Annotated in this window: 46 protein-coding genes and 5 pseudogenes (2 of these 51 running past the window's edge); 22 read left to right on the top strand and 29 right to left on the bottom strand. The window is 70.7% G+C overall.

The annotated features are described in order from the left end of the window. Together ACIOMQ_RS18565 and ACIOMQ_RS18560 are read left to right on the top strand one after the other, a co-directional pair. Positions 1-1,931, top strand: partial view of a polysaccharide lyase 8 family protein gene (locus tag ACIOMQ_RS18565; protein ID WP_402127894.1) — the 3' portion only. Its footprint begins 493 nt before the window's first position; 1,931 of the gene's 2,424 nt are visible here — the last part of the coding sequence; the start codon falls outside the window, past its left edge; its stop codon occupies positions 1,929-1,931. 4 nt (positions 1,932-1,935) lie between these two features. Then, complete coding sequence (locus tag ACIOMQ_RS18560) at positions 1,936-2,916, top strand: acetylxylan esterase (protein ID WP_362198744.1); 981 nt, start codon at positions 1,936-1,938, stop codon at positions 2,914-2,916. A gap of 3 nt (positions 2,917-2,919) precedes the next feature. On the opposite strand, the gene ACIOMQ_RS18555 is transcribed toward ACIOMQ_RS18560, so the two are convergent. The 3 genes and pseudogenes from ACIOMQ_RS18555 to ACIOMQ_RS18545 all read right to left on the bottom strand — a co-directional run. Then, on the bottom strand, positions 2,920-4,464 hold the full coding sequence (locus ACIOMQ_RS18555) for an NAD(P)/FAD-dependent oxidoreductase (protein WP_362198741.1): 1,545 nt from the start codon (positions 4,462-4,464) through the stop codon (positions 2,920-2,922). Between the two features lie 52 nt (positions 4,465-4,516). After that, entirely contained in the window at positions 4,517-6,763 is a 2,247-nt protein-coding gene (locus tag ACIOMQ_RS18550; RefSeq protein ID WP_401269314.1) for a tetratricopeptide repeat protein, read from the bottom strand. A gap of 27 nt (positions 6,764-6,790) precedes the next feature. After that, positions 6,791-7,030, bottom strand: a pseudogene (locus tag ACIOMQ_RS18545) (DUF2236 domain-containing protein); the annotation flags it as partial. Between the two features lie 437 nt (positions 7,031-7,467). On the opposite strand from ACIOMQ_RS18545, the pseudogene ACIOMQ_RS18540 reads away from it, so the two are divergent. The 6 genes and pseudogenes from ACIOMQ_RS18540 to ACIOMQ_RS18515 form a co-directional block, all read left to right on the top strand. Further along, a pseudogene (locus tag ACIOMQ_RS18540) lies at positions 7,468-7,689 on the top strand (IS5/IS1182 family transposase); the annotation flags it as partial. A 155-nt stretch (positions 7,690-7,844) separates the two neighbouring features. Continuing rightward, positions 7,845-7,985 carry a hypothetical protein gene (locus tag ACIOMQ_RS18535; protein ID WP_362198735.1) on the top strand — a complete coding sequence of 47 codons (141 nt, stop codon included), beginning with the start codon at positions 7,845-7,847 and terminating at the stop codon, positions 7,983-7,985. A gap of 83 nt (positions 7,986-8,068) precedes the next feature. Continuing rightward, positions 8,069-9,256 (top strand): cupin domain-containing protein, encoded by a 1,188-nt coding sequence (locus tag ACIOMQ_RS18530; RefSeq protein ID WP_401756495.1) that lies wholly within the window; start codon positions 8,069-8,071, stop codon positions 9,254-9,256. A gap of 135 nt (positions 9,257-9,391) precedes the next feature. Further along, positions 9,392-10,465 (top strand): hypothetical protein, encoded by a 1,074-nt coding sequence (locus ACIOMQ_RS18525; protein ID WP_401756497.1) that lies wholly within the window; start codon positions 9,392-9,394, stop codon positions 10,463-10,465. Between the two features lie 96 nt (positions 10,466-10,561). After that, positions 10,562-11,788: an MFS transporter gene (locus tag ACIOMQ_RS18520; protein WP_402189527.1), complete on the top strand. Its 1,227-nt coding sequence runs from the start codon at positions 10,562-10,564 to the stop codon at positions 11,786-11,788. 132 nt (positions 11,789-11,920) lie between these two features. Then, positions 11,921-12,356 (top strand): annotated as a pseudogene (locus tag ACIOMQ_RS18515) (AraC family transcriptional regulator); the annotation flags it as partial. 54 nt (positions 12,357-12,410) lie between these two features. Here the strand turns inward: ACIOMQ_RS18515 and ACIOMQ_RS18510 are convergent. The 3 genes from ACIOMQ_RS18510 to ACIOMQ_RS18500 all read right to left on the bottom strand — a co-directional run bounded on the left by ACIOMQ_RS18510 (position 12,411) and on the right by ACIOMQ_RS18500 (position 15,175). Then, entirely contained in the window at positions 12,411-13,589 is a 1,179-nt protein-coding gene (locus ACIOMQ_RS18510) for an acyl-CoA dehydrogenase family protein (protein WP_402189524.1), read from the bottom strand. A gap of 100 nt (positions 13,590-13,689) precedes the next feature. Continuing rightward, complete coding sequence (locus tag ACIOMQ_RS18505; protein WP_401268542.1) at positions 13,690-14,847, bottom strand: methyltransferase; 1,158 nt, start codon at positions 14,845-14,847, stop codon at positions 13,690-13,692. 106 nt (positions 14,848-14,953) lie between these two features. Then, positions 14,954-15,175: a hypothetical protein gene (locus tag ACIOMQ_RS18500; protein ID WP_362198718.1), complete on the bottom strand. Its 222-nt coding sequence runs from the start codon at positions 15,173-15,175 to the stop codon at positions 14,954-14,956. 252 nt (positions 15,176-15,427) lie between these two features. Between ACIOMQ_RS18500 and ACIOMQ_RS18495 the strand changes: the two genes are divergently transcribed. Further along, positions 15,428-16,267, top strand: a complete 840-nt coding sequence (locus ACIOMQ_RS18495) for an endonuclease (protein WP_362198716.1) — start codon at positions 15,428-15,430, stop codon at positions 16,265-16,267. A gap of 34 nt (positions 16,268-16,301) precedes the next feature. On the opposite strand, the gene glsA is transcribed toward ACIOMQ_RS18495, so the two are convergent. Together glsA and ACIOMQ_RS18485 are read right to left on the bottom strand one after the other, a co-directional pair. Then, on the bottom strand, positions 16,302-17,651 hold the full coding sequence (gene glsA, locus ACIOMQ_RS18490; RefSeq protein WP_401987942.1) for a glutaminase A: 1,350 nt from the start codon (positions 17,649-17,651) through the stop codon (positions 16,302-16,304). 12 nt (positions 17,652-17,663) lie between these two features. Continuing rightward, positions 17,664-18,230, bottom strand: a complete 567-nt coding sequence (locus tag ACIOMQ_RS18485) for a hypothetical protein (protein ID WP_362198710.1) — start codon at positions 18,228-18,230, stop codon at positions 17,664-17,666. A gap of 190 nt (positions 18,231-18,420) precedes the next feature. Between ACIOMQ_RS18485 and ACIOMQ_RS18480 the strand changes: the two genes are divergently transcribed. Beyond that, positions 18,421-19,536, top strand: coding sequence for a chemotaxis protein (locus ACIOMQ_RS18480; RefSeq protein WP_401756504.1), 1,116 nt, complete (start codon positions 18,421-18,423; stop codon positions 19,534-19,536). 147 nt (positions 19,537-19,683) lie between these two features. Continuing rightward, complete coding sequence (locus tag ACIOMQ_RS18475) at positions 19,684-20,007, top strand: plasmid stabilization protein (protein WP_362199024.1); 324 nt, start codon at positions 19,684-19,686, stop codon at positions 20,005-20,007. A gap of 142 nt (positions 20,008-20,149) precedes the next feature. Here ACIOMQ_RS18475 and ACIOMQ_RS18470 read toward each other — a convergent pair whose 3' ends face one another. The 7 genes from ACIOMQ_RS18470 to ACIOMQ_RS18440 all read right to left on the bottom strand — a co-directional run bounded on the left by ACIOMQ_RS18470 (position 20,150) and on the right by ACIOMQ_RS18440 (position 29,054). Continuing rightward, positions 20,150-22,537 carry a phosphoketolase gene (locus ACIOMQ_RS18470; RefSeq protein WP_402189520.1) on the bottom strand — a complete coding sequence of 796 codons (2,388 nt, stop codon included), beginning with the start codon at positions 22,535-22,537 and terminating at the stop codon, positions 20,150-20,152. 13 nt (positions 22,538-22,550) lie between these two features. Next, positions 22,551-23,984, bottom strand: coding sequence for an NADP-dependent succinic semialdehyde dehydrogenase (locus ACIOMQ_RS18465; RefSeq protein ID WP_402189517.1), 1,434 nt, complete (start codon positions 23,982-23,984; stop codon positions 22,551-22,553). A gap of 185 nt (positions 23,985-24,169) precedes the next feature. Further along, entirely contained in the window at positions 24,170-24,682 is a 513-nt protein-coding gene (locus tag ACIOMQ_RS18460) for an ATP-binding protein (protein ID WP_362198698.1), read from the bottom strand. Positions 24,683-24,855: 173 nt separating this feature from the next. Then, positions 24,856-26,955: a xanthine dehydrogenase family protein molybdopterin-binding subunit gene (locus ACIOMQ_RS18455; protein ID WP_401268558.1), complete on the bottom strand. Its 2,100-nt coding sequence runs from the start codon at positions 26,953-26,955 to the stop codon at positions 24,856-24,858. Positions 26,956-26,997: 42 nt separating this feature from the next. Further along, complete coding sequence (locus ACIOMQ_RS18450) at positions 26,998-27,984, bottom strand: FAD binding domain-containing protein (protein ID WP_402189512.1); 987 nt, start codon at positions 27,982-27,984, stop codon at positions 26,998-27,000. Further along, on the bottom strand, positions 27,981-28,547 hold the full coding sequence (locus ACIOMQ_RS18445; RefSeq protein WP_362198689.1) for a 2Fe-2S iron-sulfur cluster-binding protein: 567 nt from the start codon (positions 28,545-28,547) through the stop codon (positions 27,981-27,983). Before ACIOMQ_RS18445 ends, ACIOMQ_RS18450 begins: the two co-directional genes overlap by 4 nt. Before the next feature lie 99 nt (positions 28,548-28,646). Then, positions 28,647-29,054 carry a hypothetical protein gene (locus ACIOMQ_RS18440; protein WP_362198686.1) on the bottom strand — a complete coding sequence of 136 codons (408 nt, stop codon included), beginning with the start codon at positions 29,052-29,054 and terminating at the stop codon, positions 28,647-28,649. Between the two features lie 308 nt (positions 29,055-29,362). On the opposite strand from ACIOMQ_RS18440, the gene ACIOMQ_RS18435 reads away from it, so the two are divergent. Both ACIOMQ_RS18435 and ACIOMQ_RS18430 read left to right on the top strand, forming a co-directional pair. Further along, positions 29,363-29,695: a DUF6479 family protein gene (locus ACIOMQ_RS18435; RefSeq protein WP_362198683.1), complete on the top strand. Its 333-nt coding sequence runs from the start codon at positions 29,363-29,365 to the stop codon at positions 29,693-29,695. Between the two features lie 153 nt (positions 29,696-29,848). Further along, positions 29,849-30,676, top strand: a complete 828-nt coding sequence (locus ACIOMQ_RS18430) for a VOC family protein (RefSeq protein ID WP_402189509.1) — start codon at positions 29,849-29,851, stop codon at positions 30,674-30,676. Positions 30,677-30,697: 21 nt separating this feature from the next. On the opposite strand, the pseudogene ACIOMQ_RS18425 reads toward ACIOMQ_RS18430, so the two are convergent. After that, positions 30,698-31,115: pseudogene (locus ACIOMQ_RS18425) on the bottom strand (DUF6328 family protein). Positions 31,116-31,401: 286 nt separating this feature from the next. Here ACIOMQ_RS18425 and ACIOMQ_RS18420 point away from each other — a divergent pair. Further along, complete coding sequence (locus ACIOMQ_RS18420) at positions 31,402-31,791, top strand: VOC family protein (protein WP_362198674.1); 390 nt, start codon at positions 31,402-31,404, stop codon at positions 31,789-31,791. A gap of 70 nt (positions 31,792-31,861) precedes the next feature. Here the strand turns inward: ACIOMQ_RS18420 and ACIOMQ_RS18415 are convergent, their stop codons facing one another. The 4 genes from ACIOMQ_RS18415 to ACIOMQ_RS18400 form a co-directional block, all read right to left on the bottom strand. Then, positions 31,862-32,353, bottom strand: coding sequence for a GNAT family N-acetyltransferase (locus ACIOMQ_RS18415; protein WP_401268566.1), 492 nt, complete (start codon positions 32,351-32,353; stop codon positions 31,862-31,864). A 67-nt stretch (positions 32,354-32,420) separates the two neighbouring features. Beyond that, positions 32,421-32,825, bottom strand: a complete 405-nt coding sequence (locus ACIOMQ_RS18410) for a DUF1992 domain-containing protein (RefSeq protein WP_401268569.1) — start codon at positions 32,823-32,825, stop codon at positions 32,421-32,423. A 136-nt stretch (positions 32,826-32,961) separates the two neighbouring features. Beyond that, on the bottom strand, positions 32,962-33,903 hold the full coding sequence (locus ACIOMQ_RS18405) for a hypothetical protein (RefSeq protein WP_402189506.1): 942 nt from the start codon (positions 33,901-33,903) through the stop codon (positions 32,962-32,964). Positions 33,904-34,065: 162 nt separating this feature from the next. Beyond that, positions 34,066-34,863, bottom strand: a complete 798-nt coding sequence (locus ACIOMQ_RS18400) for a tyrosine-protein phosphatase (protein ID WP_362198662.1) — start codon at positions 34,861-34,863, stop codon at positions 34,066-34,068. Positions 34,864-35,694: 831 nt separating this feature from the next. Between ACIOMQ_RS18400 and mutA the strand changes: the two genes are divergently transcribed. From mutA to meaB, 3 genes are read left to right on the top strand one after another with little or no spacing between them, the layout of a single operon-like run. Beyond that, positions 35,695-37,560 carry a methylmalonyl-CoA mutase small subunit gene (mutA, locus tag ACIOMQ_RS18395; protein WP_402189501.1) on the top strand — a complete coding sequence of 622 codons (1,866 nt, stop codon included), beginning with the start codon at positions 35,695-35,697 and terminating at the stop codon, positions 37,558-37,560. Next, positions 37,560-39,761 carry a methylmalonyl-CoA mutase gene (gene scpA, locus ACIOMQ_RS18390; protein WP_402189499.1) on the top strand — a complete coding sequence of 734 codons (2,202 nt, stop codon included), beginning with the start codon at positions 37,560-37,562 and terminating at the stop codon, positions 39,759-39,761. Before mutA ends, scpA begins: the two co-directional genes overlap by 1 nt. 12 nt (positions 39,762-39,773) lie before the next feature. Beyond that, a complete protein-coding gene (meaB, locus tag ACIOMQ_RS18385) occupies positions 39,774-40,787 on the top strand; it encodes a methylmalonyl Co-A mutase-associated GTPase MeaB (protein ID WP_402189496.1) in 1,014 nt (337 codons plus the stop codon). Between the two features lie 63 nt (positions 40,788-40,850). On the opposite strand, the gene ACIOMQ_RS18380 is transcribed toward meaB, so the two are convergent. Further along, a complete protein-coding gene (locus tag ACIOMQ_RS18380) occupies positions 40,851-41,732 on the bottom strand; it encodes a GNAT family N-acetyltransferase (RefSeq protein WP_401268582.1) in 882 nt (293 codons plus the stop codon). Between the two features lie 374 nt (positions 41,733-42,106). Here ACIOMQ_RS18380 and rho point away from each other — a divergent pair, with 374 nt between their 5' ends. Together rho and ACIOMQ_RS18370 are read left to right on the top strand one after the other, a co-directional pair. Next, positions 42,107-43,249 (top strand): transcription termination factor Rho, encoded by a 1,143-nt coding sequence (gene rho / locus ACIOMQ_RS18375; protein WP_402189493.1) that lies wholly within the window; start codon positions 42,107-42,109, stop codon positions 43,247-43,249. A gap of 85 nt (positions 43,250-43,334) precedes the next feature. Continuing rightward, positions 43,335-44,333 carry an aldo/keto reductase family protein gene (locus ACIOMQ_RS18370; RefSeq protein ID WP_362198644.1) on the top strand — a complete coding sequence of 333 codons (999 nt, stop codon included), beginning with the start codon at positions 43,335-43,337 and terminating at the stop codon, positions 44,331-44,333. A 130-nt stretch (positions 44,334-44,463) separates the two neighbouring features. On the opposite strand, the gene ACIOMQ_RS18365 is transcribed toward ACIOMQ_RS18370, so the two are convergent. The 8 genes from ACIOMQ_RS18365 to ACIOMQ_RS18330 all read right to left on the bottom strand — a co-directional run bounded on the left by ACIOMQ_RS18365 (position 44,464) and on the right by ACIOMQ_RS18330 (position 55,533). After that, complete coding sequence (locus ACIOMQ_RS18365) at positions 44,464-45,825, bottom strand: FAD-dependent oxidoreductase (RefSeq protein ID WP_362198641.1); 1,362 nt, start codon at positions 45,823-45,825, stop codon at positions 44,464-44,466. Between the two features lie 132 nt (positions 45,826-45,957). Continuing rightward, complete coding sequence (locus ACIOMQ_RS18360; protein WP_401987955.1) at positions 45,958-46,299, bottom strand: hypothetical protein; 342 nt, start codon at positions 46,297-46,299, stop codon at positions 45,958-45,960. Positions 46,300-46,334: 35 nt separating this feature from the next. Next, positions 46,335-48,059, bottom strand: a complete 1,725-nt coding sequence (ctaD, locus tag ACIOMQ_RS18355) for a cytochrome c oxidase subunit I (protein WP_362198638.1) — start codon at positions 48,057-48,059, stop codon at positions 46,335-46,337. Positions 48,060-48,507: 448 nt separating this feature from the next. Further along, positions 48,508-49,245 (bottom strand): glucose 1-dehydrogenase, encoded by a 738-nt coding sequence (locus tag ACIOMQ_RS18350; protein ID WP_401268589.1) that lies wholly within the window; start codon positions 49,243-49,245, stop codon positions 48,508-48,510. Between the two features lie 205 nt (positions 49,246-49,450). After that, positions 49,451-51,673 carry an NADP-dependent isocitrate dehydrogenase gene (locus ACIOMQ_RS18345; protein WP_401940313.1) on the bottom strand — a complete coding sequence of 741 codons (2,223 nt, stop codon included), beginning with the start codon at positions 51,671-51,673 and terminating at the stop codon, positions 49,451-49,453. A gap of 114 nt (positions 51,674-51,787) precedes the next feature. Continuing rightward, positions 51,788-52,846: a glutathione S-transferase family protein gene (locus tag ACIOMQ_RS18340; protein ID WP_402189491.1), complete on the bottom strand. Its 1,059-nt coding sequence runs from the start codon at positions 52,844-52,846 to the stop codon at positions 51,788-51,790. Beyond that, complete coding sequence (locus tag ACIOMQ_RS18335; RefSeq protein WP_362198629.1) at positions 52,843-54,357, bottom strand: MFS transporter; 1,515 nt, start codon at positions 54,355-54,357, stop codon at positions 52,843-52,845. The genes ACIOMQ_RS18340 and ACIOMQ_RS18335 overlap by 4 nt, the downstream gene beginning before the upstream one ends. A 447-nt stretch (positions 54,358-54,804) precedes the next feature. Next, positions 54,805-55,533, bottom strand: coding sequence for a hypothetical protein (locus ACIOMQ_RS18330; protein ID WP_401268596.1), 729 nt, complete (start codon positions 55,531-55,533; stop codon positions 54,805-54,807). Between the two features lie 102 nt (positions 55,534-55,635). Between ACIOMQ_RS18330 and ACIOMQ_RS18325 the strand changes: the two are divergent. From ACIOMQ_RS18325 to dhaL, 3 genes and pseudogenes are all read left to right on the top strand, one after another. Next, positions 55,636-55,833, top strand: a pseudogene (locus tag ACIOMQ_RS18325) (hypothetical protein); the annotation flags it as partial. A gap of 379 nt (positions 55,834-56,212) precedes the next feature. Continuing rightward, complete coding sequence (gene dhaK, locus ACIOMQ_RS18320; protein WP_362199015.1) at positions 56,213-57,199, top strand: dihydroxyacetone kinase subunit DhaK; 987 nt, start codon at positions 56,213-56,215, stop codon at positions 57,197-57,199. Positions 57,200-57,220: 21 nt separating this feature from the next. Next, a protein-coding gene (dhaL, locus tag ACIOMQ_RS18315; protein ID WP_362198623.1) for a dihydroxyacetone kinase subunit DhaL crosses the window boundary here: on the top strand, positions 57,221-57,671 show its 5' portion. It continues 164 nt past the right edge of the window; 451 of the gene's 615 nt are visible here — the first part of the coding sequence; its start codon is at positions 57,221-57,223; its stop codon lies off the right edge, out of view.

The raw sequence follows: 57,671 nt of genomic DNA, 5'->3' as shown, positions 1-57,671 counted from the left end.
GGGACTGGGAGATCGGCTCCGCGCTCGCCCTCAACGACGCGGCCGTGCTGCTGTACGACGCGCTCGGGACGGAGCGGCTGGGCCGGATCACCACGGCCGTCCGGCACTACACGCCCGACCCGAACCTCTGGCGGGCCGACCGGCAGATCGCCACCGGTGCCAACCGGGTGTGGATCTCCACCGTCGTCGCCGTCAATGCCGTGCTCACCGGCAACGGCGGTGATCTGGCCCGGGTCCGTGACGCTCTTTCGGACGTGGAGGGTTCGGGTGCCAACAGCGTCCTCGCCTTCAACGACGCCAGTGCGGCGGCGGAGGGCACCGGCGAGGGCTTCTACTCCGACGGCTCGTTCCTCCAGCACTACAAGCACCCGTACAACGGCGGGTACGGGAAGGAGCTGCTCAACAACCTTTCCCGGCTGCTGAACCTCCTCGCCGGTACGGCGTGGACGGTCACCGACCCCGATCTCGGCAACGTCCGCACCTGGGTCGACGACGGCTTCGACCCGCTGCTGGCCCGCGGCGACGTGATGGCCTCGGTGTGCGGGCGCGAGATCGCCCGCCCCAGCAAGCAGGGCCACGTCTCGGCGCAGACGGTCATCGAGGCCGTGGTGCGGCTGATCCCGAGCTTCCCCGGCGAGACGGCCGACCGGTTCACCGCCCTGGTCAAGCAGTGGATCGCGGAGGACACCTACCGGGACTTCCTGGCCGTCACCGACCTCGCCTCGCTCGTCGCCGCCCGGCAGGCCATCGCCTCCCCGGTCCCCGCGCGCGGACCGCTGGTCGCGCACAAGCAGCACCCGCGCATGGACAAGGCGGCGCATCACCGGCCGTCCTTCGCGCTCGGCATCTCCGCGTACTCGTCCCGGATCTACAACTACGAGTCGATCCAGAACGAGAACCTGCACGCCTGGCACCTCTCCGACGGCATGGTCCTCCTCTACACCGACGACCTCGGGCACTACAGCGAGGACTACTGGCCGACCGTCGACCCGACCCGGTTGCCCGGCACCACCGTCATCGCCGGGCGGCCCGCGGACGCGGCGGGTCAGCGCACCACCAGCACGGCGGACTGGGCGGGCGGCACGGCGCTGCCGGGAACGACGCTCGGGGCGTACGGCATGGAGTTGCGCGCGTACGGAAGCTCGCTGCACGGGCTGAAGAGCTGGTTCTGCCTGGACGACGTGATCGCGTGCGTCGGCTCGGGGATCACCTCCGACGCGGGCACGGTGGAGACGGTCGTGGAGAACCGGAAGCTCCGCGACCCGCAGGCGGCCCTGCTCGTGAACGGCACGGCCGCGCCCGCCGGCACCGGCTGGTCGGCCCGGCTCGACGAGGTGCGGTGGCTGCACGTCGCCGGAACCGGCGGCTACATCTTCCCCGAGCCCGCCACGCTGCACGGTCTGCGCGAGGACCGCACCGCGACCTGGCGCGAGATCAACCTCAAGTACGGCACGGACACCCCGGTCACCCGCCCGTATCTGACGCTGTGGCAGGACCACGGCGCCGCGCCGGGCGAAGCCGGCTACTTCTGGCTGCAGGCCCCGGCGGCCTCCGCCGCGCGTACGGAGCAGTGGGCGTCCGCGCCCCCGGTGAAACCGATCGCCCGCTCCACCGCGGTGCACGCGGTACGCCGGTGCGCGGACGGGCTGGTCGCGGCGAACTTCTGGACCGCCGGCACCGCGCAGGACCTGACGTCGGACGGTCCCGCCTCGGTGCTCGTACGACCGGACGGAAAGACGGTGAAGGTGTCGCTGTCCGACCCGACGCAGCTGCGGTCCTCCGTCGTGCTGGACCTGGCCCAGCGCGGTCTGACCGTCGTCTCCGCCGACCCCGGCGTGAGCGCCGCCCCCACCGGCGACGGCATCCGGATCACCGCCGACACCACCGGCCGCCACGGGGCGACCCTCAACCTCACCCTGAAGAGGAGCTAGACCCTTGCTGTTCGACATGGATCTGGACCGGCTGCGCGACTACCGGCCGGAACCGGAGGAGCCGGCCGATTTCGATGCCTTCTGGGAGAAGACACTCACGGAAACGGCCCGGCACCCACTGGACGCCGGATTCGTCCCGTACGACGCCGGGTTCGCGACCGTCGACGTGTTCGACGTGACGTTCCGGGGCTGGGGCGGGCAGCCGGTGAAGGCGTGGCTGCTGCTGCCGAAGGCGCGCTCGGGGCCGCTGCCCGCCGTGGTGCAGTACATCGGCTACAACGGCGGCCGGGGCATCCCGTACTCCTGGCTCACCTGGAGCGCACTGGGGTACGCGCATCTGGTGATGGACAACCGGGGCCAGGGCGGCGGCGGCAAGCACACCGCGGACACCCCGGACATCGGCCCGGACGGCCACGGCTCCTCCTCCCCCGGCTTCCTGACCCGGGGCATCGAGGACCCGCAGCGCCACTACTACCGGCGGCTGATCACGGACGCGGTGCGGGCGGTGGACGCGGCGAAGGCCCATGCGGCGGTGGACGCCTCACGGCTGGCGGTGCTCGGCGGCAGCCAGGGCGGCGGGCTGGCACTCGCCGTGGCCGGGCTGCGGGACGACGTCGTGGCGGCCGTCGCCGATGTGCCGTTCCTCTGCCACTACCGGCGTGCCTCGCAGATCACGGACTCCGGACCGTACGCGGAGATCGCCCGCTGGCTGTCCGGGCACCGCTTCCGGATCGACGAGGCGATGGAGACGCTGTCCTACTTCGACGGGGTCAACTTCGCGGCGCGGGCGACCGCCCCGGCGTGGTTCTCGGTCGGTCTGATGGACCGGATCTGCCCGTCGTCCACGGTGTTCGCCGCCTATCACCGCTACGCGGGTCCGGCCGAGATCGAGGTGTTCACGTACAACGGGCACGAGGGCGGCGCGGAGTACGACCTGCCGCGCAAGCTCGACGCGCTGCGGGGCGTGTTCGGCCGGGAGCGGTGACGGTCACCGGCCCAGCGCCGCCATCGCGGCGTTGTGGCCGGGGACTCCGCTGACCCCGCCGCCGCGGACGGCGCCCGCCCCGCACAGCAGGACATTGGCGTGCGCCGTCTCCACCCCCCACCGCCCGGTGGAGCCGGTGGCGTACGGGAACGCGAGGTCCCCGTGGAAGATGTGGCCGCCGGGCAGCCGAAGGTCCTGTTCGAGGTCGAGCGGGGTCTTCGCCTCGATGCAGGGTTCGCCGTTCTCGTCGCGTGCCAGGCAGTCGGCGACCGGCTCGTCCAGGTGCGCGTCGAGTTCGGCGAGCGTGGCCGTGAGCAGCTCGGCGCGGGCCGCCGCGTTGTCTGCGGCGAAGAGCCGGGCGGGAGTGTGCAGGCCGAAGAGGGTGAGGGTCTGGTAGCCGCGGGCGGCGAGGCCGGGTCCGAGGATCGACGGGTCGGTCAGTGAGTGGCAGTAGATCTCGGACGGCGGGGCGGCGGGCAGCCGGCCCGCCGCCGCGTCCCGGTAGGCGTCGGCGAGCTGCCCGTACCCCTCGGCGATGTGGAAGGTTCCCGAGAAGGCGGCGCGCGGGTCGACAGTGCGGTCACGCAGCCGGGGCAGCCGGGTGAGCAGCATGTTCACCTTCAGCTGGGCGCCCTCGGCCGGGGCGGGCGGCGCGTCCCCGAGGAGGGCGGCGAGCGCCTGCGGCGAGGCGTTGACAAGGACCTGGCGGGCCGCGACGACGCATTCGGCCCCGGGTGAGCGGACGGTGACCTCGGCCCGGGTTCCGTCGGTCTCGATCCGGGTCGCCTCGTGCCGCACCCGGATCTCCGCCCCGGCCGCGCGGGCGGCCCCGGCGAGGGCGTCGGTGAGGGCACCCATGCCACCGACCGGCACGTCCCAGTCACCGGTGCCGCCGCCGACGACGTGGTAGACGAAGCAGCGGTTCTGGAGCAGCGACGGATCGTGCGCGTCGGCGAAGGTGCCGATCAGGGCGTCGGTGAGAACGACTCCGCGTACGAGGTCGTCGTGGAAGTTCTCCTCGACGGCGACGCCGATGGGCTCCTCGAAGAGCGCCCGCCATGCCTCCCGGTCACCGATCCGTTCGCGCAGCGCGTCCCGGGCGGGCAGGGGTTCGGTGAGCGTCGGGAAGACCCGCTCGGCGACGCGCCGCGTCATGCCGTAGAAGCGCTGCCACGCCTCGTACTCCCGGTCCGACCCGGTGAGCGCGGCGAAGGAGTCCCGGGTGCGGTCCCCGCCGACGAGCAGCCCGGTGGCGCGGCCGCCGCGCACGGTCGGGGTGTACGAGGAGACGGTCCGCTTGCGTACGGCGAAGTCCAGGCCGAGATCGCGGACGATCTTCCGCGGCAGCAGGGACACCAGGTACGAGTAGCGCGACAGCCGGGCGTCGACCCCGGCGAAGGGCCGGGTGGAGACGGCCGCGCCGCCGGTGGTGGCCAGGCGTTCCAGGACCAGGACGGACTGTCCGGCGCGGGCGAGGTAGGCGGCGGCGACCAGACCGTTGTGGCCACCGCCCACGATCACTGCGTCAAAGCTGTCGGGTGCGCGCATGGCCCTTCGTAGCACGGGACGTTCCTTCCTGACCAGAGCCCGTGGTGCCCGGTCAGCTCGGCAGGACGTCCTGCCCGCGCCGCAGCGCCGCGACCCGGCGGTACAGCTCGACGGCCTCCGGTCCCCGGCCGAGCTGCTCCAGGCAGTGCGCCTCGTCGTTGCGGGCGGCGAGGCTCTCGGGATGGCCGGCGCCCAGGACGCGCTCGCGGGCGTCGGCGACCTGGCGGTAGACGGTGAGGGCGTCGGCCCAGCGGCCGAGCCAGCCCAGGCCGACGGCGATCTCGCGGCGGCTGACGAGGGTGTCCGGGTGGTCGGGGCCGAGGACCCGGACACGGACCGCGCACACGTCGCGCGCCTCGGCGAGTGCCTCCTCCCAACGGCCCAGGCGGCCCAGGTTGACGCCGAGGCCGTGGCGGGCGCGGAGCGTCTCGGGGTCGGCGGGGCCACCCACCCTGGTCCGGTCGGCGACGAGGGCGCGGTACAGCTCCAGGGCCTCCGCGCTGTGGCCCAGGCGGCCGAGGCTGATGCCGACCTCGTAGCGGGCGGACAGCGTGTCGGGATGGTCGGCGCCGAGTGTCCGGGCGCGGGCGCGGGCGACCTCCCGGTAGGTCTGCAGGGCCTCCGTCCAGCGCCCCAGCCGGCCGAGCGTGTACGCCACTTCGTAGAGCGTGACCAGGGTGTCGGGGTGGTCGGCGCCCAGCAGGCGGGTACGGGCCGACACCACCTCCCTGGCCATCCGGCAGGAGTCCTCCAGACGGCCGAGCCGGCTGAGGTTGAAGGCGAGGTTGTGGCGGCAGCGCAGGGTGTCGGGGTGGTCGGGGCCCATGGACCGCTCGCGGGAGGCGAGGACCGCCGCGTACACCTGATGGGCCTCGAAGTGCCGGCCCAGCTGGCCCAGGACGTACGCCATCTCCTGGCGGGCGGCGAGGGTCTCCGGGTCGTCGGGGCCCAGGGTGCGTTCCCGGCCCCGGGCGACGCGGTCGAACTCCCGCAGCGCGTCGGAGGCCCGCCCGGTGCGGCTGAGGGTGAAGCCGACCTCGTACCGGCTGGACAGGGTGTCGGGGTGGTCGGGGCCGAGGGCGTGTTCGCGCTCGGCGGCGACCGCGCGGTGCACCTCGCCCGCTTCCTCCCAGTGGCCGAGCCGGCCCAGGTTGAGGCCCGCGCTGTGCCGGCTGGCAAGGACCGAGAGCAGTTCCGGCGACGGGGTCGGCCGCTCGGCCCTGGGCGGCGGCAGCTCTCCGGTGAGGTGCCGCATGTCGGTGCCGGTGGTCCATTCGCCGGTGAGGCCCGCGGAGTGGTCGGGCGGGGCGAGCCCGAGGCGGTCGCCGGCCGCCTTGTGTCCGGTGGTCATGCCGCGGGTCCAGGCCGGCAGCTGCTGCTCCGGCCGCACGACGGGAACGGGCGGCGCGAGCCGTACCTGCTCCGAGGGCCGGAGCTGCGGCTGCTCACCGGTGCGGCCGACGGCGATCCGCTGCCGCAGGTCGCCCGCGTCGACGGGCCGCTCCTCAGGGGCCTTGGCCAGCAGTTCCAGGACGACGCGGTCGAAGAATCCGGGAAGCTCGGCCCGGTGCGTACGCAACGGCTCGGGCTGGGTGTCCCGGTGCCCGACGAGGACGGCCCAGGCGTCGTCGAGGTCGAACGGCGGTGCTCCGGTGGCGATCTCGTACAGGACGCAGCCCAGCGAGTAGAGGTCGCTGCGGTGGTCGACCTGGCCGCCGCTGATCTGCTCGGGCGACATGTAGTGCGGGGTGCCCATGGCGATGCCCGTGCCGGTGAGGCGGGAGGTGAAGCCGATGTCGTGGCCGAGTCTGGCGATGCCGAAGTCGCAGATCTTCACCGTGCCGTCGGTCAGCCGCATGATGTTGGCGGGCTTGAGGTCGCGGTGGACGATGCCCTGCTGGTGGGTGTAGCCGAGGGCGTCGGCGACCTGTTCGGCGATGTCGACGATGTCGGGCACCGGCAGCGGATGCTGTTCGTTGTCCTCCAGGAGCTGGCTGAGGTTGCGGCCGTCGAGGAGCTCCATCACCAGGTAGAGGACGCCCTCGTGCTCGCCGAAGTCATGGACGACGGTGACGCCGCGGTGCTGGAGCGCGGCGGCGACACGGGCCTCGCGGCGGAAGCGCTCGCGCAGGACGCGGGTGAAGGACTGGTCGTGCTGGGGGCCCATCGGCTTGAGGCATTTGACGGCCACATGGCGGCCGAGCGACTCGTCGCGGGCGCGCCACACCTCGCCCATGCCTCCACGCCCGATCAGATCGAGCAGTCGGTACCGGCTCTGGATCAGCCTGGTGTCCGCCATCGCCTGCTGTCGCCCCCGTCGGTCCGCCTATTTCTGTGCCCTCCCCGGCCCGTCCAGTATGGCGGCCCGACTGCGCAGTTTGTACGGGGCGGGGCGGCTGCCGGGGCCGAGCCGGGTCCTCGCGTTCAGAATGTGACCGGGCGGGAGCTGCCGGCGGAGCCGGGAGGTAATGCAGCGCAGAGCGGTTCCGGCGGTACGCAGCCGGCGGTCGACGGTGTGCACGGGCCCCACGGGTCTGCCGTAGAGCTCATGGGCGTACGGGGGCAGCCGCCACTGGCTCCGCTTCACCGCCCGATGGCCCTGGACCGACGTCATCACCCACGCGATCGACAGGCTCCATACCCTCCCGAACCCCGGCTGACCAACAACTTCGAATGCCCCGACAACCCGCACCACCGCACCGGCGCAGCGGAACCCGGCACCCACCCGACCCGAAAACCGGGCCACCAGCCCGCGCTGGCCCCGCAAAGACCCCACTACACAGACACAACGTCCCCGTCAGCAAGCTGACAGGAACTCACGAATGTTCGAGGCCAGGACAAGACAAACCTGAGCGTAGCCGCCAGGCGGCCGGCCTCCGACTCACTTCATTCGGGACGAAGAGGCCGCGGGTTCAAATTCCGCCACCACGACAGAGTAAGTCCAGGTCAAGGGCCTGATCCTCACTGAGGATCAGGCCCTTCCTGCGTCTCGCTGATCGTTTGAGAGAGATCTGGGAGAAGATCGCCCGCCGCAGCGCCCCGCACGGCTCCGGCCCGGGCAAGTCCCGCTGGGTCGTCGAGCACACCTTGACCTGGCTTCACCAGTTCACACGTCAGTGCATCCGCTACGAGATACGCACCGATCTCCACCAGGGACTCCTCGAACTCGCCTGCACCATCATCTGCTTGCGGCGGCTGCCCACCGCGTCCCGAAACGATCAGTGACCCGCCCCTCACAGCGCACAGTCGCCAACGTTTGGCAAGTACTCCGGCAACTATGACTCAATACATCGCTCAATGATCTTTCACACGTTTTCCCGCAGTTATGGGCAACAGGTAGTAGGAATGAAAGGGCAAGTTCCCTAGTCGAGGAGTCATCGATGGCCAAGGTTCCCGCAGCACCCAAGAGCGAATCCCACTCGGCCCGCCGGCCGAAGAGGATCGGATTCTCCGTGGAGACGGTGAAGACGGCCCAGGTCAAGAGCGTGCCGAACCTCGAAGTCGACCAGAAGGACGTGTAAGGACAGGGGGCAAGGCACTGTCCTGACCCGCCCGGTGGCTCCTGGAGCCACCGGGCACTCCCCTTAAACCTGTAAGGAATGGCGTGTTCGATCTCGAATCCCTGCTTGACCCAATGCCTCTCGATCAATTTCTTCGCGAGAACTGGACAATTCGGGGCGTCGTCTTACGCGGGCAGGACCGGGACCGTTTCCGTCCGCTCTTCTCATGGGATCAGCTCAACCACCTTCTCAATTTCCATCGTCTCCGGTTCGGCGAAGAAATCCGCCTGGCGGCAATAGGCAGAAAGATCTTCGACAAGCCCGAGACTCCCGAAGAGTGGATCAAGCACTGCCAGGACGGCTACACCCTCATCATCAACCAGTTGCAGGCGCGGCTGCCCGCTATCGCCGAACTGGCAACGGGGATCGAGCGTGCGACCGGCCACCGGAGCCAGGTCAACATGTACTGCTCCTGGCCTGAGCAGCAGGGGTTCGACCAACACCACGACGACCATGAGGTCTTCATCCTGCAGATCGAGGGGACGAAGCGCTGGGTCGTCTCCGAGGAGACGTACAAATACCCGCTCGACAAATACAGCAACGTCTCCGCCGACACAGGCGAACCCAAGGGGCCCCCGTACATCGAGACCGAACTCCGCCCGGGGGACGTGCTCTACATTCCACGGGGCCACTGGCACTACGCGGTGGCCGGTGACGAACCCTCTTTGCACCTGACGCTGGGAGTGACGTGCCGCACCGGCGTCTACTGGCTGAAGTGGCTTGCGGACGAGCTGATGGACGAGGAGGAGTGGCGGCGCAATCTCCCGCCAGTCGTCGGAGGTGATACGGCCCAGCTCGCCGACCACGTCCGCGGACTGATGGGCAGGCTCGCCGCGCGGGCCGACGACGAGCAGTTGGTGAAGGCGTACCTCGCCCATCATCTGACAACCCAGGACAGCCGTCACCGGGAGATCAGCCTCCCGAGCCAGTCCGGGTTCCATCCCCTCTCCACGAACGGCGACACACGTCTACGGCAAGCACAATTCAACCCTGTCAAGGTTGATTACGATGCCGAGGCCGAACAGCACCGTATCCAGTTCGGCACGAAAAAGATCACGCTCGACGGCGCTCCCGCAGAGCTCATCGACAATCTCTTCCGCCGCACGTCGTTCACCCTTGCGGAAGCCGGTGGCTGGGCCCCCGAATTCGACCTGGCCGAAGACATCGCTCCACTGCTACGGCTGCTGGTCGAGGAAGGAATCCTTCTGGAGGAGAGTCCTCCGCCGGCGTGAGCACCGCCAGGAATCCCGGCCCGGCCTGCGGCATGACGGGCAGGCGGTCCATGTCCGACGGGCCTGTACCACGGGGTCAGTTCCTCTCGAAAGTGCAGACCCCGCAGGGCGCTCATCACTGACGGAGATAATTCGATGAAGATCGGCCTGATCGAGCTCAGCGCACACAGCGAGGTCCTCGACAGTCTCATACGGCAAGCCGTCGATGTCGGGGCGAGCCCTACCGTCTACACCAATTCGTTCTGTGCCGAATCCTCGGAGGCCGCCGAATCCGCGGAAGTCGAGTGGAAGGTGTGTCCCCGGGATCTGCCGTACGCGGAATTCCTGGAGAAGTACACGTCCTCGATCGCCTCGCAGGATCACCTGTTCATCATCACCCCGGTCGATTCCTTGTGCGGCCTGCTCTCCGATGCGAGCGTGATGACACCCGCCTGGCACTGCCTGGTGCACAACCTCAACACGTTCACCTCGTCAGACGGCAACCGGCCGAGCGCTGCCATCGCGAAGCTCGTTCTCGACGGCGCGGCGGGTGTCCTTCTCCCGGATCTCCGGCTCAGGAGGACCGGCGATCCTCTGCGAAGCCGCGCCATCAACATCGCCTACCCGCAGCATCCGCCTACGGAGTTCGTGAGGGACGAGGTGCGGTGCTGTATTCCGGGGAGAGTGTATTCCGGCAGGGACCACGCCGAGGTTCTGTCCGCACTGGAAATCGCCTCCCCTCGGCTGACGAAGCGGCTGCGAGTCGATTTTCTGGGAGAGCACTCCACTGAGGACACCAATGCTGCCGTGGAAGCCGCGAGGAAGGCTGTCGCTCCCTCGGTCGAACTGCGAGATCACCCGGGTTACGTCCCTCAGGAGGAGTTCGACCGGACCCTGGCAGAGGCTGACTTCCTCATTCTTCCGGTCTCCGAGCACCTCACGCGTAACGGCATCATCGAGACGCGCGGCCAGACCTGTGTCACGGGCAACATCAACGACATGGTCCGGTTCGGCCTTCCCTCGCTCATGCCCGCCTTCTATCCGCTGAGCGGTCATACCGAAGGCATGACGGCGCGGTACGGCGGCATTCCATCCCTGGCGGACCTGATCGTCACCTGGGTGAACACCGGCGAGATCAACCGCAGGAAGCGGGCGGCGGCACCGGGACTGGAGGCCTACCGGGCCGAGTGCCTGTCGGCCATGCGCGAGCAACTGGGTCGCCGTTACTGACCTGGAACCAGTCCCGGAAAAGCAGGCATCCGAACCCGATTCGAAGGAAAGCGACGCGTGCCACCAGGAGAGCAGCGGCGCCCCCCGGAGGCGCATATGACGACCGATGTATTTCGTGGCCCGGTACGTTTCCTGACGATCGCCAGTTTCGTCACCACCGTCGGCAGCGGGCTCTATCTTGCCGGAAGCATGCTGTTCTTCACCCGCGTCGTCGGGCTGAGTGTGTCGGGCGTGGGCACCGGCCTCGCCATCGCGACGGTCGCCGGCATCCTGTCGGGCCTCCCCCTCGGTGCTGTGGCCGATCGCGTCGGGCCCCGGGGACTGTACGTCGCCACCCAAGGTGTCCAGGCGACGGCGATGTTCCTGTTCCCGATGACACACTCCTTCGCCGTCTTCCTCGTGCTGGTCACCGTCGCCGCCATCGGCCAACGCGGTGCCCAGGCGGTCGGCGGCGCCCTGATCGCACGGATCAGCGAGCCCGGCGAACGTACCCGCGTCCGCAGCCATCTCCGAGCGGTGACCAACCTCGGGATGGGCATCGGCGCAGCTGCGGCCGGCGTCGCGCTCCAGCTCGACTCGACGGCGGGCTACACCCTGCTGATCCTGGCGAACGGACTGAGCTTCCTCGCAGCGGCAGGACTGCTGCTCAAGATCCCGTCCGTGGAGCCGGTGCCACGCCCGCCGGGCGCGCGGCGCATGGAGGCCATGCGAGACGGACCGTACCTCGCCCTGGCGCTGCTGTGCGGGGTCATCGCGTTCCAGTACGACGTGGTGTCCCTGGTCCTGCCGCTCTGGCTGGTGTCGCACACCGCGGCGCCCCGATGGTGGCTTTCCACACTACTTGTGATGAATACGGCAGTGGTCGTGCTGTTCCAGGTCAAGGCAACCCGGTGGGTGAGGGGCCCGTTGCCCGCTTCCACCGCTCTTCGTGGAGCAGGGTTTCTGTCCCTCGCCGGCTGTATTGTGCTCGCGCTCGCCGCAGGGGTTTCCGCCCCCATTGCCGCGGCCCTGCTGCTCGTCGGCGTGCTCCTGCTGTCATCGGGTGAACTCGGCCTGGCCGCAGGGGCATTCGAAATCAGCTTCGTGCTGGCCCCGGAACACGCCCAAGGCCAGTACCAGGGAGCCTTCAACCTGGCCGATGGCGTGGTACGCGCAGCGTCACCGATCGTGCTCACCGCTCTCTGCCTCCAATGGGGCAGGCCCGGCTGGGTGGTGCTAGGTGTCGTCCTCGCGCTCTGCGGCCTAGCCACCCGGCCGCTCACCCGGTGGGCACTGCGCACCCGGACGCTTCCGGCGACGAAAGGATCCGTCCCCGTCGGCTGAGGTCTCCATCGTTGAGACATCTTCGATATCAGCGACATTTGCGATATCGGCGGCATCAGGAGCGGAGTACGCCTCGGCCCGGGACTTCGTCGGCCGCCAGGTCGAAAGAAGTGCGACCGAAGTTGTCGGAGCAGCGACGCCTTCACCCTGGCGGAGTCCGGAGTCCTCGACGGGCGCCGGGCCACCGCGCACTGGCAGTGCGCGGATTCCTTCCGGGCCCGCTTCCCTTCTGTCCGCCTCGAATCAGACGTGCTGTTCGTGGGCGACGATGGCATCCTCACCGCCGAGGGGAGCGCGGCCGTGCTCGCCCTCGGACTGCATGTGGTCCGCCGCAACCATGGCGCGGAGATCGCCAACTCTGAGAGCCGGCGACTGGTCTTCGCGGCGCACCGGGACGGCGGGCAGCGGCAGTTCGTGGAGCACCCCATGCCCGACCTGCCGGACGAGTCCCCGACACCTGTCCTGGCCCGAGGCCCGGAAACGGCTGGACTCACGGCGCACGGTGCCTGACCTCGCGGCGCGTGCGGCGGTCGGTCCGGCGACGCTGCATCGCCGCTTCCAGGCACAATCGGACAGCCTCACTCGTGAAAACACGAGGCCAAGAATCCTCGTCACACTGCGCTCAGCGCCGTACGCGCGGCATTCCCAGGCCGATCCACGAGATGATCTCCCGTTGGATCTCGTTGTTGCCGCCGCCGAAGGTGAAGATGACGGCGGACCGGTATCCGCGTTCGAGTTCGCCGTGGAGCACGGCGCCCGCCGACCCTTCCTTGAGCGGTCCGGCCGAGCCGACGACCTCCATCAGCCAGGCGTAGGCGTCGCGGCGCGCCTCGGAGCCGTAGACCTTGACGGCGGAGGCGTCCTGCGGGGTGAGGGTCGCGTTCTGGACCGCGGACACCATCTGCCAGTTGAGGAGCTTCATGGCATCGAGCCTGGTGTGGGTGCGGGCGAGGAGGGCGCGCACCCAGCCGAGGTCGATGACGCGGCGGCCGTCGGCGAGCCGGGTGTCCGCCGCCCAGCGCTGGACGTTGTGGAGGGCGCGGACGGCCATGGTGCCGTGGGCGGCGAGGGTGACGCGTTCGTGGTTGAGCTGATTGGTGATCAGCCGCCAGCCCTTGTTCTCGTCGCCGACGCGGTGGGAGACCGGGACGCGGACGTTCTCGTAGCAGCTGGCGGTGGTGTCGTGGGAGGCGAGGGTGTTGATGACGGTGCAGGAGTAGCCGGGGTCGCTCGTGGGGACGAGCAGCATGGTGATGCCTTTGTGCGGGGGCGCGTCCGGGTCGGTGCGGACGGCGAGCCAGACCCAGTCCGCGGTATCGCCGTTGGTGGTCCAGATCTTCTGCCCGTTGACGAGGTACGCGTCGCCGTCGCGGACGGCACGGGTCTTGAGCGCGGCGAGGTCCGTCCCCGCGTCGGGTTCGCTGTAGCCGATCGCGAAGTCGATCTCACCGGCGAGAATCTTCGGCAGGAAGCAGGCCTTCTGTTCGTCGGTGCCGAACTGCATGATCGTCGGGCCGACGGTGTTGAGGGCCATCAGCGGCAGCGGCACACCCGCCTGGGCGGCCTCGTCGAAGAAGATGAACTGCTCCATCGGCGACAGGCCACGTCCGCCGTACTGCGTCGGCCAGCCGACACCCAGCCACCCGTCGGTGCCCAGGCGCCGGATCGTCTCCCGGTAGAAGGTCTTCTGCGCGGCCGGGGCCGCGTAGCGCGCGTAGGCGTTGTCGGGGACCAGTCCGGCGAAGTACGTACGCAGCTCGGCGCGCAACTGCTGCTGTTCAGGCGTGTATTCGAGGTGCACGGCCCCTCCAGGAGTCTCGCGGTCGCGTCGCCCGTGTGCGGCGGCGCACACAGTAGAACGTGTTGCAAGAATCCGGAAGGGCCGCGGCGCCCCGGTGGTGTCAGCGCTTGACGGCGCGCAGGACGACGAACTTCGGGTCACCCGCGACCGTGGTGCAGTTGCCGAAGGTCCGGCGCAGCTGTGTGTGGTAGCCGAGGTGCCGGTTTCCGACGACCCACAGCTCACCGCCCGGCCGCAGTGCGGCGCGCGCGCCGTGGAACATCGCACGGGCCGTCGCGTCGGTGGTGGCCTGGTGGGAATGGAACGGCGGGTTGTTGAGGACCAGGTCCACGCTGGCGGGCGCCAGCCGTGTCAGCCCGTCGCCGACCACGAACTCGGCCGTGGCGTCCGGGCCCGTGTTGGCCCGGAAGGTCTCCTCGGCAGAGGCGACCGCCTGGTAGGACTCGTCGATGAAGGTGACCGTCGCTTCGGGGTTGGCGAGCGCGGCGGAGAGTCCGACCACACCGTTTCCGCAGCCGAGGTCGACGACCCGGTCCGGGCCGCTGCGCTCGGGGAGATGGCCGAGGAAGAAGCGGGTGCCGATGTCGAGGCGCTCGGCACAGAAGATCCCGGCGTGGTTGGTGACGGTCCGGCCGGAGACCGGACCGACGTCCTCGGGCAGCTCGTAGCGGTACGGCCAGGGGCTGGGCGTACGGGGCAGCGCCGGGTCCGGGGTGCAGAAGATGAGCCGGGCCTTCTTGACCGCGAGCGAGGTACGGGTCGGGCCGATGATCCGCTCGAAGAGCTTGAGAGTGGAGGTGTGGATCTCCTTGACCATGCCGGTGCCGATGACGACGGTGCCCGCGTGGACGGCCGGCGCGAGCCGGTGCAGCTGGTCCTCCAGGAGCGCGAGGCTCTTGGGGACACGTACCAGCAGGACGTCGATCCGGTCCGGCGGTGTGTCCCTGGCCGACAGGAGGCGCACGGCGTCCGCGGCCGCACCGTTGCGCTCCAGGTTCGCCAGGGTGGCGCGCTGCGCCAGGTAGGAGTCGGTGATCTGTACGGGGCGGTGCCCGGCCAGCACCGTACTCAAGGCACCCCAGCGGTCGCCCACCACGACCACGGCGCCCGACAGGTCGACCGGCTCCGCCTCGTCGGTCCCCTCCAGCCGCCGCAGCAGGTACTCATCGGCAGCGTCCCACGCGCGGAACGGGTCGCGCGGATCCTCGGGGAAGCGGGCGAGGTCGCACCCGGCCCCTGACGTCGTCAAACGGTTCATTGTCCACCCAGGCTAGCCGAGCCGCGGGGAGTGCCCACACACTCCCCGCACCACCCGGGCCGCCGGGCTGCGGACCTACGGACTACGGATTACGGATTACGACGGACTACGGCAGCGTCTTGTCGATCGCCGACCGGCCCTCCCGGGCGAGCCTTCGCTCCGCCCACTGAAGATTCTTCGGGGTCAGGTCCCGCCCGGAGGCGAGCACCAGGTCCTCTGCCGACGGATTGTCGCTCCCGCCGGTGTGCAAGAGGCTGTCGGGAGTCACGCCCCGCAGTGCGGGAGTGACCACCGGGGCTGCGGATACGGATTCGGGCTCGTCACTCATGCCGCCTCCTCGTCCTTTCGGTCATTCTCGCCCCGCGCCGGGCCCGCCGCATCCGTTGCCTTCACGACCCCCTCCCGGCCTCGCAGGAGCGCCCTCACTTGACCTGCACATGATAGGTACGCAGCGTTCACACCAGGGTCACGGTGCGTGTGGAAGGCTCCCGCTGACCACATACCACACGACCACCGCGGCGCCGCCCCCCACCATGTGACGGTTTCGTGGTGCCCGCTTTTTTCGGAGAGGACACCCCACATGTCCCGTCGTCACCTGCCCTGCCGGCGCCCCCTGCTGGCGACCCTCGCCGCGTTCGCGATACTCGCCGGCACCGCGGCCGCCGCACCGGCCGCCACCCCCCGGGCCACCGCCCCCGCGGCTGCGCCGATCGCCACGACGCCGCTCGGCGTCCTCGACGACACGTACTACGAGGACGCACTCGGCAAGTCCGGAACCGCGCTCAAGAGCGCGCTGCACACGATCATCAGCAACCAGACCAAGATCTCCTACAGCCAGGTCTGGAACGCCCTCAAGGACACGGACGAGGACCCCGCCAACCCCTCGAACGTGATCCTCCTCTACTCCGGACGCTCCGAGCCCAAGAGCGACAGCGGCGGCGCGGTCGGCCAGTGGAACCGCGAGCACGTCTGGGCCAAGTCCCACGGAGACTTCGGCACCGCCACCGGTCCCGGCACCGACATCCACCACCTGCGCCCGGAGGACGTCACCGTCAACTCCGTCCGCGGCAACAAGGACTTCGACAACGGTGGCAGCGCGGTCAGCGGAGCCCCGGGCAACTTCACCGACAGCGACTCCTTCGAACCGCGCGACGCGGTCAAGGGCGACGTGGCCCGCATGATCCTCTACATGGCGGTGCGCTACGAGGGCGACGACGCCTTCCCCGACCTCGAACCCAACGACAAGGTGTCCAACGGTTCCGCTCCGAACATCGGCCGCCTCTCGGTACTGAAGGCATGGAGCCAGGAAGACCCGCCGGACACCTTCGAGAAGCGGCGCAACGACGTCATATTCGATCAGTACCAGCACAACCGGAACCCGTTCATCGACCACCCGGAGTGGGTCGAGTCCATCTGGTAGACGGGCCCGGCCACGAGCGGGTCCCTCCCCCGGTTCAGCCGGCCGGGCCGCTCACGCACCAGGCCGCGGCCTCCTCACGGGAGGCGAACGGCCGGACCGCCGGGTGTCCGCCCTGCTCCGCCGTGCCCGGGAGCAGGGCGAGGCGGTCCGCCGGGTCGGCCACGGCGGTGCGCACACCGTCCTCCGCGAGCCGGCCGAGTCCGCTGCGCAGCATCGCACGGGCCACCGTGTCGACTGCGGTGACCCGCCGCAGGTCCAGCACCACGGCCCCGGTCTCCCGCGGTCGCGCCTCGTCCAGCGCGTACAGCACCCGCTCGGCCGCCGTGAAGTCGAGGGCGCCCTGGGCGGCGACGGCGGCGACCCGTTCGCGCCCGGCGCTCCCACGGGACACCGCCGGGGCTGCGGACGGCTCGTCGGCGGTGGCGACCAGGGTGACGGTGGAACCGGCCAGCGCCGGATTGTGCATCAGATGCAGACCGAGCCGTTCCGACAGGGCGCCGAGCGCGGCGCGCCCGCGTACGGAGGTGCCGGTCGGGTCCAGCAGCGGGCTGTACGCCGCCAGACCGAACCTGGCGGGGCCGGCGGCGATCAGCCCGCCCGACACTCCGCTCTTCGCCGGCAGCCCGACCCGTAGCAGCCAGTCGCCCGAGGTGTCGTACATGCCGCAGGTCGCCATCACGGCCAGCACCTGGGCGGCGACCGGCTCGGGGACCACCGCGTCGCCGGTGAGCGGATTGACGCCGCCGTGCGCGAGGGTCGCGGCCATCGCGGCGAGGTCCAGTGTGGTGACCCGTACCGCGCACTGCCTGAAGTAGGTCTCCACTGCGGCCACCGGGTCGACGGGGAGCGGGCCGGCGCTGCGGATCAGATAGGCGAGGGCACGGTTGCGGTCGCCGGTGAGGGCCTCGGAGGCGTACACCCGCTCGTCGACGTCCAGCCGCCGTCCGGCGAAGCGGCTCAGGCAGTCGAGGATGCGGCCGAACCGGGGGGCGTCCGGGGTGTCCGGGATCAGCGCGGTGGTGACGATGGCGCCCGCGTTGACCATGGCGTTGTCGGGCCGCCCCGTGACCGGTTCGAGGCTGATGGCGTTGAACGCCTCGCCGCTGGGCTCGGCGTTCACCCAGCGGCCCACCTCGTCGAGCCCGAGCACGGACAGGGCAAGGGCGTAGACGAACGGCTTCGACACGGACTGCAGGGTGAACAGCGCGTCGGCGTCGCCGGTGCTGTAGCGGTGGCCGTCCATGCTGATCAGCGCCAGTCCGAACGCACCCGGATCGGCCAGCGCCAACGGTGGGATGTAGTCGGCCAGTTGACCGTCCCGCAGCCCGGCGAACCGCCTGTGCAGTTCGCGCAGGGCATCGGTGACGGCTTCGGCGGCGCCCACCGGAACCGGCCGTCAGCCGCGCTCGGCCTGGGCGATCCGGGGGAACGTCTTGACTCCGGCCGCCTTGCGGCTGTTGGCGTGCTGGCTGACGGTCCGGCCGGGCGGGACGTCCGTGAAGCCGAGCACCACGGAGTCGAGCACCTTCCCGGCGGAGTCGGCGAACTCCACCTTCACGGCGTAGAAGGCGGACTTGTCCGTACGGTTGGTGACCCGCACGAGGGCACTGCGGAACTGCTCGGACTTCACGACCGCCAGCCCCGTCACCGAGACGTCCTTGACCGCGTTGCCGCGGCCCTGGACACCTTCGAGCTGCTTGACGGCCCGCTGCCGGTCGCGTTCGGCGGCGGCCGCGGCCGAGGCGGCGAACTCCTGCTGGGTACGCGGGGTGGAGCTCGGGGACCGCGTCATGGCCGGTTCCGGGGACACCGTACGGGTACTCCTGGCCGTGCCCGGCGAAGTGGTGCCGGATCCGCCGCAGGCGGCGGTTGCGGCGACGATCACCGCGGCGAGCGCGGCGAGGGCCGGGTTGCGGGCTGCGCGGCCGCCGAAGGCGTGACGCGAGGGACTGGTCGGTTTCACGGACGCTCCGTCTGCTCGGAAGGACGTATCGGAAGGGCGCAAGGGAGACAGGAGGCGAAACGAGGAGCCGCCGCACCCCTGCCAGGACCACTAACCAACAACTCGCCCATATTAGGATCAAACGGTATGAATTAACTCGTTGAATTCGCCCGCTTCGCTCAGGAGCGGATACCAGCCGCTGGAGTGATCGATGGACACGGACGCCCTGACCGCCGGCCTGTTGAGGGAACTGCGGGCGGTCAAGCCCTATCCGGCCCTGTCCCTGACCATGCCGACGCACCGCCGCGCCCCGGACAACGCCCAGGACGCCGTACGGCTGCGCAACCTGGTGGCCGAGGCCGTCAGCCGGCTGGAAGCGGACCCCGCCGTCACCCGCGAGGCCGGGAACGCCCTGAAGGAGCAGCTCGAACGGGCGGTCACCGAGGTGGACCCGCGCCGGGCCCTGGACGCCCTGATCCTCCTCGTCACCGCCGACGAGCACCAGATCTGGCAGCTTCCCCGCACCGCGCCCGAACGGGTGGTGCTCAGCGACACGTATCTGACCCGCAACCTGGTCGCCGCGAAGGCCCAGGCCCAGCCGTTCTGGGCGCTCACCGTGTCGGCCGGGCACGCCGCCCTGTGGAGCGGCACGCAGGACGTCCTGAACGAGGAGCGGACCGACGGGTTCCCGCTGGCGGCGCCGCAGGAGGCGCCCGACCCGCAGCGCGAGGAGCAGATCGGCGACACCCCGAGCACCTTCACCGACGAGGAGACGCGCAACTTCCTGCGCACCGTCGACGAGAAGCTGCGCGCGGTACTGGCCGCGGACCCGCGCCCGCTGTATCTGGTCGGCCTCGCTCCCGCGCTCGCCCTTCTCGGCGAGGTCGGGGAGAGCGCCGGGTCGGCGGTGGGCCGGATCACCAAGGGGGCACCGGCCGGCACGACGCCGGGCGACCTGCTCAAGGATCTCCGGCCCGCGCTCGACGACCGGCGGCGGCGGATCGCCGCGGAGATCGACGGCAAGCTGGACGAGGCGCGCGGCCGGCGTGCCTTCGCCGGTGGTCTCGACGAGGTCTGGGCCGCCGTACGGGAGGGACGCGCCGGGCTGGTGGCGGTGGAGGAGAACTTCCAGGAGACGGTACGGGTGACGGACGAGCACCTCGAACCGGTGAGCGGTGAAGCCGCGGACCTGACGGACGGCACGGTCCGTGAGGACATCGTCGACGAGCTCGTCGAAGCGGCCCTGGACAACGGAGCCGACGTGGTCTTCCTCGCCGACGACTCGCTCGCGGAGCACGGACGGATCGCGGCGGCCCTGCGCTACTGAGCGTGCCCGGGACGCCGCGCGCCGCCCCGGGCACGCGGCAGGCGTGCGGGTCCCCGGGGCCGCTGGGACACTGGAGAGGACGCCCGATCGGGCCCCGGGCCGAGTCCCGGGGCAGGTCCCTGGGAAGGGAGTGACAGCACCATGCCCATGCCACGCGGATCCAATGCCAGACGGGAACGGCAGTACGAACACATCAAGGAAAGCGCTCAGGAACGCGGGGTCGGCGAGGACCGGGCCGAGGAGATCGCGGCCCGTACGGTCAACAAGGCACGCGCCCGCGCCGGTGAGTCGAAGACCGCGAGCCGTACGTCCATCGAGGACATGTCGTCCGCCCGCCGCGGCGGGCTGCGCTCCCACAGCGGGGCCGGGGGGCCGACTCGCGAACAGCTCTACGAAGAGGCGAAGAAGAAGAACGTCCACGGACGTTCACACATGACGAAGGCCGAGCTGGAGCGGGCGCTCGGCCGCTGAGCCCGCGACGCGGGCCCCTGAGCCCGCGACGCCGGAACAGGGCGGACATCGCACCACCCCGGACGGCCGTCGCCGGCACCGGGCGGTACCGGCGGCAGCCCAGCTGTTCTCCGCCGCCCCGGCGTTGGCCGCCGCCCCGGATTCAGCCGCTCCAGGTCCAGTCGGCCACCTCGTCAAGGTCCGTGCCGTGTTCACGGATCCAGTCGTGGTGGCGGGTGCGGACATCCGCCATCGCCTGGCGTACCGCGACGGCACGGACGCCCAGGCCGGGCACCCGGTCGATGACGTCCATGACCAGCCGGTAGCGGTCCAGGTCGTTGCGGACCACCATGTCGAAGGGCGTGGTGGTGGTGCCCTCCTCCTTGTAGCCCCGCACGTGCAACTGGGCGTGGCCGGCCCGCCGGTAGGTCAGCCGGTGGATCAGCCACGGGTAGCCGTGGTAGGCGAAGATCACCGGGGCGTTGCTGGTGAACAGCGCGTCGTACTCGGAGTCCGGCATTCCGTGCGGGTGCTCCTCACGGGTCAGCAGTCTCGCCATGTCGACCACGTTGACCACCCGCACGGCCAGTTCCGGCAGATGCCTGCGCAGCAGATCGGCTGCCGCGACGGTCTCCAGCGTGGGTACGTCACCGGCGCAGGCGAGTACCACGTCGGGTTCACGGCCGCCGTCCTCCGTGCCGGCCCACTCCCAGACGCCGGCTCCGCGGGCGCAGTGCGTGCGGGCCTGGTCCATGGTGAGCCAGTCGAAGCCCGGCTGCTTGCCGGCCACGATCACATTGACGTAGTCGCGGCTGCGGAGCGCGTGGTCGGCGACGGAGAGCAGGGTGTTGGTGTCCGGCGGCAGATAGACCCGTACGACTTCGGGGCTCTTGTTGAGGACGTGGTCGACGAAGCCGGGGTCCTGGTGGGAGAAGCCGTTGTGGTCCTGGCGCCAGACGTGCGAGGTGAGCAGGTAGTTGAGCGAGGCGATGGGACGGCGCCAGGCCAGCCGACGGGATGTCCTGAGCCATTTGATGTGCTGGTTGACCATCGAGTCGACGATGTGGGCGAACGCCTCGTAGCAGGAGAAGAGACCGTGCCGGCCCGTGAGGAGGTATCCCTCCAGCCAGCCCTGGCACAGATGCTCCGAGAGCACCTCCATGACGCGTCCGTCACGGGAGAGGTGCTCGTCGGTCGGCAGGATCCGCTCCTGCCATGCCTTGCCGGTGGACTCGTAGAGCGCGTCGAGCCGGTTCGACGTGGTTTCGTCGGGGCCCATGACCCGGAAGTCGCGGCGCTCGGCGGTGGCGGCCATGACGGCCTCCAGCAGTCCACCGAGGACCCGGGTCGGTTCGTGCAGCACGGTGCCGGGCTTGTCGACCGCGACGGCGTGGTCGTCCAGCGGCGGGATGGGCAGGTCGCGCAGGAACAGGCCGCCGTTGGCGTACGGGGTCGCGCCGAGCCGGTCGGTCCCCCCGGGCACGCAGTCGAGCACCTGGGCGGTGGGGCGCCCCGCCGTGTCGAAGAGTTCCTCCGGCCGGTAGGAGCGCATCCACGCCTCCAGCTGCCGCAGGTGCTCCGGGTTCTCCCGGACGCCGGGCAGCGGCACCTGGTGGGCGCGCCAGGTGCCTTCGACGGGCACGCCGTCGACCTCGGCCGGGCCGGTCCAGCCCTTGGGGGTGCGCAGCACGATCATCGGCCAGTGCGGGCGCTCGGTGGTACCGCCGGTGCGGGCGGCGGCCTGGAGTTCCCGGATCCGGTCGACGGCCCGGTCCATCGCGGCGGCCATCGCCCGGTGGACGGTGAGGGGGTCGTCGCCGCCGACGTACAGGGGGTCGTGTCCGTAGCCGCGCAGCAGGGCGTCGAGTTCCGTCTCCGGCAGGCGGGCGAGCACCGTCGGGTTGGCGATCTTGTAGCCGTTGAGGTGGAGGATCGGGAGGACGGCCCCGTCGTGCACCGGGTCGAGGAACTTGTTGGAGTGCCAGGACGCGGCGAGCGGTCCGGTCTCGGCCTCGCCGTCCCCGATGACACAGGTGACGAGCAGGTCCGGGTGGTCGAGGGCGGCACCGTAGGCGTGGGTGAGGGCGTAGCCGAGTTCGCCGCCCTCGTGGATGGAGCCGGGGGTCTCCGGTGCCACATGGCTGGGCACCCCGCCGGGGAAGGAGAACTGCCTGAACAGCAGTTCCATCCCCCGGGCGTCCCGGCTGACGTCGGGGTACGTCTCCGAATAGCTGCCCTCCAGCCAGGAGTTGGCGAGGACGGCGGGTCCGCCGTGACCGGGGCCCCAGACGCACAGGCCCTGGACGGAGCGGGACTTGATGACGCGGTTGAGATGGGTGTGGACCAGGTTCAGTCCGGGTGAGGTGCCCCAGTGGCCGAGCAGGCGCGGCTTGATGTGCTCCGGGGCGAGCGGCTGGGTCAGGAGCGGATTGGCCATGAGGTAGATCTGGCCGACGGTCAGGTAGTTGGCGGCCCGCCAGTGCGCGTCGAGCGCGGCGATCTCCTCGTCGGAGGGGCCGGGTGTCGCTGCCGGGTGGGCGGCGTGACTCATCCGTGCCTGCCTTTCAGGGCTCCTGGGACGTGGCGCCGACGGGCTCGGGGCCGTACCAGACCGTCGTCGCGTTGCAGAATTCGCGGATGCCGTGGCCGGCGAGTTCGCGTCCGTAGCCGGAGCGCTTCACGCCGCCGAAGGGCAGCGCGGGATGGGACGCCGTCATACCGTTGAAGAAGACGCCGCCCGCCTCCAGATCGCGTACACAGCGGCGGGCCTCGTCGGCGTCACGGGTCCATACGTTGGAGCTGAGGCCGAAGGGGCTGTCGTTGGCGAGTTCCACGGCTTCGTCGAGTCCGTCGACGCGGTAGAGCGTGGCGACGGGACCGAAGGTCTCCTCGCGGTGGATGCGCATGGCGGGGGTGATCCCGGTGAGGACGGTCGGGGCGTAGAACCAGCCCCGCTCCAGCTCCGGTCTCAGGCCGTCGGGGCGGCCTCCGCCGCACAGCACGGTCGCGCCCTGCCGTACCGCGTCGTCCACCAGCTCCTCCAGGTCCGTGCGGCCCTGTTCGCTGGAGAGGGGCCCGACGTCGGTGGACTCCTGGAGCGGGTCGCCGACCGTGAGGTCGCGCATGCCCACGGTGAACCGCTCGGCGAACTCGTCGTACACCTCCGTGTGCACGATGAACCGTTTGGCGGCGATGCAGGACTGGCCGTTGTTCTGCACCCGGGCGGTCACGGCCGTACGGGCGGCCCTGGCAACGTCCGCCGACGGCAGGACGAGGAACGGGTCGCTGCCGCCCAGTTCCATGACGGTGTGCTTCACCTCGTCGCCGGCGATCGACGCGACCGAGCGCCCGGCCGGTTCGCTGCCGGTGAGGGTGGCGGCGGCGACCCGGCGGTCGCGCAGGACCGACTCGACCGCCCCGGCTCCGACCAGCAGGGTCTGGAAGCAGCCCGCCGGGTATCCGGCCCGGCGGAACAGGCCCTCCAGGTACATGGCCGTCTGCGGGACATTGGAGGCGTGCTTGAGCAGGCCGACGTTCCCGGCCATCAGCGCGGGGGCGGCGAACCGTACGACCTGCCAGAGCGGGAAGTTCCACGGCATCACGGCGAGGACGGCGCCCAGCGGGCGGTAGTGGACGTAGGCCCGCGACGCGCCGGAGTCCCGCACATCGGCCGCCGACGGGTGCTCGTCGGCGAGGAGTTCCTCGGCGTGGGCCGCGTACCAGCGCATCGCCTTCACGCACTTGGCGGCCTCCGCGCGGGCCGCCGTGACAGGTTTGCCCATCTCGGTGGTCATGGTGCGCGCGATGTCGTGCTGGTCCTCTTCGAGGAGGCCGGCGGCGGTGTCGAGCAGACGGGCCCGTTCGTCGAACCCGGTGGTGCGGTACTGCCGGAACGCGGTGTCGGCGGCGTCGAGCCTCTGCTCGATCTCCGCCTCTCCGAACGCGTCGAACGTTCTCAGGGTCTCGCCGTTCGCGGGGTTGACCGTCGCGATGGGCATGACTGTGCTCTCCTTGCCTCGGTACTTCGACCGTGCCGCGCCGTGCGCCGTACCGCAACGCGGGCCCCGCCTGACGGACACCCTCCCGGCGCGGACCATGCGTGCGGTGTGCACGCCGTCCGCGCCGGGAGGGTGAGGCGTTCAGCGGGTACGGGGGCCGGCAGTACCGGTCCCGGTGACCCGCCTCAGACGAGAGCGGGGGTGACGCCGGAGGCCGCCGTGGTGGTTTCGGGCACGGGCTCCGGAACGGCGGCCGGCGGGCGGCGGAACTCGCGCACACCGGGCAGCGGCGCCGACGGCACCAGTTCGACGGTGCGCGGCTCCTTCGCGTACCGGGTGAACCAGACGACTTTGCCTTCGGCCGTACGGCAGGTGCCCCAGCTGTCGCTCAGGGCCATGACGCGGCTGAGACCACCGCCGCCAGTGCTGAGCAGCCGCGGCATCTCGGCGCCGTTGTCGGCGACGGAGACCGTGAGATGCCGCCCCGACCAGCGGAGATCGACGACACAGTTGTTGTCGTCACCGACATGCCGGTGGACATTGGTCAGCAGCTCCTCCACACCCCGGCACACGGGCCGGATGTGGAGTTCGAGACTCCAGTGACGCAGATGCGCGGCGATTATTCGCCGCAGCTGGTACACACGCTCTGCCGAAACCTGGAGTTCGACCGAGTAGTGCCGGTCGAGTTGAACGGTCATCGTCGAGGCTCCTCACACCGAGGCCCACTGACTTCGCCCCATTGAACCAACGGCTCCCGAATACGAAGAGTGAGCAGATGTCACTTCTGGGTCACTCCACAGGGTGACCCGGCAGAGCCGGTTGCGCAACACAAGGAACGCCCGATCGGCCGCATGGAGGGGGTCCGCCCAGGTCAGAGCAGGTATGGCAGCAGTGTGTCCGGGGTGATCGGAAGGCTGCGCACCCGGACACCGGTGGCGTGCCGGACCGCGTTGCCGACGGCCGCCGCAGCACCGACGTTGCCGATCTCGCCGATGCCCTTGCTGCCCATCGGGTTGAGATGCGGGTCTTCCTCCTCGATCCAGTGCACCTCGATGTCCGGCACGTCGGCGCAGACCGGCACGTGATAGGAAGCGAAATCGCTCTCGGTGAAGTCACCGAAGAAGGGGTCCATGGTGCTGGACTCGGTCAGGGCCATGCCGATCCCCATCGTCATGCCGCCGATGAACTGGGAGCGCGCGGTACGGGAGTTGAGGATGTGTCCGGCGGCGAAGACGCCGAGCATCCGGCGCACCCGCACCTCTCCGGTACGGGAGTCGACGGCGGCCTCGGCGAAGTGCGCACCGAACGCGTGCCGGGCGTAGGGGGATTCCGCGGACGTCTCCTGCCCGGTGTCCGCGAAGGCCGTAATCCCCTCGGCGGGCAGGGGGCCGCTCCGCTCGCGCAGTTGCCGCAGGAGGGCGGTGGACGCCTTGTGCACGGACCAGCCCCAGGAGGCCGTGCCCGAGGAACCGCCGGCCAGCGGGGCGTCGGGCAGGTCACTGCTGCCGATGTCGATCCGGACGTTCTCCACCGGGGTCCCCAGTACCGAGGCGGCGATCTGCGCGAGTACGGTGCGGGCGCCGGTGCCGATGTCGGTGGCGTTGACCCGGATGCGGTACGAGCCGTCGGGTGCCGCGTGCGCCGTGGCGCTGGAGGCGGCGATGTACACGGGGTACGTGGCGGCGGCGACGCCCGTCCCGAGCAGCAGCGGCCCCTCTTCGCGGGCCGCGGGGCGGGGATCGCGCTCGTACCAGCCGAAGCGCGCGGCGCCCGTCTCCAGGCAGGCGGCGAGGCCGCGGCTGCTGAACGGGCGGCCGGAGTCGGGCTCGTTCGCCGGGTCGTTGCGCAGGCGCAGCTCGACAGGGTCCATGCCGAGGGCGGCGGCGAGCTCGTCCATGGCGGACTCCAGCGCGTACAGTCCCGGGGCCTCGCCCGGTGCGCGCATCCAGGACGGGCTCGGCACGTCCAGGGCGGCCACCCGATGGGCGGTACGGCTGTGTTCGGATCCGTACATGACACGGGTCGGTACGGCTGCCTGCTCCACGAACTCCTTGATGGTGGAGGTGTGGGTGATGACCTCGTGGGCGACCGAGGTGAGGGTGCCGTCGAGTTCGGCGCCGAGCCGGACGCGCTGCACGGTGGGGGCGCGGTGGCCGACCACGGCGGGCATCTGGCGCCGGGGCAGAACGATCTTGACAGGGCGCCCGGTGTGGCGTGCGGCCATGGCGGCCAGGACGGTCTGCGGGCGCGGGGTGCCCTTGGAACCGAAGCCGCCGCCGACGTGTTCGGAGACCACGGTGATCTGCTGCGGGCGCAGTCCGAACGCGGTGGCGAGGCTGTCGCGGACCCTGGTGGAGCCCTGGCTGGAGTCGTGGACGGTCAGCCGGCCGTCCTCGGTCCATCGTGCGGTGGAGGCGTGCGGCTCCATGGGGTGGTTGTGCAGGGCACCGACGGTGTAGGTGGCGTCGACCTGTACGGGCGCGTCGGCAAGGGCCCGGTCGGTGTCGCCGCGTTCACGGACGGCCGGGAAGTCGCCGTTGACGATCTCCGGGGTGTACAGCCCGGGGTGGTCCTCGGTCAGCAGGACGTCGTGCCGGGTCTCCTCGTAGGCGATCCGCAGCGCCCCGGCCCCTGCGCGGGCCTGTTCGAACGTGTCGGCAACGACGACCGCGACGTGCCAGCCCCGGTGCGGGACCCGGTCGTCCTGCAGGACGGCGAGGATCGGGTCGTCGGGCTGCTTCAGCGTCGGGGCGTTGTCGTGGGTGAGGACGGCGCGCACGCCCGGCAGGGCCAGTGCCTCGTCGGTGTGGATGGCGCTGACGCGGCCGCGGGCGATGGTGGCGGGGACGGGCCAGCCGTACAGGCAGCCCGGCGGGGTGTGTTCGGCGGCGTAGCGGGCGGTGCCCGTGACCTTGTCCCGGCCCTCGCGGCGGACGACGGGATTGCCCAGTGGTGGAGGGGCCTGGCTCATGACGGGATCCTCACGTCTGCGGGTCTGCTTGTCTGCGGTTGCTCAGCTGTCGGCGGCGAGTTCGGCCAGTGCTTCGACGGCCAGACTGCGGGCGAGGCCCACCTTGAACGCGTTGTCGCGCAGCGGCCGGGCCGCGGCGAGTTCGGCGTCCGCGGCCCGTGCGAAGGTCTCGTCGGTGGCCGGGGCGCCCCGGAGCACGTCCTCCGCGGCGTGTGCCCGCCAGGGCCGGTGGGCGAGCCCGCCGAAGGCCAGCGCCGCATGCGCGATCCGGCCGTCGCGGACGCTCAGCACCGCGGCGACGGACGCGAGGGCGAAGGCGAACGAGGCGCGGTCGCGGGCCTTGCGGTAGAGGGAGCCGGCACCGTCCGGGCGCGGCGGGAGCACCACCTCGGTGATGAGTTCGCCCGCCCGGATCTCGGTGTCCCGGTGGGGGGTGTCGCCCGGCAGGCGGTGGAATGCGCAGGCGGGTACGGTCCGTTCGCCGTCGGGTCCGTGCAGGTGGACGGTGGCGTCGAGGGCGGACAGGGCGACGGCCATGTCGGACGGCTGGGTGGCGACGCAGTGCTCGGAGTGGCCGAGTACGGCGAGGTCGCGGTGCGCGCCTTCGCGGGCGGGGCAGCCGGTGCCGGGTTCCCGCTTGTTGCAGGGTTTGGAGGTGTCCTGGAAGTACGGACAACGGGTGCGCTGCAGCAGGTTGCCGCCGGTCGTGGCGGTGTTGCGGAGCTGTCCGGAGGCTCCGGACAGCAGCGCCTGCGACAGGACGGGGTAGCGGGTGCGTACGGCGGGATGGGCGGCCAGGTCGCTGTTGCGTACGGTCGCGCCGATGCGCAGCCCGCCGTCGTCGGTGTCGGCCACCCGGTCCAGCGGCAGCCGGCTGATGTCGATGAGCAGGTCGGGGGTTTCCACCCCGAGCTTCATCAGGTCGACGAGGTTGGTGCCGCCGCCGAGGAATCCGGCGCCGGGGTGGGCGGAGCTCGCGCGGACCGCTTCGTCGGTGGACCGGGCGCGGAGGTAGGCGAAGGGTTTCACGGCGCCACGTCCTCGATCGCCTCGACGATACGGGGGTAGGCGCCGCAGCGGCACAGGTTGCCGCTCATCCGCTCGCGGATCTCGGGGACGTCGAGTGGAGCCGGTGCGGATACGGCCGCGGCACGTGCGGTGACATGGGACGGGAAGCCGTCCGCCGCCTCGCCGAGCATGCCGACGGCCGAGCAGATCTGGCCGGGTGTGCAGTAGCCGCACTGCAGGGCGTCGCGGTCCAGGAAGGCTTCCTGGACGGGGTGGAGCCGGTCGCCGTCGGCGAGGCCCTCGACGGTGGTGATGCGGGCGCCGTCGTGGGCCACGGCGAACAGCAGGCAGCTGTTGGCACGCCGCCCGTCGACGAGGACGGTGCACGCCCCGCACTGCCCGTGGTCGCAGCCCTTCTTCGCACCGGTGAGGTCGAGGTGTTCGCGCAGGGCGTCCAGGACCGTGGTGCGGTGATCGAGCGTCAGGGTCCGCTCGGTTCCGTTGATGTGCAGTGTCAGGGTGGAACGGTCGCCGGTTGCCTCCGGCTGTCGCGCACCGTCGTCCCGCCCGTGAGAGGGGTCCACTCACTCGCACCTTTCAGAGGTGGCCTTTTGTTCGCTTTCTACCAGAAACGCCCTGCCTTCCCGCTTCATTGCTCCGTCGCCGGGCGGCGGCCTGTCGGCCTACCGGCTCGGATGGCTCCGGTGGGTCTGCAGGCGCAGGCGCACCTCTTCCTCCTGGTCCCCGGAGACCGTCCCGACGACGCGAACGTCGAAGGCGTGCGCCAGGCTCCGCCGGAGCCGTTCGACCGCCCAGTAGCCGCCCTGCACATCGATCTTCACGGGCGCGCCGAGCGCGACCGGTCCCGAGATCACTCTCTCCTCGGTGACGTCCACGGTCGCCACCCATGCGGTGGGCCGCCTCTCCGCGAGTTTCCTGGGTACGTCGACGGAGGCCCGGTCGGTGGTGAAAGCGGCCCGCAGCGCGTCGAAGACCATCCGCGCGTCACCCGTGTCGCACCCGCTGATGACGACCGAGACCTCCTGGCCGTGCACGCTCTCGTCCGGCTGTCGCTCCTTGATGCTGTTCACCGCGATTCCTTCCGCTCGGCGCCGTGTGGTGCGCCCCCGCGCCGGGGACCGACGGCGTGGGCGGGGCCGGGTGGGTCCGGCACTCCCCTCGCTCACCCCCGGCGGTTCGAGGATCCCCTCCAGGCTCACCCCGCTGCCGGGCGACGGCGACACGAGGCCGCCGGCAGATGGACGGCGCAAGGCACCGCCCCTGGCCTCCTGGGCACCTCGACCCCGACCCTGAAACACTTTTAGGTTCATATCCACTTAAAACATGAATTCGTCATCATTGACCGAGTGACACCTGCCCCTCGGGGTATCCGGGAGGCATGGACGTATCGAACGGAGACCTCAGGTCGCTGGCCCTCACCCTCGCCGACGGGCGCGGCGCGGTCGGCGCGGTGATGGGCATTGTCGGAGTGGCGCTGGTGGCCATGCTGATCGGCGGCTTCTGGCTGGGCAAGCGGCGCCGGGCCCAGGAGCCGCCTCCGCCCCGGCCCGAGGACCAGCCGCCCCGGCCGGACCACCGGACCCACATCGAGCGACCCGATGCCCAGCTCGACGAGAGCTTCCCGCCCAACGGCCGGGGACTCTCCCCCTACGAGCTCGGCGACCGCGGGAACGAGCCCATCCGCCACGACAGCGACGAGCAGCGTGACTGACCTCCCGGAAGCCGGAAGGACAGCTGCACCGCGCCGCGGAGGACCGCGCCGCGTCGCCGCGTGTTGCGGGAGGGACTGTCCGCGGTGAGGCTGGTGAGGCTCCGACGGCCGTCGGCACGCGCAGGCCGCAGAACCGATGAAGGCAGTAGGACCATGACCGGAAGCCCTCCCGGGGCGGCGTCGATGCCCGCGCCGCTGACCGGGTCCGCAGCGCCCTGCTGGGTCAATCTCATGACCCGCGACCTTGCATCGGCGCAGGAGTTCTACGGCGCCGTGCTGGGCTGGAGCTTCCGACCGGCCAAGCTGGGGCAGGAGTTCTCCGTCGCACGCCGCAGGGACGTGCCGGTCGCCGGCATCGGTGCGGTGGCGACCGCCTACCGGGTGGCGGTGGCCTGGACGCCCTACTTCGCCGTCCCCGACGCCGACGCGGCGGCCTCACGCATCCGCGAGCGCAGCGGCACGGTCGCGGTGGGGCCGCTCGCGCTCGGCAAGGGGCGCGGGGCACTGGCGGCCGATCTCGACGGCGCGGTGTTCGGCGTCTGGGAACGGACCGAGCCCGCGACCTCGCCCCCCGCGCCGGACGACCACTCGCACGCCTGGCTGCGACTGCACACCAGGAACGCGTTCGATGCGGCGATCTTCTACGGCGGAGTGCTCGACTGGGCGAGCGGGCGCCCCGGAAGCTGCGAGGTGTCGTACGAGAAGGACGAGGTCATCGTCGACTGCAACGGGCGCAGGCTCGCCCGGATCAGCTCCGGCGCGGTGGAGGCGGCGCCCGATCCGCTGGTCCGCCCGCACTGGCAGGTCCTCTTCCCCGTCACCGACGTGGCGGCCACCGTCGAGACGGCGCGGCGAAACGGCGGCAGCCTGGTCGAGCGGCGTCCGCTGGGGCCGGGCGAGGAGGCGACTCTGCTGGACCCGGACGGCGGGCTCTTCACGGTCACGGACGTCCGGGACCCCACGGCAGGCGACACGGCCTGATCCGGCCGCTCCGTTCGGCGGTCAATTCCCACGTTCGCGCGAGGAGCGGGCCAGCGCCCGGACCGGGACCACGAACCAGCAGACCAGGAACCACAGCGCCATGCCGCCCACCAGCCACAGGGCGAGGGAGTCGTGCAGGGCCACCCGCAGAATGAGCAGCAGTGCGCAACACATGGTGCACAGCAGCAGGACCAGTCCGAGCACGGTCAGCCGTGACGCCCAGGTGACCGTCTGCGGCTTGAGCCGCGTTCCGCCGACCAGGCGGTGGTACGACACGGGCCCGATCAGGGCGGCGGCGGAAACCCAGCATCACGGTGACCACGTAGATGGCGCGGTCGGTGTCCGACAGCTCGGCGAAGCGCGGCTGGAAGACGACCGCGAGCAGGAAGCCGAACAGGATCTGCACGCCGGTCTGGGCGACTCGCAGTTCCTGGAGCAGTTCCCCCCACCGCCGGTCCGCCCGCTCCTCGGGCGTCTCGTGGCAGCCGGTCTTCGGACCCCGGCTGCCGGGGCCGCGGGGTTTCGAGGTCGCCGTGAGCCTCCGTCCGGATGCGCGGCGTACATCAGCCGCCACTCCTCCCCACCGTGGACCTCACAACGATCACACCGGGCACTCGACGAGCCGCCCGGCCGCGTCTAGGCTTTTGAGTACGGCATCGCGCGCCGGTCACCGGCCGGGTGAGGCGTGGAGGTGCCCGTGAGATGCCTGTTGGAGGCATTCCACAGTGTCAGTCGAGTTGAATCACACCATCATTCACGCCCGGGACAAACAGGAGTCCGCCGAGTTCCTCGCGGACATACTGGGCCTGGAAGTCGGCGCGGAATGGGGCCCGTTCGTCCCGGTCGCCACCGCAAACGGCGTCACCCTGGACTTCGCGACCGTTCCCGAGACGTCGATCACCCTGCAGCACTACGCCTTCCTCGTCTCGGAACCGGAGTTCGACAGGGCGTACACCCGCATCAAGGAGCTCGGGCTCACGTACTACGCGGATCCGCATCGGAAGCATCCTGGCGAGATCAACCACAACGACGGCGGCCGAGGTGTGTACTTCCTCGATCCCGCCGGTCACGCCATGGAGATCATCACGCGTCCGTACGGGGGCTTCCCCTCCTGACACGGCGCACGGCAAAGGGGGGCCGGCCGGAATCCGCGTACGGGTTCCGGCCGGCCCCTTCCGTACCCGGTCAGGCGACCGGCAACTCCAGTTCGGGCCGGTCCCACATCACGGCGGGCGGATTGGCCGCCAGGGTGCCGGTGCGCCAGGCACCCACGCTCAGGTAGAAGCCCTCGGCGGGCGGATGCGAGACGATACGGACACCGGTCAGGCCGGCGCACCGCGCTTCGTCGCGCAGATGCGCGACGAGCAACCGCCCGATGCCCAGGCCCTGCGCGTCATCGGCGACGAACATGAGGTCGAGCTCCGGCGGAACGAGGATCAGTGCGTAGAAGCCGAGGATCCGGTCGGTGGCGGCCTCCACTGCCGCGAAGACCCGGTGGGCCTCGATGTAGTCGGGTCCCACCTGATAGTCGGCAACCATCGCGGCGTAGTGGCCCTCGTACGCGCGGGAGGACCTGACCAGCCGGGTGAGCCGCCGGCCGTCCCGCGCGGTCGCGCGCCTGATCCGTACGTCCTCGCGGCGCGCACCCTCGTTCGGGCGCGTAATGCTCGATGTCATGGTGAGAGTATTACGCATCCGGTTGTGTGCCTGCGGGGCGCCTGCTTCCGGGCCCTCGGGCCCCGGGCTACGACGGACGCCGGGCCGCGCGCCACTCCTCGACGACGGCGTCGATGTCGAACGGCTTGCGGTTCAGCAGCGGCCCGGGCGGCGGCCGCCGAATGACCGCCCGGATCTTCTCGTTGACCTCGGCCAGCATCCGCCGCACCTCGGCCTCCGTCCGCGCCTCGGACACGGCTTCGCGCACATCCTCGGCCTCTTTGCGCAGCGCCAGGACCGGCGGGAGCACCGACACCCCCTCCCGCTGCATCTTCTGCTTGATCCACCAGGTCTCGTCGTAGGGGGCGTCGAGAGTGCCGAGGGGTTTGCCGTAGCCCGGCAACTGCGAGAAATCGCCGCGCTGCTCCGACTCGCGGATCTGCTTGTCGACCCATGATTCGAAGCTGACGCCCGCGGGTTTACGTTCGGTCAACGTACGCCCCTCTCGGAGGATTCGCATTCCGGACCGTCCACTATACCCGGGGCCACGAAAGCGCCCGCTGCGCCCACGGGCCCACGCCACTGCCAATTGCCCGTCACCCGCGCCCGGTTCAGTGCGTGTGCCCGGTTCAGTGCGTGTGCCCGGCGGGTGCCCCGGCCACGTTCTCCCGGGGGCCGGAGGCATCCTGCCCCGATGCCTGCACACGGACGGTGAAGGCCGCCGTGCGGACCTTCCCGTCGTGCTGGAAGTCGAGGAAGAGCCGGTACGTACCCGCGCTGGGCGCCGTCGCCGTGAAGGACACCACGGGTCCCGGACCGCCCTCGTTCGGGTGGACGTGCAGATAGGCCAGGTCGCCCGAGCGGAGGGCGACCAGATGCCCGTACGCGCCGAGGTAGGGCTGCAGATCGGTCACGGGACGGCCGTTTCTGCTGACGGTCAGTTTCAGCTCGCCGCTCCGGCCGGCGCGGAGTTCGCCGTCGAGGGCGACGCGGTAGCCGTCCGTCTCGGCAGTGGCGCGCGGGGCCGGCAGGGGAGCGGGACGGTAGGCGCCGGAGACGGCCAGATCCGCGCCCAGCGTGAGGTTCTCGGCGCCCTCGACCGCGGGGGTGAAGTCGGCGAACGCCCGGTACCCGCCGGCCCTGGGCAGGTCGACCGGGGTCGACCAGGCTCCGTCGGCCGCGCGGACCGGGTGCAGGTGCCGGAATTCGGTGAGGTCGGTCGAGGCAAGGATGAAATGCAGTTCCTTGCCGTGCTCCCGTCGATAGGCGGTGACCTTGCGGCCGGTGTCGTCCTTGACGGCAAACCTGATTTCGGCCCGGGACCCGGCTCGTATCGTGGGCGTTTCGAGGGCCAGCGTGTAGCCACGGTCGGAAACCTGCAGCCCGCCTGCCGCTCCGCCCGCCGCCGCCTTCGCCCCGCTCCCCTTCCCCTCGTCATGACCGGTGTGCCGCTGCGCGGGGCGGCCCTCCGCGGCCACCAGCGGGTCGACACCCCTTCCCACGCCGTACGCGGTCCCGAAGGTCGCGGCGAGCGCGGCCGCGAAGGCGGTGATCCTCAGCGCGTTGTTCATGACGGTTCCCCTCCATCGGATCGACCGGAAGGCGGCGCCTTCCGACGACTCACAACATACCCCCTGGGGGTATCAAGTCAACCCGGGGGTACGCCAACGTCCGCCACGTTCATGACAATCCGGCCGACGGCGCCGGAACGGGCCGGCGCCTCGGCGTGCGACTCAGGCGGACACCACGAGCCCACTGCGCAGCCGGTCCACCGCCGCCTGCGGAATCCTCAGCCCGTCGCGCACGTACCCGTCGAGCCCACCCCACCGCTCGTCCATCGCGTCCAGCGCCATGCCGAGATAGCGGGGACGGACCTCGATGATCGCGGACGCGATCTCCGGGTCACCGCCCGCGTCCAGGAAGCCCTGTACGTACGGGGCGTAGGCAGCCCGAACGACCGGATTCACCGCGAGGAACTCGTCCCGCACCACGTCTCGTGACGCACCGAGCAGCATCAGGAGCAGTGCCGTGGCCCATCCGGTGCGGTCCTTGCCGGCCGTGCAGTGGAAGAGCACCGGGCGGGCGCGGTCGTCGGCGGCCGTCTCGACGAAGGCCCGGTAGGCGGCCGCGGCCCCCGGCAGGAGCACCATCTGGCGGTAGGTCTCGGCGAACATCTCCTCGGCCTTCCCGCTGCCCAGCAACTGCTCCGCCTCGACCGGGTCGGCGAGCAGCGCGCGCAGTCGGGCAGGGGCCACACCCGGGTTGTCGCCGAGCACATCGGCGACGAAGAGCCGTGCGCCCGGGGGCAGCCGGTCGGGCGCCGCCGCGCGCTCGTCGGCGGTCCGCAGATCGACGACGGTCCGGATGCCGAGCGCCGCCACCGCCGTGTCCCGCGCGGTGTCCAGCTCGCCGAGCTGACCGGAGCGCAGCACGGCACCCGGTCGGACCCGATGGCCGGAACCCAGGGCGATGCCGCCCAGATCGCGCAGATTGACGACGGTGGATGCCGGGACGGCCCTGGCGGTCTGCACGATGAACTTCCCCTTTTCCCGGCATGTATCCGAATTGTTCCGACCTGCCGGATCAAACGTCGCACGCGGCCGGGAATTCGACAAAGTAAAACGCCGTACGGGAGCCGTTGGAGGACACCGAAAGAGATAAAGGAAATGTGAAATCGCCATCGCTTCTCTCCAGGCCAGAAGCGCGGGCCATTCGGCCTGTCGCGTTTCCCCGGCATACCGCGCGACCGGGAACAGCTGGCGGCACGTCATGGGGCGGAGGCCGTCGGGCTCCCGGCTGCGTGATTCCCGGTGATTCGGCCACCGGGCGACGACGGCGGCCCCGCTCGCCTTCGCGCCGGTCCGCACGGCCGCCCCTCGGCGAGGCCCCACCGGGTCGCCGCTCGGCCGTCGCTTCGGGGCGGCTCGGCCACCAGGTCCGGAACCTCCCCGCACCGAAGCATGCGGCCCTCGTCGAGCACGCGCACCCGGTCGGCCGGTGAAACCGCTCCGACGGGTTCATGGGTGACGATCGGGCGGACGCCGCCGAAGCCGGCGGGACGGGTGCGCGGGGTGTGCCGGACGCGGGCACGAGTGGAGACCGTTGACCTTCGGCGTGCAGCACGTACGGGCCGACGCGTTGCGCAGGTCCGGCATGTGCAACAAGGTACGCGGATCAATCCTCGCAATTACCATCCTTCCGGTTGATCCATGGAGCAAATGCCAAGCCTGTCGGAGGGAGTGCCAACCCCTGGATCCACGCCGGTTACGCGACTGTGCGTGAAGGATCAAGCGCGTTCGGAGAGTGCAAGGTCACAGACGGAGCCTCTGCTGCTCGTCCGGGACCTGACCTAGCATCTGGGCATGACGGTCCTGCCTGCCGACGGGCTTTCGTTGGCCGCCGAATTCCCTCACCCCACCCATGAGCAGTGGCAAAGCCTGGTCGAAGGCGTGCTGCGCAAGTCGGGCAAGGATGTTGCGGGTCCGGCCGCCGAGGAAGCGCTGTCCACCACGGTGGAGGACGGGCTCATCACCCGTCCCCTCTACACCTCGCGCGACAGCGCGCCCGATGCCGGGTACCCGGGCTTCGCCCCTTTCACCCGCGGCGGAAAGGCCGAGGGCAATGCGGCGGGCGGCTGGGACGTGCGGCAGCGGCACGCCCTGCCGGATGCCGCCCGCCTGAACGAGGCGGTGCTCGCCGATCTGGAGAACGGCGTCACCTCGCTGTGGCTGACCGTGGGCGGCCCCGGTGGCGTTCCGGTGACCGCTCTGGCGGCGGCGCTGGACGGCGTCTATCTGGATCTGGCCCCCGTGGTGCTCGACGCCGGCGGTGAACTCGATGCAGCGGCGGCGGAGTTGCTCCGTCTGTACGCGGAGCGGGGCGTCGACGCGCAGGCCGCCCGCGGCAATCTCGGCGCCGACCCGCTCGGACAGGCCGCCCGCAGCGGCGACAAATCCGATCCGGCGGCGGCGGTCCACTGGGCCGAACGGTGTGCTCGTGAGTATCCGGGGCTGCGGGCGCTGACCGTCGACGCCTTGCCGTACCACGAGGCCGGCGGCTCGGCCGCCGAGGAGCTGGGCGCTTCGCTGGCCACCGGAGTCGCCTATCTGCGGGCGCTGACGGAGGCCGGACTCACGGTCGAAGAGGCGTGCGGGCAGCTGGAGTTCCGGTACGCGGCGACGGCCGATCAGTTCCTGACCATCGCGAAGCTGCGGGCCGCGCGGCGGCTGTGGGCCCGGGTCGCCGAGGTGTGCGGGGCCGCCGGCGCCGGGGCGCAGCGACAGCACGCGGTGACGTCCTCGGTGATGATGACGCGGCGCGACCCCTGGGTGAACATGCTGCGGACGACACTGGCGTGTCTGGGCGCGGGTGTCGGCGGGGCCGACTCCGTCACCGTGCTGCCGTTCGATCACGCCCTGGGGCTGCCGGATGCGTTCGCCCGGCGCATCGCCCGCAATACGTCGACGATCCTGTTGGAGGAGTCGCATCTGGCCCGGGTGATCGACCCGGCGGGCGGTTCCTGGTACGTGGAGCGCCTCACCGCCGAACTGGCCGACGCCGCCTGGGCGTTCTTCCAGGAGATCGAGCGGTCGGGCGGCCAGGCGGCCGCCCTGCGCTCGGGAATGATCGGTGAGCGTCTCGCGGCCACCTGGGCGGCGCGCGGCAAGGATCTGGCGCGGCGCAAGGAGCCGGTCACCGGGGTCAGCGAGTTCCCGCAGCTGGCGGAGCGCCCCGTGGAGCGCGAGGCGCCCCCCGCAGAGGTGTCCGGCGCGGCATCGGGCGGTCTGCCCAGGGTCCGTCGTGACGAGGCGTTCGAGGAGCTGCGCGCCCGGTCGGACGCCCATCTCGCGGCGACCGGGCAGCGGCCGCGGGTGTTCCTTGCCGCGCTGGGCCCGGCTTCGGCCCACACCGCGCGGGCGTCGTTCGCGTCGAACCTGTTCCAGGCGGGCGGCATCGAACCGGTCCACGACCCGGTCGCGGTCGACGCGACAACGGCCGCCGGTGCGTTCGCGTCCAGTGGGGCCACGGTGGCGTGCCTCTGCTCCAGCGACACGCTCTACGCCGAGCAGGCCGGGGCGGTCGCCGAGGCACTGGGCTCGGCCGGAGCGCAGCGGGTGTTCCTCGCGGGCCGGCCCGGCGAGTACACCGGTGTCGACGAGTACGTCTTCGCGGGCTCCGATGTGGTGGCCGTGCTCTCTTCCCTTCTCGACCGTATGGGTGTGGCGTAATGCGTATCCCTGACTTCTCCGGCATCGAGCTCGGACCGGGCGGCGCCACCGAGGTGTCCGAGGACCAGTGGCGCGCCTCGGTGAAGGAGTCCTCCGGCAGTTCCGACGGCGATCTGCTGTGGGAGACACCGGAAGGCATCACCGTCAAGCCGCTGTACACCGGGCGTGACCTGGAGGGGCTCGACTTCCTCGGTACGTATCCGGGCATCGCCCCGTATCTGCGGGGCCCGTATCCGACGATGTACGTCAACCAGCCCTGGACGATCCGGCAGTACGCCGGGTTCTCCACCGCGGAGGAGTCCAACGCCTTCTACCGCCGCAACCTCGCGGCCGGGCAGAAGGGCCTCTCCGTCGCCTTCGACCTGCCGACCCACCGCGGCTACGACAGCGACCACCCGCGGGTGACCGGCGACGTCGGCATGGCGGGGGTGGCGATCGACTCCATCTACGACATGCGTCAGCTCTTCGACGGCATCCCGCTGGACCGGATGTCGGTGTCGATGACGATGAACGGCGCGGTGCTCCCCGTGCTCGCGCTGTACATCGTGGCCGCCGAGGAACAGGGCGTCGGGCCCGAGAAGCTGGCCGGGACCATTCAGAACGACATTCTGAAGGAGTTCATGGTCCGTAACACGTACATCTATCCACCGAAGCCCTCGATGCGGATCATCTCCGACATCTTCGCGTACACCTCGCAGAAGATGCCGCGCTACAACTCGATCTCCATCTCCGGCTATCACATCCAGGAGGCGGGTGCGACCGCCGATCTGGAACTGGCGTACACCCTGGCGGACGGAGTGGAGTATCTGCGGGCGGGGCGGGAGGCCGGGCTCGACGTGGACGCGTTCGCACCGCGGCTGTCGTTCTTCTGGGCGATCGGCATGAACTTCTTCATGGAGATCGCGAAGTTGCGTGCGGCCCGGCTGCTGTGGGCCAAACTGGTCAGGGAGTTCGAGCCGAAGAACGCCAAGTCGCTTTCCCTGCGCACCCATTCGCAGACGTCGGGGTGGTCGCTGACCGCGCAGGACGTGTTCAACAACGTCACCCGGACCTGTGTGGAGGCGATGGCCGCCACGCAGGGGCACACCCAGTCGCTCCACACCAACGCGCTCGACGAGGCCCTCGCCCTGCCGACGGACTTCTCGGCGCGGATCGCCCGGAACACCCAGCTGCTGCTCCAGCAGGAGTCGGGCACCGGCCGGGTGATCGACCCGTGGGGCGGCAGCGCGTACGTGGAACGGCTGACGTACGACCTGGCGGGCCGGGCCTGGCAGCACATCCAGGAGGTCGAAGCGGCGGGCGGCATGGCGCAGGCCATCGACGCGGGCATCCCGAAGCTCCGGGTGGAGGAGGCCGCGGCCCGTACCCAGGCGCGGATCGACTCCGGGCGCCAGCCGGTGATCGGGGTCAACAAGTACCGGGTGGAGACCGACGAGCAGATCGATGTGCTCAAGGTCGACAACTCCTCGGTGCGCACCCAGCAGGTCGAGAAGCTGCGCCGGCTGCGCGAGGAGCGCGACGAGCCGGTGTGCCAGGCGGCTCTGCGCGCGCTGACCGCCGCGGCCGGGCGGGCCCCCGGGCCCGGCCTCGAAGGCAATCTGCTGGCACTCGCCGTCGACGCGGCACGCGCGATGGCGACCGTGGGCGAGATCTCGGACGCCCTGGAGAAGGTGTACGGGAGGCATGCGGGCCAGATCCGTACGATCTCCGGTGTGTACCGCAACGAAGCAGGTGAATCCCCTTCCGTGGACCGTACCCGGGCGCTGGTGGACCGGTTCGAGGAGGCCGAGGGGCGCCGTCCGCGCATCCTGGTCGCCAAGATGGGGCAGGACGGCCACGACCGGGGTCAGAAGGTGATCTCGACGGCCTTCGCCGACCTGGGCTTCGACGTCGACGTCGGCCCGCTGTTCCAGACGCCGGCCGAGGTGGCACGGCAGGCGGTGGAGGCGGACGTGCACATCGTGGGCGTCTCCTCGCTGGCCGCGGGGCACCTCACCCTCGTCCCGGCGCTCCGCGAGGAGCTGGCCGCCGAGGGCCGCGACGACATCATGATCGTGGTGGGCGGGGTGATTCCGCCGCAGGACGTCGAGGCGCTGCACGAGGCGGGGGCAGCGGCCGTGTTCCCGCCCGGCACGGTGATTCCGGATGCCGCGTACGACCTGGTGGCGCAGCTCGGTGCCGCGCTCGGCCACGAGCTGTGAGCCGCTGACCCGATGGCTCCGAAGATCGACATCGACAGCTACGCGAAGGGCGTGCTCGACGGAAAGCGGGCGTACATCGCGCGCGCCATCACTCTCGTCGAGTCCACCCGCCCCGATCACCGGGCGCTGGCCCAGCGGTTGCTGCGCGAGCTGCTCCCGCACTCCGGAAACGCCCGGCGCATCGGCATCAGCGGTGTGCCGGGGGTCGGGAAGTCCACGTTCATCGACGCGCTCGGCACGATGCTCACCGGGCTCGGCCACCGGGTCGCGGTGCTGGCCGTCGACCCCTCCTCCAGCCGTACCGGCGGCTCCATCCTGGGCGACAAGACCAGGATGGAGCGCCTCGCGGTGGACCCCGCGGCGTTCGTGCGCCCCTCCCCCACCGCCGGGACGCTCGGCGGGGTGGCCAAGGCGACCCGGGAGTCCATCGTGGTGATGGAGGCCGCGGGCTACGACGTGGTGCTGGTGGAGACGGTCGGCGTCGGCCAGTCGGAGACGGCGGTGGCCAATATGGTCGACACGTTCCTGCTGCTGACGCTGGCCCGTACCGGCGATCAGCTCCAGGGCATCAAGAAGGGCGTCCTGGAGCTGGCGGACGCCATCGCGGTCAACAAGGCGGACGGCCCGCACGAGCGTGACGCCCGCGCGGCCGCGCGCGAACTGGCGGGCGCACTGCGGCTGATGCATCCGGTGGACGCGGCCTGGACGCCCCCGGTCCTCACCTGCAGCGCCCGTGAGTCGAGCGGCCTCGACACGCTGTGGGAGCGTCTGGAGCAGCACCGTGCGCTGCTCGAATCGTCCGGACGGCTCGCGGCGAAGCGGCGTGACCAGCAGGTCGACTGGACCTGGACGATGGTGCGGGACGAACTGCTGGAGCGTCTGCACGCCCATCCGGAGGTGCGCGCGCTCACTCCGGCGCTGGAACAGCGCGTAAGAGACGGCGAGTTGACCGCCACGCTGGCGGCCGAGCAGATCCTGGAGGCGTTCCGGGGCACGCACCCGGTGGCGGGTCGCGCCGACGGGTGAGGCAGCGGTGCCGTCCGGTGGACCGGGCCTCGCCCCGGTCCACCAGTGCCTGCGGGACAACCCTTAGAGGGCGAGCTGGTACTGGAGCGACTTGTGCGTCGGCTCGTATCCCAGCGCGTCATTGACGCCGCGCATGTACGTATTGCTGTCCGCGGTGTCCGTCAGCAGCCCGCCGAGGCCCGGATGGAGCTCGCGTGCCCGCAGGATGGACCGCGCCTTCATCCACCGCGCGAGGCCGTGCCCCCGGTGTTCGGGGAGGACCCCGGTGCCGTAGTGCAGGCCGTCGCCCTTCCCGTCGCCCGGGACGACCAGTTCGGTGAAGCCCACGATCGTGGACCCGGACGCGTCGACCGCGGCGACGGTGTGGAGCAGCTCGCCGCGTACCGCGACGGCCGCCGCCGCGGCCCGGACCCGGTCCACGTCCCAGACGACCGTGCCGTAGTCGGTGTCGTCCATCGGCATGTCGTCCATGGCACGGCGCGACGCGGCGAACGTCGCGGCGAGGTCGTCGGGGACGGTGCCGTCCCAGGACACCAGGCGGTAGCCCGGGTGCGGCCGCCCGACGATTCCGCGGAGGGCGTCGGTGTCGGCCTTCTCCAGCGGGAGGCGGGCGTACGTCAGGGTCAGGACCTTGCGCAGCCCCTTGGCCCGCAGGAAGTGATCACCGGAGGATCCGGCCTCGGCCTGCGCGACGACGCTGCGCCGGCCCTCCTCGCGGGCGGCCGCGACCGCCGCGTCGAGCAACTGTGAACCGATGCCGCCCCGGCGCTCCGCCGGGTGGACGCGGAGGTCCAGTTCGGCCAGGTGGTTCTGGCCTTCGCGGGTGAAGACGCGCAGGAACGCGGAGCCCACGGGGTTGCCCTCGGGATCGGACGCCAGCCACACCAGCCGGTGACTCGCGCCGGAACGGTCGGGGTCGGCCAGTGCGGTGATGCGTATGGACACTATGTCTCCTCCGCGCCGAGGGCGCCGGTCAGGACGGGTGAGCGGGGCGACGGGCCCGGAGAACCACATCACTCCGCGAGCGCCACGGCAACCAAATATTGCGTCCGTCGCCGCCCCGGTGGGCACGCACCGTGGTACGGTGCGGTTGGTACATGTGTCCGCCCCGGTTTGGGGTGCCGGTACCGATTCACTCTCACAGAGCTGCTGCGCCCGTCCTTTCACGACCGGCGATCCAGCTTTTCCGCACTCCTTTTCCAGTCCGGTACGGGCTTTCTCCGTCCGGGCTTTCCCGCCCGTCGTCCGGGGCGTGATGTCTTCCGCCCCCGTGCCGTCCGGGCCCCTTCGTTCGCCATGCCCGCGAAAGGACCACTCACATGACCAGCACTCTCGAACACCCCCTCGCCCAGCAGCAATTGCCCACCGAGACCGCAGTCGGTCTCCTCGACATCACACACCAGGGGCACGGCACACTGCGCATCCGGGCCGACCACGTCTCCCCCGACGACGTGCGGGTACCCGCCGCGCTGATCCGCCGCCACGACCTGCGCAAGGGCGATGTCGTCGAGGGCTCCTGCGACCGGCCCCGCGCCCTGTCCGGGGTCGTACGGGTCAACGGCCGCTCCCCGCAGGCGCTGCGCGACCGGCCCCACTTCCGTGACCTGACCCCGCTCCACCCCCGGCAGCGGCTGCACCTGGAAACGCCCTCCGGCGGTCCGGCGACCCGCCTCGTCGACCTGGTCTCCCCGATCGGAAAGGGGCAGCGCGGACTCGTCGTCGCACCGCCCAGGACGGGCAAGACGGTGCTGTTGCAGCAGATCGCCGCGGCGATCGCCGTCAACCACCCCGAGTGCCGTCTGATGGTGGTGCTGCTCGACGAACGCCCTGAGGAGGTGACGGACATGCGCCGGTCCGTGCGGGGCGAGGTGCTCGCCTCGACGTTCGACCGGCCCGCGAAGGAACACATCGCGCTCGCCGAACTCGCGGTCGAACGCGCCAAGCGCCTGGTCGAGCAGGGCCAGGACGTCGTCGTCCTGCTGGACTCCCTCACCCGGCTGTGCCGCGCCCACAACAACGCGTCTGCCGCGGGCGGACGCACCCTGAGCGGCGGCGTCGACGCGACCGCCCTGCTCGGCCCCAAGCGGCTCTTCGGCGCCGCGCGCCTCGCCGAGGAGGGCGGCTCCCTCACCATCCTGGCCACCGCGCTGGTGGAGACCGGCTCACGCGCCGACGACTACTTCTTCGAAGAGCTGAAGAGCACCGGCAACATGGAACTGCGGCTCGACCGCACGCTGGCCGACAGGCGCACCTACCCGGCCGTCAACATCCCGGCGTCGGGCACCCGGCGCGATGAACTCCTGCTCCCGGAGGACGAGTTGCGTACGGTACGCGGACTGCGTCGCGTACTGCACTCGCGGGATCCGCAGACGGCTCTCGAAACGCTGCTGGACCGGATCCGGCGCACTCCCGACAACGCGGCCTTCCTCCGTACGGTCCACCGCACCGTTCCGGATGCCTGAGCCTGTCCGAGGGCAGCCGGACGGCGCAATAGCATGGGTCGCCCCCGCACGATCCGTCCCTCACGAGCACAGGGAGAGCAGGCCCATGGAGTTCCGTCGTCTCGGCCGCAGCGGTCTGACCATCAGCGAGATCGCTTACGGAAATTGGCTCACCCACGGCTCCCAGGTGGAGGAGGACGCGGCGGTCGCCTGCATCCGGGCCGCGCTCGATGCCGGGATCACCACCTTCGACACGGCGGACGTCTATGCCGAGACGCGGGCCGAAGCCGTCCTGGGCCGCGCGCTCAGGAACGAGCGCCGTGAAGGACTCGAGGTGTTCACCAAGGTGTACTTCCCGACCGGTCCGGGGCACAACGACCGGGGCCTCGGCCGCAAGCACATCATGGAGTCCATCGACAACTCGTTGCGCCGTCTGCAGACGGACTACGTGGACCTGTACCAGGCGCACCGCTACGACCACTCGACTCCGCTGGAAGAGACCATGGAGGCATTCGCCGACGTCGTCCGCTCCGGCAAGGCCCTGTACATCGGCGTCTCGGAATGGACTGCCGACCAGCTCCGCGCCGGACACGGACTGGCCCGCGAACTGCACGTCCCGCTGATCTCCAACCAGCCTCAGTACTCGGCGCTGTGGCGGGTCATCGAGACTGAGGTGGTGCCCGCGTCGGAGGAGCTGGGCATCGGCCAGATCGTCTGGTCACCGGTGGCCCAAGGCGCCCTGACGGGCAAGTACAAGCCCGGTGCGCCGCTCCCGGCGGGCTCCCGGGCGACGGACGACAAGGGCGGTGCGAGCATGGTCGCCGGCTGGCTCCGCGACGACGTGCTGGAGCGCGTCCAGCAGTTGCGGCCGCTCGCCGACCAGGCCGGTCTGAGCCTCGCCCGGCTCGCGGTCGCCTGGGTGCTGCAGAACCCCAACGTCTCCGCCGCGATCATCGGCGCCTCCCGGCCCGAACAGGTGACGGAGAACGCCGGGGCGGCGGGTGTGACCCTCGACGCGGAGCTGCTGAAGAGCATCGACGACATCCTGGAACCGGTGATGGAACGCGACCCGGGCCTGACCGCCGGGCACGAGGGCAACAGCTGATCCCGACCGGCCGCGAAGTGCGGGCGCCGGCCGCAACGGCCCGGATTCACGGGCCGCTCCCCCGACACGTCGCGACGGACAGGGTCTTCCTCCGGACCGTACGCCGCGTCCCTTGCCGGGCGGAACGCGGTCAGGTGCCGGTGTGCAGCGAAGTGGTGTGCTCGCGGACCTGTGCCGGGGTGAGATAGGAGTCCGTGTGCTCGAAGTCGCGCAGCTTGGCCGGATTGCGGGCCTGGAAGCCGGTGCGTACGAAGTCGTCGCCCGCGATGGCGTTGAGCAGCCAGTTGGTCATGACCCGTGCCTTGGCCACATTGGTGCGCAGCGCCGACCAGTGGTAGCCGCGGGCGACGGCCTGTGCGGCGATTCCGTGCATCTCGATGCCGATCGGCTTGGAGACCGCGTCCTTCCCGCCGAGGTCCACGACGAGGCCGAGGTCCTTGTGGACGTACGGCTTCAGCGGCTGGTGGCGCAGTGTGGCGATGAGGTTGGCGGCGAGCCTGCGCCCCTGACGCATGGCGTGCTGCGCGGTGGGCGGGCAGACCGCCCCGCCTCCCTTGCTCAGGTCCGGTACGGCCGCCGCGTCACCGAGGGCGAAGATGCCGTCGAAGCCGGGCAGGACCATCTCGGGCGTCACCGCCAGCCGGCCGCGCACCGTCTCCGCGTCGAAGGTGGCGACCAGGGGACTCGCGGTGACTCCCGCCGTCCAGATCAGAGTGCGGCAGGGCACTACCCGGCCGTCGGTGAAGGTGACTTTCTCCGGTCCGGCCTCGGCGACGGAGACGCCGAGCGACACCTCGATGCCGCGTGCGCGCAGCACCTCCAGGGCACTCCGGCCGAGCTTGTCCCCCAGTTCGGGCATCAGCTTCGGGGCGATGTCGATGAGATGCCACTTGATCAGCTTGGGGTCGAGCCGCGGGTAGTGCCTGAGCGCGTTGGTGGTGAGGCGCTGCAGACAGGCGGCCGTCTCGGTGCCCGCGTATCCGCCGCCGACCACCACGAACTGCAGGCGTGAAGCCCGCTCGTTCTCGTCGTGGCTGGCGTCCGCGAGGTCGAGCTGAGCGATCACGTGGTCACGTACGTAGGCCGCCTCGGCCAGGGTCTTCATTCCCCGGGCGTTGTCGAGCAGGCCGGGGATGTCGAAGGTACGGGTGACGCTCCCGGGGCTGAGCACGATGTAGTCGTAGGGCTCGTAGACAACCTCGTCGGTGATCTTGCGAATGACGCAGACCTTCGCCTTGGGGTCCACTCCGATGGCTCCGCCCGGGATGATCCGGGTGCGGTGCCTGCGACTGCGGCGCAGCGACACCGCGACCGACTGCGGAGTGAGCACGCCTGCCGCCACTTGGGGCAGCAGGGGAAGATAGAGCTGGTACGAGAACGGTGCGACGAGCGCGATCTGCGCCTCGCCCGGGATGAGCCCGCGCTCCAGACGGCGTACGCATTCCACCCCGGCGAATCCGGCTCCGACAACAAGAATCCTGGGTCGTGCCACGGTGTTCGTCCCTTCTCGGGCCTGCACGGTCGTCCGTTCGCCTGCCCCGTCGCACGCGCCCGTCCTCCCCCATCCTTACGAGCCGCGTCCGAGTTCGCCTGCTGAGGACGGCGGACGGACCCCCCGACCCGGTCAGCGGACCAGGAGAGTGACCGCCGTACAGGCGCCGCCGACCGCGCCGACGAACACGACGCCGGCGGCCACGCAGCGCGCCCTCAGCCGGCGGTAGCGTGCGTCGTATTCACCGCGCAGCTCGGTGGCGCGGGCGCAGATGCGGCGGAACATGGCCCGCGACGCGGCGACCCGGTCCGCGGTGTAGACCCGCCGCACGTCCTCGCGCTGTGCCGTGGTGAGCCAGGGCAGCGCGTCGGTGAAGCGGTCCGCCTGTCGTCGCGCCTCCTCGACCTCGGCGTTCCACAGCAGATAGCCCTCCAGCTGTGCCAGACCGCGGGCGGTGTCCTTGTCCGGGTCCACGCGCTCCTCCTCTCCCGGTGCCGCTGTGCTCACGCCTACCGGTCCCCCGGGGCCGGTGCCGTCCCGGTGCCGGGGCTGCTGAGTGCTTCTTCGAGGCCGCGTACCGACGGATGATGCAGGTCGAACGCCGGGGATTCGGAACGGATCCGCGGCAGGGTGAGGAAGTTGTGCCGCGGCGGTGGGCAGGAGGTCGCCCACTCCAGCGAACGGCCGTAGCCCCACGGGTCGTCGACTCCGACGTCGCTGCCGTATCTGGCGGTCTTCCACACGTTGTAGAAGAACGGCAGCAGTGACAGGCCGAGCAGGAACGAGGAGATCGTCGAGATGGTGTTCAGCGCGGTGAAGCCGTCGACGGCGAGGTAGTCCGCGTAGCGGCGCGGCATGCCCTCGGCACCCAGCCAGTGCTGCACCAGGAACGTGCCGTGGAAGCCCACGAACAGCGTCCAGAACGTGATCTTGCCGAGCCGCTCGTCCAGCATCTTCCCGGTGAACTTCGGCCACCAGAAGTGGAATCCCGCGAACATCGCGAAGACCACGGTGCCGAAGACGACGTAGTGGAAGTGCGCGACGACGAAGTACGAGTCCGAGACGTGGAAGTCCAGCGGGGGCGACGCCAGGATCACACCGGTCAGACCGCCGAAGAGGAAGGTGACGAGGAAGCCGACCGACCAGAGCATCGGTGTCTCGAAGGACAGCGATCCCTTCCACATCGTGCCGATCCAGTTGAAGAACTTCACCCCGGTCGGTACCGCGATGAGGAAGGTCATGAACGAGAAGAACGGCAGCAGCACACCGCCGGTGACGTACATGTGGTGCGCCCACACGGTCGCCGAGAGGCCCGCGATCGCGATCGTGGCGCTGATCAGGCCGATGTAGCCGAAGACCGGTTTGCGGCTGAAGACCGGAAAAATCTCAGTGACGATCCCGAAGAACGGCAGGGCGATGATGTACACCTCCGGGTGACCGAAGAACCAGAAGAGGTGCTGCCAGAGCAGTGCTCCGCCGTTGGCCGGGTCGAAGACGTGCGCACCGAACTTCCGGTCCGCCTCCAGTACCAGGAGGGCCGCCGCGAGGACCGGGAAGGCCAGCAGGACGAGCACAGCGGTCAGCAGGACGTTCCAGACGAAGATCGGCATGCGGAACATCGTCATGCCGGGGGCGCGCAGGCAGATGATCGTGGTGATGAAGTTGACCGAGCCGAGGATCGTGCCGAAGCCGGAGAAGGCCAGACCCATGATCCACATGTCGCTGCCGATGCCCGGCGAGCGGACCGCGTCGGTCAGCGGGGAGTAGGCGAACCAGCCGAAGTCGGCAGCGCCCTGCGGGGTGAGGAAGCCGGCCACGACGATCAGCGAGCCGAAGAGGTACAGCCAGTACGCGAACATGTTCAGCCGCGGGAACGCCACATCGGGTGCGCCGATCTGCAACGGCATGATCCAGTTCGTGAATCCGGCGAACAGCGGCGTCGCGAACATCAGCAGCATGATCGTGCCGTGGATCGTGAACGCCTGATTGAACTGCTCGGGCGAGACGATCTGGATCCCCGGTCGCGCCAGCTCGGCGCGCATGACCAGGGCCAGCACACCGCCGACGACGAAGAAGGCGAACGACGTGACCAGGTAGAGCGTGCCGATCGTCTTGTGGTCGGTGGTCGTCAGCCACTTGATGACGACGTTGCCCGGTTCCTTGGCGTGTACCGGAAGCTCGTTCGCGTACGCCTCCTCCTCGTCGGCTGCCCCTGGTGTGCCCGTCGTCGTCACTGGGACGCTCCTTCGATTGTCATTCGCGGGCGGACTGCGCACCCGGCAGGGGCGCCGCCTCAGCGGGGTGGCCGACCGGCCGGTCCCGCGCGCGTCACGCCAGATTCCAGGTGCAGCAAATCAGCCGCGGGGCCACTCTGCTCGGCCCTGCGCCTGCCGTCGCGCGACTTTCACCCGTCAGGGCGTCCTCGGGTCCGGAGCCGTGCCCGCCGGCACCCGGCCGATGACCGCGCGGTGTTCCGCGGGGGATGACGGACGGCGACAAAGTCCGCGGCGCGGGGTACGGAGGTCCCGCCCGCCCAACCGGCCACGAACGCACACCTGTTCACGCCGCCGGCTCGCGACGGCGTCTCGGGGGGTGGCCCCAACTCACGTACCGGACAGCGCTGTTGCCGGACGGACGGCGGGCGTCCGGATCGGTGGCCGGGCCGGACGCCCCAGCCGTCCTTCAGGCGAGTCCGCCCGTCGCGCGCACATTCTGGCCGGTGATCCAACGGCCGTCGTGGCCGGCCAGGAAGGCGACCACATCGGCCACATCCGCGGGTTCGCCCAATCGGCCGAGCGGGGTCATGCCGACGACGGCGTCGAGCGCCTCCGGCGGATTGGCGCCGCGCAGCAGTTCGGTGTCGGTCGCGCCTGGCGAGACGGTGTTGACGGTGATCCCGCGCCCTCCGAGTTCACGGGCGGCGATGGCGGTGAGCTGCTCGACCGCCCCCTTGCTGGCCGCGTACGCGGAGATGCCGGGGCCCGGCCGCACGGTGTTCGCCGTGGAGATGTTCACGATGCGGCCGCCGTCGCGCATCCGCTCCGCCGCGTGGCGGATCGTCAGGAAGACCGCTCTCGTGTTGACCGCCATCACCTTGTCGAACACCTCCGGGGCGGTGTCCACGATGAGTGAGGGGGTGAAGCACAGCGCGGCGTTGTTCACCAGGATGTCGAGTCCGCCCAGGCGCTCCTCGGCGGCTTCCATCAGCTGCTGGGCCCCGTCCGGGGCTGCGAGGTCGAGACGGACGGCCGAGGCCTCTCCGCCGTTGTCCCGCACGGTGCGGACGACTTCCTCGGCCGCCTCGTCGCTGGTGGCGTAGTTGAAGACCACATGTGCCCCGTCACGGCACAGGCGCTCGACGATCGCGCGGCCGATGCCCCGCGACCCCCCGGTGACCACGGCGTTCTTGCCCGTCAGCACGGTCCCTCCTCCTCGAAGAACAGTCGATCGGATCGTCCGAACATACCGTCGCGAGGGCTCGTTGTACGCGATTGCGCGGAGAACGTCCGGCGCCGGCCGAGCGGGCCGCGACGATTCCGTCGCGGGACACGCGACCGCCCCGGCCGGGCATGATGCCGACCGGGGCGGGAGGGGCGCCGGGATGCGCCCGGAGGCAGCGGTCTCGTCAGCCCAGGCTCGCGATGGCCTGCGTGAACGTCGCCGACGGACGCATGACGGCTGCGGCCTTGGCCGGGTCGGGCTGGTAGTAGCCGCCGATGTCGGCCGGCGAGCCCTGCACCGCGATCAGCTCGTCGACGATGGCGCGCTCCTGCTCCTCCAACGTCTTGGCGAGCCCGGCGAACGCCTGCGCGAGCTGCGCGTCGTCGGTCTGCCGCGCCAGCTCCTGGGCCCAGTAGAGGGCCAGGTAGAAGTGGCTGCCGCGGTTGTCGATGCCACCCAGCTTGCGGCTCGGCGACTTGTCCTCGTTGAGGAAGGTCCCGGTCGCGCGGTCGAGGGTGTCCGCGAGAACCTGGGCACGCGCGTTGCCCGTGGTCTTCGCCAGGTGCTCGAAGCTGGCAGCGAGCGCGAAGAACTCGCCCAGGCTGTCCCAGCGCAGGTAGTTCTCCTTGACGAGCTGCTGGACGTGCTTGGGCGCGGAGCCGCCGGCGCCGGTCTCGAACAGTCCGCCGCCGTTCATGAGCGGGACGACGGAGAGCATCTTCGCGCTCGTGCCCAGCTCCAGGATCGGGAACAGGTCGGTCAGGTAGTCACGCAGGACGTTGCCGGTGACCGAGATGGTGTCCTCGCCGCGGCGGATGCGCTCCAGCGAGAAGGCGGTCGCCTTCACCGGCGACATGATCTCGATCTGCAGGCCGTCGGTGTCGTGGTCGGCGAGGTACGTCTTGACCTTGGCGATCAGCTGCGCGTCGTGGGCCCGGTCCTCGTCGAGCCAGAACACGGCCGGGGCGCCCGTGGCGCGCGCGCGGGTGACGGCGAGCTTGACCCAGTCCTGGATCGGCAGGTCCTTGGCCTGGCACATGCGGAAGATGTCGCCCGCGCCCACGGCCTGCTCCAGCACGACGTTGCCGCTGCCGTCGACGACCCGCACCGTACCGGTGGTGGGGACCTCGAAGGTCTTGTCGTGGCTGCCGTACTCCTCGGCCTTCTGCGCCATCAGGCCGACGTTCGGCACGGAGCCCATGGTCGACGGGTCGAAGGCACCGTTGGCGCGGCAGTCGTCGATGACGACCTGGTAGACACCCGCGTAGCTGCTGTCGGGGAGCACCGCGAGGGTGTCGGCCTCCTGGCCGTCCGGGCCCCACATGTGACCGGAGGTGCGGATCATGGCCGGCATGGAGGCGTCGACGATGACATCGCTCGGCACGTGCAGGTTGGTGATGCCCTTGTCGGAGTCGACCATGGCCAGGGCGGGGCCTTCGGCGAGCTCGGCCTCGAAGGCCGCCTTGATCTCGGCGCCCACGTGCGGCACCGAGTCCAGGCCGTTGAGGATGGCGCCGAGGCCGTCGTTCGGGGAGAGGCCGGCCGCGGCGAGCACGTCGCCGTACTTGGCGAACGTGTTCGGGAAGAAGGCGCGGACCACGTGGCCGAAGATGATCGGGTCGGAGACCTTCATCATGGTGGCCTTGAGGTGGACGGAGAACAGCACGCCCTCGGCCTTGGCGCGGGCGACCTGCGCGGTGAAGAACTCGCGCAGGGCCGCGACGCGCATGACCGCCGCGTCGATGACCTCGCCCGCGAGAACCGGCACCGACTCACGCAGCACGGTGGTGCTGCCGTCGTCCCCGGCGAGCTCGATGCGCAGCGTGCCGGCCTCGGCGACGACCGTGGACTTCTCGGTGGAGCGGAAGTCGTCGACACCCATGGTGGCGACGTTCGTCTTCGAGTCGGCCGACCACGCGCCCATGCGGTGCGGGTGCGTCTTGGCGTAGTTCTTGACCGAGGCGGGGGCCCGGCGGTCGGAGTTGCCCTCGCGCAGCACGGGGTTCACGGCGCTGCCCTTGACCTTGTCGTAGCGCGCGCGGACGTCCTTGTCCTCATCGGTCTGCGGGTCGTCCGGGTAGTCCGGCAGAGCGTAGCCCTGCGCCTGGAGCTCGGCGATGGCAGCCTTCAGCTGCGGGATCGACGCCGAGATGTTCGGCAGCTTGATGATGTTGGCCTCGGGCGTCTTGGCCAGCGCACCGAGCTCGGCGAGCGCGTCGTCGACGCGCTGGCTCTCCTGGAGACGCTCGGGGAAGCCGGCGATGATGCGCCCGGCCAGAGAGATGTCACGGCTCTCGACATTGACCCCGGCCGTCGAGGCGTACGCCTGGACGACGGGCAAGAACGAATACGTCGCCAGGGCCGGGGCCTCGTCGGTGTGTGTATAGATGATGGTCGAGTCAGTCACCCTCTGCTCCGCTCCACGTCTGCAACATTGCTTGACATCAAGATATCTCGTGGTCGCCGACGGCTCGACAGTGCCCTGCCCCCGCTCCGACGGGAGCCGTCGGAGCGGTCCGGTTCAGGGACGCCCCGACGGCGGGACCTCCTCGCCGGGCGGCACCGGCCCCGGCTCGGTGCCGTCCCCGAACGGGCGTCCGCCCAGCTCTTCCCGGTGGTGCGGGGTCAGCCAGCCCGACAGGTCGGGGCCGACGGGCACGATGCCGGTGGGGTTGATGCCGGTGTGGACCCGGTAGTAGTGCTGCTTGATGTGGTGGAAGTCGACCGTGTCACCGAATCCGGGCGTCTGGTACAGGTCCCTGGCATATGCCCACAGGACTCGGTCCTCGGACAGCTTCGTACGGTTGCACTTGAAGTGTCCGTGGTAGACGGCGTCGAAGCGCACCAGCGTGGTGAACAGCCTGATGTCGGCCTCGGTGAGGGATGCGCCGACGAGGTAGCGCCGGTCCACGAGACGTTCGGACACCAGGTCCAGGCGCCGGAACACGTCCTCGTACGCGGCTTCGTACTCGGACTGCCCCGCCGCGAACCCCGCGCGGTACACGCCGTTGTTCACATCGCGGTAGATGCCCTCCATGACGTCGTCGATCTCGTCACGCAGGCCTTCGGGGTACAGGTCGGGCGCGCCCTGCCGGTGCAGCGCGGTCCACTCCGTCGCGAAGTCCAGCGTGATCTGCTGGAAGTCGTTGGTGACGAGTCTGCCGCTGGGCACGTCGACGATCGCGGGCACGCTGACCCCGCCCGGGTAGTCCCGCTCCCTCGCGTTGTACGCCTCGCTGAGGTAGCGGATCCCGAGCACCGGGTCCCGGCCGCCCTCGTCCAGGGTGAAGCGCCAGCTGCGGTCGTCCTGGATCGGATCGGCGACGGCCAGCGAGAGCGCTTCCTCCAGCCCGAGGAGCCGCCGGGAGACGAGTGCGCGGCTCGCCCACGGGCAGGCGCGGCTGACGACCAGCCGGTAGCGGCCGGCCTCGACGGGCCAGCCGTCGCGGCCGTCGGCGGTGATGCGGTCGGCGAAGTGGCTCTTGGAGCGTTTGAAGGCCTTGTGCCCGTACGCCTCGTTGCCGTCGGGCCTGCCGTTGGTCTCTGTGCCGGTGGTCCCGCTCATCTCGCTCTCCCTCATGACGTTCTTCCTGCGGTTGGACTTCGGACGGGTCGTTGTGCACGGCTCCTGTCACGGCGCTCACCGAACACGTCGGCCATCCCGATGAGCAGCGCGGCCAGGATGAAGGCGCCCGCGACCACGAGGCCGTGGTCGTACGCGGTGGCCCACCCGTCGCCACCCAGTTGGGCGAAGAACACCGAGCCGACCGCCGCGATCCCGATCGCCGATCCGACGCGCTGGCCGGTCTGGAGGGTTCCGCCTGCGCTCCCCGCCGTCGCCACCGGCACTTCGGAGAGGGTCAGCGCCTGGTTCGGGGAGATGACCAGCCCGCTGCCCAGCCCGGCCAGAAGCAGCGGGGCCGCCATCACCCATCCCGCACCCCGCCCCGGCACCAGGTGCACGGCGAACGCGGTGCCCGCCAGCCCCACGGTCACCGTGATCAGCCCGGCCACGACGAGGGGGCGGCCCAAGCGGCCGACCAGCCGGCCGCCGGGGCCCGCCGCGACGGCCGAGCCCACCGCGAAGGGCGTGATGGCGATTCCCGCCTGCAGAGCGGAGTAGTGCAGGCCGTTCTGCAGGTAGAGCGTGGTGAGGAAGAAGATCGAGGTGAATCCGCAGAAGTACAGCAGGATCAGCAGACAGCCGAGCCAGTAGGAGCGGACCCGGAAGAGCGACAGGTCGACGACGGGTTGCGTGCCGCGCCTGCCGCATCGGGACTCCCAGCCGACGAAGGCGACGAGCAGCGCCGCGGCCACCGGGACCAGCAGCCATTTCCGGTCGCCCGGCCACTGCTGCGCCTGGACGAACGGGAGCAGCAGCGCCAGCACGCCCGCGCCGAGCAGCAGGACCCCGAGGGGGTCCAGGTCGCGCAGGCGCACCGGACCGGCCGAGGGGGTGTCCGGGAGCAGGCGCCGGGCGAGCAGGAGGCAGACGGCGCCGAGCGGCAGATTGACGTAGAACACCCAGCGCCAGCCCTCGTGGGCCCCGGCCGCCTGGATCAGCAGCCCACCCGTCAGCGGGCCGACGGCGGTGGAGATGCCGACCACCGTGCCGAACATGCCGAAGGCCCGGCCGCGTTCGTCACCGGAGAACATCTGCTGGATCAACGCGGAGATCTGGGGCGAGATCATGCCTCCGGCGAGGCCCTGGACCAGTCGGGCGATGACCAGCCACAGGCTGGACTGGGAGGCTCCGCAGGCCGCCGACGCCAGGGTGAACAGGGCCAGTCCGGCCATGAACACCACGCGGCGTCCCCGCGCGTCACCGAGCCGTCCGGCGGGGATCAGGAACAGACCGAAGGCGAGCGCGTAGCCGGAGAGGATCCATTGCAGGTCGGACTCCGGGGTGCGGAGTCCTTCCCGGATCGACGGCAGGGCGACATTGACGATGGACACGTCCAGCAGGGTCATGAACCCCGCGATCAGGCACACCGCGAGCGCCTGCCATCGGCGCGGGTCGGGGGTGCCGAGGTCGGAGGCAGAGTGATCGCCCCACCTCGCAGCGCCCCGGTGAGCTGCACTCTCTGCCATGGCTCGCACCCTAGGACGAAGCGGCCCGATACTCGTCCCGGCAGGGCCGCGACGGCGTTTTTCCGGCATCGGACGGCGGCCTCTCCGGCGGCGGACGGCAGCTCTTGCGGCGACGGACGGCGCGGTGGACGGTCGGCGCCGGGTGGCGGTGGCCGGCGGCCGCTCCGTCTCCGCCCCGCTCGGCGCCCACCCCGATGCGACGCGGCCGGCCCTGGAACACGTCGGCAAAGCGTCCGGGCCTACGGCGTGGCGCGGAGGTGACGCTCAGCCGTTCCGATGAGCGAGGGGGCCGTCGCCCGTCCCACCGGCCGTCGACCGTCGCATGGGGCGTCGACCGTCGCATGGGCGTCGCGGGGCGGCCCTGCGGGCTCACCACGGCCACCTGGCCGCGCACCGGACCCATGGGCTCACCACAGCCGCGTGACCGGGCACGCCGACCCCGTGGACTCACGGCCGCCGGGTGGTCCCCGGGCCCGGCCGTTCCTCGGGCGTGCTCCCGCCGCGCCGCTGCCTGGCGCTGTGCCTGCGCAGGTCCTCGACCTGCTGAACGACGCGGTCGACGCGGTCGGCGAGGTCGCGGCGGTCCTCCAGATGGGGGCGCGCTTCGGAGAGCGGCCCGATGAGGCGGGCGGGGTCGTCGGCGCCGAGGGCCTCGTTGAGCTCGTCGACAGCTGCACGGGACCGCGCGGGAAGGCCGGTGAGGGAGGTGATCCGGCCGGCGAGCCGGCGCAGGTCCGCCGCGTTGTCCCGCGCCCAGACGTCGATCGTGCGGTTCGCGGCCCGGTGGTCGCGGATGGCCTGTACCCGCTGTTCGCCGGTGGTGCCCAGCGGACCGGTGCGCAGGCGCAGGTAGCGGCGTTCAGCGGCCTGGCGGCTGGTGACGCCGAGCGGGTGGGCGATCTCGGCCCAGCTGGCTCCGGCCTCGCGGGCGAGCTCGATGAGGGACGGCTCCCAGGCCGCGAGCCGTCGGCGTACGTCCCGCAGCAGAAGGAGGGCGTCCAGCGCCTCTCCCAGCTCGGGAACGGCGCCCGCGAGCTCCGTGCCGTCGGGGGTGCAGGCCTGCCGCACGACCGCGTCGACCCTGCTCAGCGCGGTGGTGGCGGCGGGGAGCGACGCCGGTACACCGCCGGTGCCGGTGCTCTCCGCGGTGGCGTGCACGTCATCGACTTCGGTCACGACACAACCCTCTCGGGCGAAATGCACGTCATCGTTCGCATGACATCGCATTTGTCATCCTTTGGACGACATATTACAACCGAGTCGAAGAGAATGCCGAGAATGCCCCAACTCGTCCTGGCGGTGACCTTCCAGGAGCGCGGTGCCTGTCCCACGGCGCCGGAAGCGGAACGGGCCGCTCGTGTGGTCGTGGCACTACTCGGGGCACGCCTGGTCGGCGAGGAGCGGAGCGAGCCGGCCGCCCGGCTCCCGGAAGCGTTCTCGCCGATCCCGCTCAACCCGCCGCAAGCCGCCGAACCACGCGAGGCAGCCCCCGGCGACCACGGCCGCACATGCCCTTTCCGAGGTCACCCGAAGGAACCCGGCCGGTCCCCTCGGCCTGTGGCCCCGCGGTGGACCACCGAGTCCGGTCGCTGACGCGGCACTCCGGAGTGCTCGACCGCCGGAGTCACTCCGGTGCCTCCCCTTGGAGCACGCCCACAATTGGTATGACAATCGGTCGAAGAGGCCGACGTTGTGTCAGCATCGGACCGCCGGGCTGCGTAGCACGGCATCGGGCCCGCCGCCCGGCGCCGTCTTCGCCGTCCGGCCGAGACCGACCATCACGCGTATCCGTCCCGACCAGGAAAACGCAGGCCGCCGGTTCCATCGCCCGTCTCACCAGGAGGTACACGTGAGGATGCTGATCAACGTCCCCGAAACCGTTGTCGCGGACGCGCTGCGCGGTATGGCCGCCGCCCATCCCGAGCTCACCGTGGATGTCGAGAATCGTGTCGTCGTACGGCGCGACGCACCCGCGGCCGGGAAGGTGGCGCTGGTCTCCGGGGGCGGATCCGGGCACGAGCCGTTGCACGCCGGGTTCGTCGGACCCGGGATGCTGTCCGCGGCGTGTCCGGGAGAGGTGTTCACCTCCCCGGTACCGGATCAGATGGTGCGGGCCGCCGCGGCGGTGGACAGTGGGGCGGGGGTGCTGTTCGTCGTCAAGAACTACACCGGTGACGTGCTGAACTTCGAGATGGCCGCCGAGCTCGCCGAGGACGAGGGGATTCAGGTCATCCAGGTGCTCGTCAACGACGACGTGGCAGTGACCGACAGTCTGTTCACAGCGGGGCGGCGGGGCACGGGCGCGACCCTGCTCGTCGAGAAGATCGCCGGTGCGGCTGCCGACGAAGGTGCGCCGCTGGAGCAGGTGGCGGCCGTCGCCCGGCGGGTGAACGAGGCGTCGCGGAGTTTCGGGGTGGCGCTCAGCGCCGTCACCACACCCGCCAAGGGGTCCCCCACCTTCGATCTGCCGCCGGGCGAACTGGAGCTGGGCATCGGGATCCATGGCGAACCCGGCCGGGAGCGGCGCCCGATGATGACGTCGGGGGAGATCGCGGACTTCGCGGTGGACGCGGTGCTGGAGGACCTCCGGCCGAGCGGACCCGTGATCGTGCTGGTGAACGGGATGGGCGCGACCCCGCTGCTGGAGCTGTACGGGTTCAATGCCGAAGTGCAGCGAGTGCTGTCCGAGCGGGGGGTCGTGACGGCTCGTACGCTCGTGGGGAACTATGTGACCTCGCTCGACATGGCGGGCTGTTCGGTGACGCTCTGCCAGGTGGACGAGGAGTTGCTGCGCCTCTGGGACGCGCCGGTGGAGACACCGGCGCTGCGCTGGGGCCGTTGACCCGCCCGACAAGGAGATCATGTGCTCGACGCCGAATTCTTCCACCGTTGGATGACCGCCGCCGCGGCTGCCGTGGATCGCGAGGCGGACCACCTCACCGAGCTCGACTCGGCGATCGGGGACGCCGATCACGGCAGCAACATGCAGCGCGGGTTCGCCGCGGTGACCGAAGTCCTGGGCAGGGAACTGCCGCAGACCCCGGGTGCCGTGCTGATCCTCGCCGGACGACAGTTGATCTCGAAGGTCGGCGGGGCTTCGGGACCGTTGTACGGGACGCTGCTGCGGCGTACGGGAAAGGCTCTGGGCGACGCGCCCGCCGTGACACCGCAGCAGTTGGCGGAGGCGCTCGGGGTGGGCGTCGCGGCCGTGGCCCAACTCGGCGGGGCGCAGGCCGGGGACAAGACCATGCTCGACGCGCTGCTGCCGGCCGCCGAGGCGCTCGGGACGTCGTTCGGGGCGGCCCGGAAAGCGG

The sequence above is a fragment of the Streptomyces sp. NPDC087845 genome (genome assembly GCF_044742755.1).
Taxonomy (GTDB): domain Bacteria; phylum Actinomycetota; class Actinomycetes; order Streptomycetales; family Streptomycetaceae; genus Streptomyces.
This window is presented reverse-complemented; position numbering and strand designations above follow the sequence as displayed.

Bases quoted from the DNA above. Each gene is read 5' to 3' on its own strand.
- ACIOMQ_RS18555 (WP_362198741.1), bottom strand. From the start codon at position 4,464: ATGCGCGCACCCGACAGCTTTGACGCAGTGATCGTGGGCGGTGGCCAC.
- ACIOMQ_RS18550 (WP_401269314.1), bottom strand. From the start codon at position 6,763: ATGGCGGACACCAGGCTGATCCAGAGCCGGTACCGACTGCTCGATCTG.
- ACIOMQ_RS18535 (WP_362198735.1), top strand. From the start codon at position 7,845: ATGGCCAAGGTTCCCGCAGCACCCAAGAGCGAATCCCACTCGGCCCGC.
- ACIOMQ_RS18525 (WP_401756497.1), top strand. From the start codon at position 9,392: ATGAAGATCGGCCTGATCGAGCTCAGCGCACACAGCGAGGTCCTCGAC.
- ACIOMQ_RS18520 (WP_402189527.1), top strand. From the start codon at position 10,562: ATGACGACCGATGTATTTCGTGGCCCGGTACGTTTCCTGACGATCGCC.
- ACIOMQ_RS18505 (WP_401268542.1), bottom strand. From the start codon at position 14,847: ATGAACCGTTTGACGACGTCAGGGGCCGGGTGCGACCTCGCCCGCTTC.
- ACIOMQ_RS18500 (WP_362198718.1), bottom strand. From the start codon at position 15,175: ATGAGTGACGAGCCCGAATCCGTATCCGCAGCCCCGGTGGTCACTCCC.
- ACIOMQ_RS18495 (WP_362198716.1), top strand. From the start codon at position 15,428: ATGTCCCGTCGTCACCTGCCCTGCCGGCGCCCCCTGCTGGCGACCCTC.
- ACIOMQ_RS18480 (WP_401756504.1), top strand. From the start codon at position 18,421: ATGGACACGGACGCCCTGACCGCCGGCCTGTTGAGGGAACTGCGGGCG.
- ACIOMQ_RS18475 (WP_362199024.1), top strand. From the start codon at position 19,684: ATGCCACGCGGATCCAATGCCAGACGGGAACGGCAGTACGAACACATC.
- ACIOMQ_RS18470 (WP_402189520.1), bottom strand. From the start codon at position 22,537: ATGAGTCACGCCGCCCACCCGGCAGCGACACCCGGCCCCTCCGACGAG.
- ACIOMQ_RS18465 (WP_402189517.1), bottom strand. From the start codon at position 23,984: ATGCCCATCGCGACGGTCAACCCCGCGAACGGCGAGACCCTGAGAACG.
- ACIOMQ_RS18460 (WP_362198698.1), bottom strand. From the start codon at position 24,682: ATGACCGTTCAACTCGACCGGCACTACTCGGTCGAACTCCAGGTTTCG.
- ACIOMQ_RS18455 (WP_401268558.1), bottom strand. From the start codon at position 26,955: ATGAGCCAGGCCCCTCCACCACTGGGCAATCCCGTCGTCCGCCGCGAG.
- ACIOMQ_RS18435 (WP_362198683.1), top strand. From the start codon at position 29,363: ATGGACGTATCGAACGGAGACCTCAGGTCGCTGGCCCTCACCCTCGCC.
- ACIOMQ_RS18430 (WP_402189509.1), top strand. From the start codon at position 29,849: ATGACCGGAAGCCCTCCCGGGGCGGCGTCGATGCCCGCGCCGCTGACC.
- ACIOMQ_RS18415 (WP_401268566.1), bottom strand. From the start codon at position 32,353: ATGACATCGAGCATTACGCGCCCGAACGAGGGTGCGCGCCGCGAGGAC.
- ACIOMQ_RS18405 (WP_402189506.1), bottom strand. From the start codon at position 33,903: ATGAACAACGCGCTGAGGATCACCGCCTTCGCGGCCGCGCTCGCCGCG.
- mutA (WP_402189501.1), top strand. From the start codon at position 35,695: ATGACGGTCCTGCCTGCCGACGGGCTTTCGTTGGCCGCCGAATTCCCT.
- scpA (WP_402189499.1), top strand. From the start codon at position 37,560: ATGCGTATCCCTGACTTCTCCGGCATCGAGCTCGGACCGGGCGGCGCC.
- meaB (WP_402189496.1), top strand. From the start codon at position 39,774: ATGGCTCCGAAGATCGACATCGACAGCTACGCGAAGGGCGTGCTCGAC.
- rho (WP_402189493.1), top strand. From the start codon at position 42,107: ATGACCAGCACTCTCGAACACCCCCTCGCCCAGCAGCAATTGCCCACC.
- ACIOMQ_RS18370 (WP_362198644.1), top strand. From the start codon at position 43,335: ATGGAGTTCCGTCGTCTCGGCCGCAGCGGTCTGACCATCAGCGAGATC.
- ACIOMQ_RS18340 (WP_402189491.1), bottom strand. From the start codon at position 52,846: ATGAGGGAGAGCGAGATGAGCGGGACCACCGGCACAGAGACCAACGGC.
- ACIOMQ_RS18335 (WP_362198629.1), bottom strand. From the start codon at position 54,357: ATGGCAGAGAGTGCAGCTCACCGGGGCGCTGCGAGGTGGGGCGATCAC.
- dhaK (WP_362199015.1), top strand. From the start codon at position 56,213: ATGCTGATCAACGTCCCCGAAACCGTTGTCGCGGACGCGCTGCGCGGT.